The organism is Corallococcus sp. AB011P, assembly GCF_003611605.1.
GTDB lineage: Bacteria > Myxococcota > Myxococcia > Myxococcales > Myxococcaceae > Corallococcus > Corallococcus coralloides.
Window position 1 is genome coordinate 1 of sequence record NZ_RAVX01000034.1, and the last position, 56,923, is coordinate 56,923.

50 protein-coding genes and 1 other RNA gene (1 of these 51 cut by a window edge) are annotated in these 56,923 nt (G+C 70.5%); 31 read left to right on the forward strand and 20 right to left on the reverse strand.

Annotation, left to right across the window (positions count from 1 at the left end; all coding sequences use genetic code 11):
• From D7X30_RS43900 to rsmA, 4 genes are all read left to right on the forward strand, one after another.
• The coding region (locus D7X30_RS43900; RefSeq protein ID WP_370052092.1) for a DnaJ domain-containing protein at positions 1-4,706 on the forward strand (4,706 nt) is incomplete at its 5' end.
• A gap of 143 nt (positions 4,707-4,849) precedes the next feature.
• Positions 4,850-7,663, forward strand: a complete 2,814-nt coding sequence (locus tag D7X30_RS39710; protein ID WP_120568189.1) for a response regulator — start codon at positions 4,850-4,852, stop codon at positions 7,661-7,663.
• A gap of 52 nt (positions 7,664-7,715) precedes the next feature.
• The gene (gene tsaD / locus D7X30_RS39715; protein ID WP_120568190.1) at positions 7,716-8,714 is read left to right on the forward strand and encodes a tRNA (adenosine(37)-N6)-threonylcarbamoyltransferase complex transferase subunit TsaD; all 999 of its coding nucleotides are present in this window, start codon (positions 7,716-7,718) and stop codon (positions 8,712-8,714) included.
• A 10-nt stretch (positions 8,715-8,724) separates the two neighbouring features.
• On the forward strand, positions 8,725-9,603 hold the full coding sequence (rsmA, locus tag D7X30_RS39720; protein WP_120568191.1) for a 16S rRNA (adenine(1518)-N(6)/adenine(1519)-N(6))-dimethyltransferase RsmA: 879 nt from the start codon (positions 8,725-8,727) through the stop codon (positions 9,601-9,603).
• An 18-nt stretch (positions 9,604-9,621) separates the two neighbouring features.
• Here the strand turns inward: rsmA and D7X30_RS39725 are convergent, their stop codons facing one another.
• Positions 9,622-9,909, reverse strand: a complete 288-nt coding sequence (locus D7X30_RS39725; protein WP_120568192.1) for a hypothetical protein — start codon at positions 9,907-9,909, stop codon at positions 9,622-9,624.
• 182 nt (positions 9,910-10,091) lie between these two features.
• Between D7X30_RS39725 and D7X30_RS39730 the strand changes: the two genes are divergently transcribed.
• From D7X30_RS39730 to D7X30_RS39750, 5 genes are all read left to right on the forward strand, one after another.
• Positions 10,092-10,733, forward strand: a complete 642-nt coding sequence (locus D7X30_RS39730; protein ID WP_120568193.1) for a deoxynucleoside kinase — start codon at positions 10,092-10,094, stop codon at positions 10,731-10,733.
• Between the two features lie 168 nt (positions 10,734-10,901).
• A complete protein-coding gene (gene panB, locus D7X30_RS39735; RefSeq protein ID WP_120568194.1) occupies positions 10,902-11,810 on the forward strand; it encodes a 3-methyl-2-oxobutanoate hydroxymethyltransferase in 909 nt (302 codons plus the stop codon).
• A gap of 2 nt (positions 11,811-11,812) precedes the next feature.
• A complete protein-coding gene (panC, locus tag D7X30_RS39740) occupies positions 11,813-12,667 on the forward strand; it encodes a pantoate--beta-alanine ligase (protein WP_120568195.1) in 855 nt (284 codons plus the stop codon).
• A gap of 17 nt (positions 12,668-12,684) precedes the next feature.
• Positions 12,685-13,170, forward strand: a complete 486-nt coding sequence (gene smpB, locus D7X30_RS39745) for an SsrA-binding protein SmpB (protein ID WP_014398822.1) — start codon at positions 12,685-12,687, stop codon at positions 13,168-13,170.
• 36 nt (positions 13,171-13,206) lie between these two features.
• Complete coding sequence (locus D7X30_RS39750) at positions 13,207-13,746, forward strand: ClpXP protease specificity-enhancing factor SspB (protein ID WP_120568196.1); 540 nt, start codon at positions 13,207-13,209, stop codon at positions 13,744-13,746.
• 20 nt (positions 13,747-13,766) lie between these two features.
• Here the strand turns inward: D7X30_RS39750 and D7X30_RS39755 are convergent, their stop codons facing one another.
• From D7X30_RS39755 to D7X30_RS39780, 6 genes are all read right to left on the reverse strand, one after another.
• Positions 13,767-15,839 (reverse strand): protein kinase, encoded by a 2,073-nt coding sequence (locus D7X30_RS39755; protein WP_120568197.1) that lies wholly within the window; start codon positions 15,837-15,839, stop codon positions 13,767-13,769.
• Positions 15,840-15,870: 31 nt separating this feature from the next.
• On the reverse strand, positions 15,871-16,212 hold the full coding sequence (locus D7X30_RS39760; RefSeq protein WP_120568198.1) for a DUF971 domain-containing protein: 342 nt from the start codon (positions 16,210-16,212) through the stop codon (positions 15,871-15,873).
• Positions 16,213-16,312: 100 nt separating this feature from the next.
• Entirely contained in the window at positions 16,313-18,031 is a 1,719-nt protein-coding gene (locus tag D7X30_RS39765) for an HD domain-containing phosphohydrolase (protein WP_120568199.1), read from the reverse strand.
• A 29-nt stretch (positions 18,032-18,060) separates the two neighbouring features.
• On the reverse strand, positions 18,061-18,912 hold the full coding sequence (locus D7X30_RS41800; RefSeq protein ID WP_147443428.1) for a peptidoglycan-binding protein LysM: 852 nt from the start codon (positions 18,910-18,912) through the stop codon (positions 18,061-18,063).
• Positions 18,909-19,319 (reverse strand): FecR family protein, encoded by a 411-nt coding sequence (locus tag D7X30_RS39775; RefSeq protein WP_169821806.1) that lies wholly within the window; start codon positions 19,317-19,319, stop codon positions 18,909-18,911. Before D7X30_RS39775 ends, D7X30_RS41800 begins: the two co-directional genes overlap by 4 nt.
• 130 nt (positions 19,320-19,449) lie before the next feature.
• Positions 19,450-20,253, reverse strand: coding sequence for a carbon-nitrogen hydrolase family protein (locus D7X30_RS39780; RefSeq protein ID WP_120568202.1), 804 nt, complete (start codon positions 20,251-20,253; stop codon positions 19,450-19,452).
• Positions 20,254-20,463: 210 nt separating this feature from the next.
• On the opposite strand from D7X30_RS39780, the gene rimP reads away from it, so the two are divergent.
• The 16 genes from rimP (at position 20,464) to purB (ending at position 39,608) form a co-directional block, all read left to right on the forward strand.
• A complete protein-coding gene (gene rimP / locus D7X30_RS39785) occupies positions 20,464-20,949 on the forward strand; it encodes a ribosome maturation factor RimP (protein ID WP_120568203.1) in 486 nt (161 codons plus the stop codon).
• Between the two features lie 70 nt (positions 20,950-21,019).
• Positions 21,020-22,720 (forward strand): transcription termination factor NusA, encoded by a 1,701-nt coding sequence (gene nusA, locus D7X30_RS39790; protein ID WP_120568204.1) that lies wholly within the window; start codon positions 21,020-21,022, stop codon positions 22,718-22,720.
• An 18-nt stretch (positions 22,721-22,738) separates the two neighbouring features.
• A complete protein-coding gene (locus D7X30_RS39795) occupies positions 22,739-23,035 on the forward strand; it encodes a YlxR family RNase P modulator (protein ID WP_120568205.1) in 297 nt (98 codons plus the stop codon).
• A 120-nt stretch (positions 23,036-23,155) separates the two neighbouring features.
• Positions 23,156-26,335, forward strand: a complete 3,180-nt coding sequence (gene infB, locus D7X30_RS39800; protein ID WP_120568206.1) for a translation initiation factor IF-2 — start codon at positions 23,156-23,158, stop codon at positions 26,333-26,335.
• 120 nt (positions 26,336-26,455) lie between these two features.
• Positions 26,456-27,058, forward strand: a complete 603-nt coding sequence (locus D7X30_RS39805) for a DUF503 domain-containing protein (protein WP_120568207.1) — start codon at positions 26,456-26,458, stop codon at positions 27,056-27,058.
• Positions 27,055-27,414: a 30S ribosome-binding factor RbfA gene (rbfA, locus tag D7X30_RS39810; protein ID WP_120558419.1), complete on the forward strand. Its 360-nt coding sequence runs from the start codon at positions 27,055-27,057 to the stop codon at positions 27,412-27,414. The genes D7X30_RS39805 and rbfA overlap by 4 nt, the downstream gene beginning before the upstream one ends.
• Before the next feature lie 10 nt (positions 27,415-27,424).
• Positions 27,425-28,288: a tRNA pseudouridine(55) synthase TruB gene (truB, locus tag D7X30_RS39815; protein ID WP_120568208.1), complete on the forward strand. Its 864-nt coding sequence runs from the start codon at positions 27,425-27,427 to the stop codon at positions 28,286-28,288.
• A complete protein-coding gene (locus D7X30_RS39820; RefSeq protein WP_120568209.1) occupies positions 28,289-28,618 on the forward strand; it encodes a MoaD/ThiS family protein in 330 nt (109 codons plus the stop codon).
• Positions 28,619-28,743: 125 nt separating this feature from the next.
• Entirely contained in the window at positions 28,744-29,013 is a 270-nt protein-coding gene (gene rpsO, locus D7X30_RS39825) for a 30S ribosomal protein S15 (protein WP_014398807.1), read from the forward strand.
• Positions 29,014-29,420: 407 nt separating this feature from the next.
• The gene (gene pnp / locus D7X30_RS39830) at positions 29,421-31,577 is read left to right on the forward strand and encodes a polyribonucleotide nucleotidyltransferase (protein ID WP_120568210.1); all 2,157 of its coding nucleotides are present in this window, start codon (positions 29,421-29,423) and stop codon (positions 31,575-31,577) included.
• A 273-nt stretch (positions 31,578-31,850) separates the two neighbouring features.
• Positions 31,851-32,648: a hypothetical protein gene (locus D7X30_RS39835; RefSeq protein ID WP_120568211.1), complete on the forward strand. Its 798-nt coding sequence runs from the start codon at positions 31,851-31,853 to the stop codon at positions 32,646-32,648.
• Between the two features lie 11 nt (positions 32,649-32,659).
• Positions 32,660-33,670 carry a M23 family metallopeptidase gene (locus D7X30_RS39840; protein WP_120568212.1) on the forward strand — a complete coding sequence of 337 codons (1,011 nt, stop codon included), beginning with the start codon at positions 32,660-32,662 and terminating at the stop codon, positions 33,668-33,670.
• Between the two features lie 75 nt (positions 33,671-33,745).
• Positions 33,746-34,201: a dUTP diphosphatase gene (gene dut, locus D7X30_RS39845; protein ID WP_120568213.1), complete on the forward strand. Its 456-nt coding sequence runs from the start codon at positions 33,746-33,748 to the stop codon at positions 34,199-34,201.
• Positions 34,202-34,315: 114 nt separating this feature from the next.
• Complete coding sequence (locus D7X30_RS39850) at positions 34,316-37,339, forward strand: SUMF1/EgtB/PvdO family nonheme iron enzyme (RefSeq protein WP_120568214.1); 3,024 nt, start codon at positions 34,316-34,318, stop codon at positions 37,337-37,339.
• Positions 37,339-38,298: an ABC transporter substrate-binding protein gene (locus D7X30_RS39855; protein ID WP_199724688.1), complete on the forward strand. Its 960-nt coding sequence runs from the start codon at positions 37,339-37,341 to the stop codon at positions 38,296-38,298. The genes D7X30_RS39850 and D7X30_RS39855 overlap by 1 nt, the downstream gene beginning before the upstream one ends.
• The gene (gene purB / locus D7X30_RS39860; protein ID WP_120568215.1) at positions 38,295-39,608 is read left to right on the forward strand and encodes an adenylosuccinate lyase; all 1,314 of its coding nucleotides are present in this window, start codon (positions 38,295-38,297) and stop codon (positions 39,606-39,608) included. Before D7X30_RS39855 ends, purB begins: the two co-directional genes overlap by 4 nt.
• A gap of 30 nt (positions 39,609-39,638) precedes the next feature.
• Here the strand turns inward: purB and D7X30_RS39865 are convergent, their stop codons facing one another.
• Both D7X30_RS39865 and D7X30_RS39870 read right to left on the reverse strand, forming a co-directional pair.
• Entirely contained in the window at positions 39,639-40,595 is a 957-nt protein-coding gene (locus D7X30_RS39865; RefSeq protein WP_120568216.1) for a phosphoribosylaminoimidazolesuccinocarboxamide synthase, read from the reverse strand.
• A 78-nt stretch (positions 40,596-40,673) separates the two neighbouring features.
• Positions 40,674-41,264, reverse strand: a complete 591-nt coding sequence (locus tag D7X30_RS39870; RefSeq protein ID WP_120568217.1) for a hypothetical protein — start codon at positions 41,262-41,264, stop codon at positions 40,674-40,676.
• Between the two features lie 51 nt (positions 41,265-41,315).
• Here D7X30_RS39870 and D7X30_RS39875 point away from each other — a divergent pair, with 51 nt between their 5' ends.
• The gene (locus tag D7X30_RS39875) at positions 41,316-42,056 is read left to right on the forward strand and encodes an RNA methyltransferase (protein WP_120568218.1); all 741 of its coding nucleotides are present in this window, start codon (positions 41,316-41,318) and stop codon (positions 42,054-42,056) included.
• Between the two features lie 38 nt (positions 42,057-42,094).
• On the opposite strand, the gene D7X30_RS39880 is transcribed toward D7X30_RS39875, so the two are convergent.
• The 3 genes from D7X30_RS39880 to D7X30_RS39890 all read right to left on the reverse strand — a co-directional run bounded on the left by D7X30_RS39880 (position 42,095) and on the right by D7X30_RS39890 (position 44,170).
• Positions 42,095-42,367: a vegetative protein gene (locus tag D7X30_RS39880; protein WP_120568219.1), complete on the reverse strand. Its 273-nt coding sequence runs from the start codon at positions 42,365-42,367 to the stop codon at positions 42,095-42,097.
• A gap of 150 nt (positions 42,368-42,517) precedes the next feature.
• Entirely contained in the window at positions 42,518-43,753 is a 1,236-nt protein-coding gene (locus tag D7X30_RS39885) for a S1C family serine protease (RefSeq protein ID WP_120568220.1), read from the reverse strand.
• 129 nt (positions 43,754-43,882) lie between these two features.
• Positions 43,883-44,170, reverse strand: a complete 288-nt coding sequence (locus D7X30_RS39890; RefSeq protein ID WP_120568221.1) for a hypothetical protein — start codon at positions 44,168-44,170, stop codon at positions 43,883-43,885.
• A gap of 107 nt (positions 44,171-44,277) precedes the next feature.
• Between D7X30_RS39890 and D7X30_RS39895 the strand changes: the two genes are divergently transcribed.
• Positions 44,278-45,348 (forward strand): CFI-box-CTERM domain-containing protein, encoded by a 1,071-nt coding sequence (locus D7X30_RS39895; RefSeq protein WP_120568222.1) that lies wholly within the window; start codon positions 44,278-44,280, stop codon positions 45,346-45,348.
• Positions 45,345-45,923, forward strand: a complete 579-nt coding sequence (locus D7X30_RS39900) for a TlpA disulfide reductase family protein (RefSeq protein ID WP_199724687.1) — start codon at positions 45,345-45,347, stop codon at positions 45,921-45,923. The genes D7X30_RS39895 and D7X30_RS39900 overlap by 4 nt, the downstream gene beginning before the upstream one ends.
• Before the next feature lie 9 nt (positions 45,924-45,932).
• Here D7X30_RS39900 and trxA read toward each other — a convergent pair whose 3' ends face one another.
• The 3 genes from trxA to D7X30_RS39915 form a co-directional block, all read right to left on the reverse strand.
• A complete protein-coding gene (trxA, locus tag D7X30_RS39905) occupies positions 45,933-46,259 on the reverse strand; it encodes a thioredoxin (protein WP_120568223.1) in 327 nt (108 codons plus the stop codon).
• Positions 46,260-46,386: 127 nt separating this feature from the next.
• Positions 46,387-47,298 carry a LysR family transcriptional regulator gene (locus tag D7X30_RS39910; protein ID WP_120568224.1) on the reverse strand — a complete coding sequence of 304 codons (912 nt, stop codon included), beginning with the start codon at positions 47,296-47,298 and terminating at the stop codon, positions 46,387-46,389.
• Positions 47,299-47,352: 54 nt separating this feature from the next.
• On the reverse strand, positions 47,353-48,042 hold the full coding sequence (locus D7X30_RS39915) for an Ig-like domain-containing protein (RefSeq protein ID WP_147443429.1): 690 nt from the start codon (positions 48,040-48,042) through the stop codon (positions 47,353-47,355).
• Positions 48,043-48,177: 135 nt separating this feature from the next.
• Here D7X30_RS39915 and D7X30_RS39920 point away from each other — a divergent pair, with 135 nt between their 5' ends.
• Positions 48,178-48,648 (forward strand): FBP domain-containing protein, encoded by a 471-nt coding sequence (locus D7X30_RS39920; protein WP_120568226.1) that lies wholly within the window; start codon positions 48,178-48,180, stop codon positions 48,646-48,648.
• 56 nt (positions 48,649-48,704) lie between these two features.
• On the opposite strand, the gene D7X30_RS39925 is transcribed toward D7X30_RS39920, so the two are convergent.
• Positions 48,705-50,579 carry an OmpA family protein gene (locus tag D7X30_RS39925; RefSeq protein ID WP_120568227.1) on the reverse strand — a complete coding sequence of 625 codons (1,875 nt, stop codon included), beginning with the start codon at positions 50,577-50,579 and terminating at the stop codon, positions 48,705-48,707.
• Positions 50,580-50,778: 199 nt separating this feature from the next.
• Between D7X30_RS39925 and D7X30_RS39930 the strand changes: the two genes are divergently transcribed.
• Complete coding sequence (locus D7X30_RS39930) at positions 50,779-51,792, forward strand: DUF3616 domain-containing protein (protein ID WP_120568228.1); 1,014 nt, start codon at positions 50,779-50,781, stop codon at positions 51,790-51,792.
• Between the two features lie 22 nt (positions 51,793-51,814).
• Here D7X30_RS39930 and D7X30_RS39935 read toward each other — a convergent pair whose 3' ends face one another.
• From D7X30_RS39935 to D7X30_RS39945, 3 genes are all read right to left on the reverse strand, one after another.
• On the reverse strand, positions 51,815-53,377 hold the full coding sequence (locus D7X30_RS39935; protein ID WP_120568229.1) for a pitrilysin family protein: 1,563 nt from the start codon (positions 53,375-53,377) through the stop codon (positions 51,815-51,817).
• Positions 53,377-54,741 (reverse strand): pitrilysin family protein, encoded by a 1,365-nt coding sequence (locus tag D7X30_RS39940; protein ID WP_120568230.1) that lies wholly within the window; start codon positions 54,739-54,741, stop codon positions 53,377-53,379. Before D7X30_RS39940 ends, D7X30_RS39935 begins: the two co-directional genes overlap by 1 nt.
• Before the next feature lie 107 nt (positions 54,742-54,848).
• Complete coding sequence (locus D7X30_RS39945; RefSeq protein WP_120568231.1) at positions 54,849-55,856, reverse strand: NAD(P)-dependent alcohol dehydrogenase; 1,008 nt, start codon at positions 55,854-55,856, stop codon at positions 54,849-54,851.
• 158 nt (positions 55,857-56,014) lie between these two features.
• Here D7X30_RS39945 and ssrA point away from each other — a divergent pair.
• Positions 56,015-56,378: a transfer-messenger RNA gene (ssrA, locus tag D7X30_RS39950) on the forward strand.
• A 173-nt stretch (positions 56,379-56,551) separates the two neighbouring features.
• Here the strand turns inward: ssrA and D7X30_RS39955 are convergent.
• A protein-coding gene (locus D7X30_RS39955) for a hypothetical protein (RefSeq protein WP_120568232.1) crosses the window boundary here: on the reverse strand, positions 56,552-56,923 show its end. 3,591 nt of this gene lie beyond the right edge of the window; 372 of the gene's 3,963 nt are visible here — the last part of the coding sequence; its start codon lies off the right edge, out of view; it ends in the stop codon at positions 56,552-56,554.

Here is a 56,923-nt window from a genome sequence, read left to right on the forward strand (position 1 = left end):
CGGAGCTGGCGCGCATTGAAGCAGAGCGACTCGCCGAAGAGGCTCGGCTGGCGGAGCTGGCGCGCATCGAAGCGGAGCGGCTGGCCGAAGAGGCTCGGTTGGCCGAAGAGGCTCGCCTTCGGGCCGAGGAGGAAGCCCGCCTTGCTGAAGAGGCCCGGCTCGCGGAGGAGGCACGGCTCCACGCGGAGGAAGAAGCGCGGCTCGCTGAAGAGGCACGTCTTCGGGCGATAGAGGAAGCACGCCTTGCCGAGGAGGCCCGCATCGCGGAAGAGGCCCGTCTCCGCGCGGAGGAAGAGGCCCGCATCGCGGAAGAGGCACGTCTTCGGGCAGAGGAAGAAGCCCGGCTGGCGGAAGAGGCGCGTCTGGCCGAAGAGGTACGCCTTCGCGCAGAGGAGGAAGCGCGCCTGGCGGAAGAGGCGCGTCTGGCCGAAGAGGCTCGGCTGCGTGCGGAGGAAGAGGCTCGGCTCGCGGAAGAGGCTCGCCTTCGTGCCGAAGGGGAAGCACGCCTTGCCGAAGAAGCTCGCCTCGCGGAGGAAGCCCGCCTTCGTGCAGAGGAAGAGGCTCGGCTCGCAGAAGAGGCTCGCCTCGCGGAGGAAGCCCGCCTCGCCGAAGAAGCTCGGCTGCGTGAGGAGGAAGAGGCGCGACTCGCGGAAGAGGCTCGGCTGCGTGCGGAAGAGGAGGCACGGCTCGCCGAAGAGGCCCGCCTTGCCGAGGAAGCCGCTCGAATCGAAGCAGCGCGCCTTGCCGAAGAGGCTCGACAGGCAGAGGAAGCACGCCTCGCCGAGGAAGCCCGGCTGCGGGCAGAGGAAGAAACCCGGCTGGCGGAAGAAGCACGCTTGGCCGAAGAGGCCCGGCTCGCGGAAGAGGCCCGGCTCGCTGAGGAAGCGCGTCTGGCTGAAGAAGCGCGCTTGCGTGCGGAGGAAGAGGCTCGACTCGCCGAAGAGGCCCGGCTCGCGGAAGAGGCACGTCTGGCCGAAGAGGCCCGGCTCGCGGAAGAGGCTCGCCTCGCGGAGCTTGCTCGCATTGAAGCGGAGCGTCTCGCTGAAGAGGCGCGGTTGGCGGAACTGGCGCGCAATGAAGCCGAACGTCTCGCCGAAGAGGCGCGGTTGGCGGAACTGGCGCGCATTGAAGCCGAACGTCTCGCGGAGGAAGCCCGCCTCGCGGAAGAGGCCCGCCTTCGTGCCGAAGAAGAAGCCCGTCTGGCCGAGGAGGCTCGCCTGGCGGAAGAGGCCCGCCTTCGCGCGGAGGAGGAAGCTCGACTGGCTGAGGAAGCCCGGCTTCGGGCTGAGGAAGAGGCCCGGCTCGCTGAGGAAGCGCGTCTGGCGGAAGAAGCTCGCCTGCGTGCGGAGGAGGAGGCCCGGCTCGCGGAAGAGGCTCGCCTCGCCGAAGAAGCCCGACTCCGCGCAGAAGAGGACGCTCGGCTCGCGGAAGAAGCCCGGCTTCGTGCGGAGGAAGAGGCCCGACTCGCCGAAGAGTCTCGTCTGGCCGAAGAGGCACGCCTCGCCGAAGAGGCACGCCTCGCCGAAGAGGCGCGACTTCGTGCGGAGGAAGAGGCGCGGCTGGCCGAGGAGGCGCGTCTCGCCGAAGAGGCGCGGCTTCGTGCCGAAGAGGAGGCCCGGCTCGCGGAAGAGGCGCGGCTGGCCGAGGAGGCGCGTCTCGCCGAAGAGGCGCGGCTTCGTGCCGAAGAGGAGGCCCGGCTCGCGGAAGAGGCGCGTCTGGCCGAAGAGGCGCGTCTGGCCGAAGAGGCGCGTCTGGCCGAAGAGGCGCGACTTCGTGCGGAGGAAGAGGCTCGCCTGGTCGAAGAGGCTCGCCTTCGTGCGGAAGAGGAATCTCGGCTCGCGGAAGAGGCTCGCCTTCGTGCTGAAGAAGAGACGCGCTTGGCCGAAGAGGCACGCCTGGCGGAAGAGGCGCGGCAGGCCGAAGTGGCGCGCGTTCGCGCAGAGGAAGAGGCCCGCCTCGCGGAAGAGGCTCGACTTCGTGCGGAGGAGGAAGCCCGCCTCGCCGAAGAGGCCCGCCTCGCGGAGGAGGAAGCGCGCCTGGCCGAAGAGGCCAGACTCCGTGCAGAGGAAGAGGCTCGACTGGCGGAAGAAGCGCGCTTGGCCGAAGAGGTTCGGCTTCGCGCGATTGAAGAGGCTCGACTCGCTGAGGAAGCGCGTCTGGAGGAAGAAGCGCGCCTGCGTGTGGAGGAAGAGGCTCGCCTCGCCGAAGAGGCCCGGCTCGCGGAGGAGGCTCGCCTTCGTGCTGAAGAAGAGGCTCGGCTTGCAGAGGAAGCTCGGCTCGCGGAGGAGGCTCGCCTTCGTGCGGAGGAAGAGGCTCGCCTGTCCGAGGAGGCTCGCCTCGCGGAAGAAGCCCGCCTTCGCGCGGAGGAGGAGGCACGGCTCGCCGAAGAGGTCCGCCTCGCGGAAGAGGCACGGCTCGCCGAAGAGGTCCGCCTCGCGGAAGAGGCACGTCTGGCCAAAGAGGCGCGTCTGGCCGAAGAGGCACGGCTCGCCGAAGAGGCCCGACTCCGTGCTGAAGAAGAAGCCCGTCTGGCCGAAGAGGCCCGCCTCGCGGAGGAGGCCCGCCTTCGCGCGATCGAGGAAGCCCGACTCGCTGAGGAATCGCGGCTGGCCGAAGAAGCGCGTCTGCGCGCGGAGGAAGAAGCCCGCCTCGCCGAAGAGGCCGCTCGAATCGAAGCCGCTCGGCTCGCCGAAGAAGCTCGCGTTCGCGCCGAAGCCGAAGCCGAAGCACAGCGCCTCGCGGAGGAGGCCCGCCTTCGTGCCGAGGAGGAAGCCCGTCAGGCCGAACTCCACCGCCTCGCCGAAGAGGCCCGCGCCGCCGAAGCCGCCCGCCTCGCAGAAGAGGCCCGCGCCGCCGAAGCCCAGCGCCTGTCCGAACAGGGCAAACCCGCCCACCCGCCCTCACTCCCCCGGCGCACCCGCCCGGCCGCGCCTCCCACGCCGCCCCCGGTCCTCGTCCCCCTCGCCGCCGCGCCCGCGGAGCCCGAACCGCTCACGCTCGGGCCAGAGGACATCATCCTCACCGCGGAGCCTGAACCCTCCGCCCCGTCGAACTCCTGGGCGGACTCCATCCCCGCGTCCCCCCGCGACGCCCTGGAGCTCCCCGCCAGCGACAACACCGCCGCCCTCACCGAGGCCCGCAAGCGCGCCCAGGCCGCCCTGGTCCAGGACATGGCCGAGGCCCTGCGCCGCTCCGCCTCCGTGCCCCTGGACCCCTGGCTCACCGAGGAGCCCTCGCGCTTCCCCGTCGCGCCACCCCCGGAACCCGACCTCCCCCTGCTGGAAGTGGAGCCAGAGAGCTGGGGCGACATCGTCCCCGCCGCCGCGCCCCTCCCCGACACCCGCGCCCCCGCTCCGGCCGCCCCCGTCATCCCCGCCGAGGCGCCTCCCCAGCCGGACCTCTGGGCCGTCCAGCCCCCGAAGTTCCCCGCGTCCTCCACACCGCCCGTGCGCCCCGCCCGCGCCAGCGAGGACGACCTGTGGCGCATCGTCTCCTTCGACGAGTCCAACGACCCCGCCCAGAACCTCACCGCCTCCTTCGAGGCCGCCCTCCAGCAGGTGGACGCCCACCTGGAAGCCCTCATCCGCTCGGATGTCCGCTCGGCGGGCGACGCCAACGAATTCCTCGTCGAGGCCATCGTCGAAGCGACGTTCGAGCCGCTGCCTTCTCCCCGCTCCACCTCGTTCCCCGGTGACAACGCGGGGGCTTCTGGCCAGACTGGGGACGAGCTGTCCGGTGACCTGGACGACTGGGATTTTGACGAGGACGACGTGGCGGCCGAAGACCCCTCCAACCCCGACGAAGCCTCCAAGCTCCGGCGCCAGCGCCTCCTGCGCCGCGCCATGGAGAACATGGGCACGCTCGGCGCCCGCCCCGCTCCCGTTCCCCCTCCGGCCACGCCCGAAGGCGCCGCGCCGCCGTCCGCCGCCGTCGCCGCGCCGCCGGAGCCCCCCAAGCCCGACGAGGGCCGGCTCGCGCAGCAGATTGAGCAGCGCTACGCCGACATCCAGACGAAGAAGGACCACTTCTTCACGCTGGGCGTCCCCCAGGATGCCTCCCGCGACCAGGTGAAGGCCGCCTTCCTGAGCCTCGCCAAGATCTTCCACCCGGACCGGCTGCCCCCGTCGCTGCCCCACCTGGCGCCGAAGATCACCGCCGTCTTCGAGTCCATCCGCGAGGCCTACGAAGTCCTCCACGACGACACCCGCCGCAAGAACTACCAGCAGGCCCAGCAGGGCGCGCAGGCCGCTCCCAAGCCTCCGGCGGCCCCCAGCGCCCGTCCCGGCAGCCCCGCCGCGGCCCGCGCGGACACCAACGCGGACGACCTCTTCCGCATGGGCGAGGTCTTCTTCCGCAAGCGCGACTTCTTCGCCGCCAGCGAGCACTACGAGCGGGCCTACGCCCTGGACCCCAAGCCCCTGTACCTCGCGGCGCGCGCCTGGTCCGTCTACATGGACCCCAGCCGCAAGGCCGACATGCCCCGCGCGAAACAGTGGATGGCGGATGCGGTGCGCACCGACCCGAACTGTGATCGCGCCCACTACCAGATGGGCGTCATCGCTCGCGTGGAAGGGGACATGGACCGCGCGGAGAAGCACTTCCGGGAAGCCGTCCGTGCGAACCCCAAGCACCTGGAGGCGAACCAGGAGCTGCGGCTCATCGACATGCGCAAGAAGAACCCGCCCAAGAAGGGCCTCTTCCGCTGACTCGCCTGTCCCCCGGGGAGGGAGCCGGCTGGTTTTCCGGACAGTCCCGCCCATTGACACACCTGGAAACCGGACCCGATGCTTGCCCCTACGGGACGCCCCCGTCGGATCCGCCGTCCCGCCCGTCTTGAAAGGCATGCCACGTGGCCAAGCAGCACCTGCTCCTCGTCGATGGTGACGCGAAGAGTCTGCGCGTGATGGAGGTCAGCCTGAAGAAGGCCGGCTTCTCCGTCACGACTGCGATCCACGGCAAGGATGCGCTGGAGAAGGTCCAGATCAGCCCGCCGGACCTCGTGCTCGCGGACACCAAGATGCCGGAGATGGACGGCTTCGAGCTCTGCAAGACGCTCAAGTCCGACGAGCGCTTCAAGTTCATCCCCTTCGTCTTCCTGACGAACCAGAAGTCGGTCGAGTTCAAGGTGCGCGGCCTGGAGCTCGGGGGCGACGACTACCTGACGAAGCCCATCTACATCAAAGAGATCGTCACCCGCGTGAAGATGATCCTTCAGAAGGCCGAGAAGGAACGCATCGAGAAGCGCGAGACGACCAAGGGCGGCTTCGCCGGAAGCCTCGCCGACATGGGCGTCGTGGACCTGGTCCAGACCTTCGAAATCGGCCGCAAGACGGGCGTCATCTCCATCCAGGGCGAGCGCACCGGCGTCGTCTACTTCAAGGAAGGCCGCGTCATCGACGCGGAGCTGGGCCGGCTCAAGGGCGAGAACGCCTTCTACCGCCTGCTCAACACGTTCGAAGGCCAGTTCGACGTGCAGTTCACCACGTTGGACCGCACCGAGCGCATCGAGGTCTCCACGCAGGGCCTCCTCATGGAGGGCATGCGCCGGCTGGACGAGTGGGGCCGGATGCTCGAGCAGCTCCCGCCCCTGGAGACGGTCTTCGAGATCGACTACCACCAGCTGGCGGACCGCCTGTCGGAGATCCCCGACGAGGTGAACGGCCTGTTGCGCCTGTTCGACGGCAAGCGCGCGCTGTCGCGCGTGGTGGAGGACTCGGACTTCGAGGACCTGGCCGCGCTGGGCATCATCAGCAAGCTGTACTTCGAAGGGCTGATCCGCGAGCTGGGCAACGCGCCGCTGGAGCCCGTGCAGAGCAGCAAGCCGGGCATCGAGCAGTGGCTGAACGCCGCGCCGCCCATCCCCGTGGACGTCGCGCCCGCGCAGGAGTCCGCGCCCCAGGAAGCGCCGGCCCCCGTGGAACCGCCTCCGGTGGAAGCGGCGCCCGTGGCGGAGGCCCCGGTCTCTGAGCCTGAAGCCGCGCCCGCGCATCCCGAGCCCATGGAGGAGGTCACGCCCGTGGCGGAGATGGCGCCCGTGCCGGTCTCCCCGCAGCCCGCGCAGGTGGTCATCTTCCCGCCGCGCGTTCGTCCCGGTGAGGGCGGTCCACCCCCATTCGGCCAGGACGCCGGGGAGCCCGTGGTTCCGCCGCTGTCGCAGGAGGGCTCGGCGTTCCTCGTGGAGCCTCCGCCTGCGCACCGCGCGGTGGATCATGCGCGGCGCAGCCTGCTGCTCGACTGGAGCCGGGTGGACACGGAGGGCCTGAGCGCCTCCAGCACCTGGGGCCCCGGTTCGCCCTGGTCGTCGTCCGCGTCCCGCGCTCCGGCCGCGCCCAGTCCGTTCGCCGCCCAGCCCGTGCAGACGCCCGTGGAGTCGCAGCCCTCGCGTCCGCCCATCTTCGGTGGCGCGGCCATCGCGCCCAGCCCGCTGGCGCACGTGCCGCCGCCCACGCCGGCCCCGCCGTCGTCCGAGGTGACGCTGGTCAGCGGCACGGAGCCCTTCCACGAAGAGGTGCCGGTGGACGAGTCCGCGCCGCCGCGGCTCGCGCTGCCGCCGTATCCGGGCCACGGCATCGTGCCGCCGCAGGTGGCCCCCGTGGCGCTCAACGTCGAGTTCCCCGAGACGACACCCTTCGACGCGCCGCCGGCCGCCATGGAGCCGGTGGAGACCGCCACGCAGGACGTGCCCGCCTCCGAGGCCTACTTCACGGAGCCCGAGCCCGCCACGCCCGTGCAGCCGTCCGGAGCGAGCGCCCCGGTTCCTGAGACGAACACCGCGGCCCCTGTCGCGCCCCCTCCGGCCGTGACGGCTCCGGGCAGCACCGCGTCCACGAACAGCGCGGCCGCCACGAAGCCCGCCGCCTCCAAGCCCACTCACGACGAGGACGACGCGGCGCTGATCGCCGCGATGAAGCCCAAGCGCACGGGCCTCTACATCGCGGGCGGTCTGCTCCTGGTCGCGGCCGTGGCCGCGGTGGTGCTCTCCAAGGGCTCGGGCAGCGCCGAAACGCCCAAGCCCGACGCGCCCAAGGTGACGCAGCCCACGCAGCCCGAGGATGCGCCCAAGCCGCCGGAGACGACGCCTCCGCCGGCCGTCACGCCGCCGCCCACGAAGACCGTGGACGCGCGGACCGACGCGGGCACGCCCCCGGCGAAGACCGTCACCGCCCCGGAGGACGCGGGCACGCCGGTGAAGACGGCCACCCCCGAGCCCGCCGCTGTCCAGGACGCGGGCGCCGTCGCCGTCACCCCGCCGCCCACGCCCCCGGAGGCCACTCCGCCCGTGGTGCAGGCGAAGGCCACCTACGCGGACTTCATCAAGGACGGCCGCGCGGCGATGGCCCGCAAGGGCTTCAAGTCGGCGATCGGCGCGTACCGCAAGGCGCTTGCGCTCGACAACGACTCCGTCGAGGCGAAGTCGGGCCTGGCCATCTCGTTGGCGAACAGCAGCACCAATGAGGCCGGCTACCGTGAAGCGGCCAGGCTGCTCCAGGACGTCGTCAAGGCGGAGCCCAAGAACGCGAAGGCCTGGTTCTGGCTGGGCAGCTCGCTCCAGTTCTCCGGTGATCAAACCCGAGCAGCCGATGCCTACAAGCGGTATCTGTTCCTCGAACCGACGGGAAGCTCGGCGGACGAGGTGCGTGCCCTGCTCAATGGGATGAAATGAGCAGGGGAGGCGGCCTGTCCGCCTCCTGCCCGCCCTTGTTGTCGGAGTCGTCGTGCTCGTCCTGGGACTTGAAACCTCGTGCGATGAAACCGCCGCCGCCGTCGTGGAGGACGGGCGGCGCGTCCTGTCGGACGTCGTCTCCACGCAGGTGGACATCCACCGCCGCTGGGGCGGCGTCGTGCCGGAGCTGGCCAGCCGCAACCACATCGTCCAGGTGATGCCCGTCGTCCACGAGGCCCTCACCCGCGCGGACAAGACGCTGGACGACATCGACCTCCTCGCCGTCACGTCCGGCCCCGGCCTCATCGGCGCGCTGCTCGTGGGGCTCCAGGTGGCCAAGGGCTTGAGCCTCGCCACCGGCAAGCCCTTCGTGGGCGCCAACCACCTGGAAGGGCACCTGCTCGCCATCCGCCTCCTGGAGGACGCGCCCGAGCCGCCCTTCCTGGGGCTCGTCGTCTCCGGCGGCCACACCAGCCTCTACGAGGTCCGCGACTACGGGAACTACCGCCTCGTCGGCCGCACGCGCGACGACGCCGCGGGCGAGGCCTACGACAAGACGGCGCGCATCCTCGGCCTGCCGTACCCGGGCGGGCAGCCCATCGACGAGCTGGCGCAGAAGGGCGACCCGGAGGCCATCCGCTTCCCGCGCGCGCTGCCGGGCGACAACCTGGACGTGTCCTTCTCCGGCCTGAAGACATCGGTGCTCCACCACGTCCAGAAGCACGGAGTGCCGGAGGGACAGGCGCTCCACGACCTGTGCGCGTCGTTCCAGGAGGCGGTGGCGGACGTGCTGTCGAAGAAGCTCGTCGCCGCGGCGAAGAAGCTGGGCCACCACCAGCTGGTGCTGTGCGGCGGCGTGGCGGCGAACTCGCGGCTGAGGGCGCTGTGCAAGCAGCGCGCGGAGGAGCGGGGCCTGCGTATGTTCCTGCCGCCGGTGCGGCTGTGCACGGACAATGGCGCGATGATCGCCGTCGCGGGGTATGAAGCGTGGCGCCGCGGCTTGCGCGGTGATTTCCGCCTCGCGGCCGACCCCGCCTGGCGCATGGAGTAGGGGCCTGACAGTGGATTCTCCGCGCGACATCCTCAAGCGCCACGGCCTGCGGGCCAAGCACAGCTGGGGACAGAACTTCCTCGGAGACCCGGACGCGCTCCAGTCCATCGCGGACGCGCTCGCGCTGCGCGAGGGCGAACCCGTGGTGGAGCTGGGCCCGGGCCTGGGCCACCTCACGCGCTTCCTCGCCGCCACCGGCGCGCGGGTCACCGCCGTGGAGCGCGACCGCGACATGGTGGCCGTGCTGGAGAAGGAGGCCATCCCTGGCGTCCGAGTGGTGCCCGGCAACGCCGCCACGGTGGACTTCGCCCAGGTGGCCGGCGCGGACGACATCGCGCTCGTGGGCAACCTGCCGTACCACCTCACCAGCCCCATCCTCTTCCAGGTGCTCGCGCAGCGCGCCCGCATCTCGCGCGCCGTCTTCACGCTCCAGAAGGAGGTCGTGGTTCGGCTGGCCGCGGAGCCCGGCAACCGCGACTACGGGCTGCTCACGGTGCTGCTCGGCCTGCACTTCGACGTGGAGCAGGTGCTCACGCTGGAGGCGTGGCGCTTCCATCCGCCCCCGAAGGTGGACTCCGCCGTGCTGCGCCTCACGCGGCTCAAGAAGCCCCGCGCGCCGCTGGTGGACGAGGCCCGCTTCACGCGGCTGGTGAAGGCCGGCTTCGCGCAGCGCCGCAAGACGCTGATCAACTCGCTCAAGTCCGACAAGGGCCTGGCGCCGCCGGAGGTGATGCTCGCCGCGCTCCAGACGGCGGGCATCGACCCGGGCCGCCGCGCGGAGACGCTCTCCCCGGAGGAGTTCGCCGCCATCGAGCGCGCCCTGGGCCCCGTCACCGCCATGGCGCCGCCGCCTCCGGACGCGCCGGAAGCGGACACCTCGGAGGAGTAGGAGACGAGTAGGGGTGCGTCAGCGCTTCTGGCCCAGCGCGGCCAGGAGCCCACCCTGCTGGGAGAGGAACGCGCGGAACTCGTCCTCGTCGATGCGCAGGCGCGCGAGCACGCCGCTGAGGACCTCGTCCACGGAGCCCTCCGGCCGGCGCTTCAGCTCGAAGGCCGTCTTCAGCAGGGCCACGCCATAGAGTGGATCCACCTCCACCGGAGGTGCGGGAGGGGCCGTGGCCGCACGGGCGGCGGGCGCCGCTTCCGTCGTCTCCACCAGGTCCACCACCGTCTTCACCCGCTGCCTGCCGCGCATCTGTGGCCCGTCGCTCCCGCTATTGCGTGTTCGCGGGCACCGTAGGGGATGACCCCGGAGGGCGCAAGGGTCGGGTGACCCGGCGAAAATTGCCGGATGCACGGGGGCATGGTTGTGTTATCCGCCCCCCGCGCGCGCATGTGTCTCATGCGTGGCTTTCCGGGGGCGGAGGCCTCGGGCCGATGGACCACCGCTACATCGTCGTCGAAGGCCCCATCGGCGTGGGCAAGACGAGCCTCACCAACCTCCTCACGGAGCGACTGGGCAGCCGCCGCATTCTTGAGGTGGTGGAGGAGAATCCCTTCCTCTCCAGCTTCTACGCGGACCGGCAGAAGTTCGCGTTCCAGACGCAGGTGTTCTTCCTGCTCTCGCGCTTCCGCCAGCAGCAGGAGCTCTTCCAGCAGGACCTGTTCCGCGCCGTCACCGTGAGCGACTACCTGTTCGCGAAGGACCGCATCTTCGCCAACCTCACGCTGGCTTCGGACGAGCTGGCCCTCTACGACCGCGTCTTCGAGGCGCTGGGGCCCCGCGTCCCGCAGCCCGACCTGGTCATCTACCTCCAGGCCCAGCTGGACGTGCTGCTGCATCGCATCAAGAAGCGCGGCCGTGAGTTCGAGCGCAAGTTCGACGCGGGCTACCTGGAGTCGCTCACGCACGCGTACAACGACTTCTTCGCGCACTACCAGGACACGCCGCTCCTGGTGGTGAACACGTCGGACATCGACTTCGTGCACAACGAGGCGGACCGCGAGGACCTGATGAACGTCATCGCGAGCGTGAAGTCCGGCGTGCAGCACTACACCCCCAGGTCCCGCCGGGGCTGACGGCCGCCGCCCGCCTGGCTGCCTGGCGTGGGTTAAACCCCCACGCGGCTCCGGGGGCGTTAGAGTGCATCCCCGTGGAACCCCGGCCTCCGGCGATCCCCCTGGGGACGGCGAGGGGCCTGAAGCTCCACGCGGCTGTCCCACCCGTCTTGCCACAGGAGGTGAACCGTGAAGGACAAGGTCACCATCCACACGCTGAAGCGCCTGAAGCAGTCCGGTCAGAAGATCTGCATGGTCACCGCGTACGACGCGACGTTCGCGCGCATCCTCGACGAGGGCGGCGCGGACGTGCTCCTGGTCGGTGACTCGCTGGGCATGGTCGTCCAGGGCCAGGAGTCCACGCTGCCCGTCACCATGGACCAGATGGTCTACCACTCGGCGGCGGTGAGCCGCGGCGCCAAGCGGGCGCACGTGGTGGGCGACCTGCCGTTCATGAGCTACCAGGTGTCGCCGCAGGAGGCGGTGCGCAACGCCGGGCGGCTCGTCTCCGAAGGCAACGTGGGCAGCGTGAAGCTGGAGGGCGGCGCCGAGTTCGCCGAAACCGTGCGCGCCATCGTCCGCGCCAGCATCCCCGTCATGGGCCACCTGGGGCTCACCCCGCAGTCGGTGCACAAGATGGGCGGCTACGTGGTGCAGGGCCGCGACGAGGACGCCGCGCGCCGCATGCTGGACGACGCGCTCGCGCTGGAGGCCGCCGGCGCCTATGCGCTGGTGCTGGAGGGCGTGCCGCTGGAGCTGGCGCGCACCATCACCCAGAGCCTGAAGATCCCGACCATCGGCATCGGCGCGGGCAAGCACTGTGATGGCCAGGTGCTGGTCTGCTACGACCTGCTGGGCATGAACCCGGACTTCAAGCCGAAGTTCGTGAAGCGCTTCGCCAACCTGCACGGGAACATCACGGAGGCCGCGAACACGTACTTCTCCGAAGTGCGCGCGGGCACCTTCCCGGATGAAGAGCACAGCTTCAAGGCCACCAAGGGCATCCGGCTGGTGACGCCCACGCCGGTCGTTCCAGACGCGGAAGGCGCTGGCGAGCCCGCGGAGAAGGTCGGCGGCATCTACGGGGCTCCCGTCTAGCCATGGCCCCCCACGTCCTGCGCACCGTTCCGGAAGTGAAGGCCTGGGTCGCGTCCCTCCAGAAGGAGGGCAAGACGCTGGCGCTCGTGCCCACCATGGGCTTCCTGCATGAGGGCCATGTCTCGCTCATGAGGGAGGGCGGCCGGCGCGCGGACGTGGTGGCTGCTTCCATCTTCGTGAACCCCACGCAGTTCGGTCCCCGCGAGGACCTGGCGCGCTACCCGCGCGACTTCGAGGGGGACCTGGCGAAGTGCGCGAGCGCGGGCGTCACGGCCGTGTTCGCGCCCGAGCCCGCGGCGATGTACCCCCCGGGCTACCAGACCTACGTGGACGTCACGGAGGTCAGCCAGGGGCTGTGCGGCGAGCGGCGTCCCGGCCACTTCCGGGGCGTCGCCACCATCGTCACGCAGCTGTTGGCGCTGTTCCGGCCGGCCGTGGCGCTCTTCGGGGAGAAGGACTACCAGCAGCTCCAGGTCATCAAGACGCTCAACCGCGACCTGCACCTGGGCGCGGAAATCGTGGGCATGCCCACGGTGCGGGAAGCGGACGGGCTGGCCATGAGCAGCCGAAACGCCTATCTGTCCGCGGAAGAACGCCAGCGGGCGCTGGCCCTGTCGAAGGGCATCCGGGCAGCCCAGGCCCTGCTCGCCTCCGGCACCCGGGACACTCGGGCGCTGGTGGAGGCCGCCCGCCGTGAATTGCAGGCGGCGGACCTGCGCGAGGACTACGTGGAGGTTCGGGACGCCGGGACGCTTTCACCCCTGGACACGGTGGCGCCCGGACAGACGGCGCGAATGCTGGTGGCGGCCTTCTCGGGCGCCACGCGGCTCATCGACAACATGCCCCTGGCCGGTTAGGAGACTCGGGACACGTTATGGCCGCTGGAAAGTCGAAGGGTGTGGGTGCGGAGCCGGGGGTGAAGCTCATTGCCGAGAATCGGCGTGCGCGCTTCGACTACACGGTGGATGAGAAGATAGAGGCCGGGCTGGAGCTCACGGGGAGCGAGGTGAAGTCGTTGCGTGAAGGAACGGCCAACCTCTCGGACGCCTACGCGCTCCAGAAGGGCACGGAGCTGTTCCTGCTCAACGCCCACATCGGCTCCTACAAGGCGGCCAGCGTCTTCGACCATCTTCCCACCCGGGGCCGGAAGCTGCTGATGCACCGGGCGGAGATAGACCGGTGGACGGCGAAGGTGCGCGAGCGCGGTTACTCCATCATCCCGCTCGTGCTGTACTTCAGGAAGGGGCGGGCCAAGGTGGAGCTGGGCCTGTGCCGCGGCAAGACGCACGAAGACCGCCGACACGACATCAAGGAACGGGAGACGAAGCGGGAGATGGACCGGGAAGTGCGCCGTCGTTGAGGGCGCTCCCGCAATTCCCCTGCCGGACACGCTGGAATGGACAAGAAGGTTTCCGACAAGAAGGAGCGGCTGCTGGCCGCGCTCGACCAGGGCATGGTGATGATCCACCTGGACGCGCGCCGCCCCGGTGTGCTCGTCCCCGCCAGCCTCCGAGGCGAAGCGCACCTGCGCCTCAACCTCTCCTACCGTTTCGAGCCCCCCGACCTCACGGTGGGCGAGTGGGGCGTGCGCACCACGCTGAGCTTCTCTGGCTCGCGCTTCACGGTGGCGGTGCCCTGGTCGGCGCTGTTCGCCATCGCCAGCCACGTGACGAAGGAGTTCTGGATGTACCCGGAGGAGATGCCGCCGGAGCTGCTCCAGCAGCCCCCCGTGGCGTCGACCTCCGTCGCGCGTCCGCCGCAGCCCGCGCCGGTGCCCGTGGCCGCGGAGAGGCCCCGTGCCTTCCTGCGCGAGGTGCAGGCCGAGCACTCCGACGAGCCGGAGTCGCGTCCGGAGGTGGCGCCGCCGCCGCCCGAGGGAGGCCCCCCGGACGAGCCGCAGCCGCCGCGCCGTGGCCATTTGCGGTTGGTGAAGTAGGACGGGCGTAAGGCGGCGCGTCAGCGCTTGAGTTCCGCCTGCACGTCCGACTTCTTGCCGCCCATGAACGACCCCGTCCAGACGCGGTAGCCCTTGAGCTTGAGCTGCACGGGGACGGAGCGGGCGGGGTAGACGTTGTCCATCACCAGCGGCGTCACGCCCACCTGCACGCCGTCCACCAGGACGGTGGCGCCGGAGGGCTCGCTGCGGATGGACAGGACCGCCGCCGGGAGTCCGAGCGCGCGCAGCACCTGGGTCTCGACGAGGGGCCACGCGAACAGCGCCCCCCCCGCGAGCACCGCCGCGATGCCGAGCAGCGCCACCGCCGGTCCCCATCGCCTGCGGGGGCGGGAAGGCGTCACGGGGTCGAACTCCAAAGGCGAGCTCTCCGCCCGGGGCGCGCGTTCCTCCAACTCAAGGTCACCCTGCGACGCCTGACGGATGCTGGGCCGGTTCATCCGCGCCGCATCGTCCACGTCCGAGAGGGACTGAGTGGCCAGCGCGGGCGCATCCGCCGGGGCGGCGGGGGAGGGCGCCTGCGTCCGGGCTCGCGAGTCAGGGGCCGCCGCATTCGCCCGCGGTCGAGAAGCAGGTGCCCCAGCAGGCCCACTTGCCGGAGCCCGAGCGGATGCGGAGGCCACAGACGCGGGCCCATCTGCCGGAGCCCGAGCGGGCGAGGACGTCGCCATGGCGGGCGCGTTCGCCTGAAGCCGCGAAGCGGCGGGCCCTGCGCCTCGGGGGGCCATGGGCTCGGCGCCGGGCCGCGCGGGGGCAGCAGGGGCGCGTCCCTGCGCTGACGCGTCGGGGGACATCGCAGGAGCCGCGCTCGCATCGCTCCGACTCGTGGAGGGTCCGCGCGTGCAGGACTCACAGGGCGAGTCCGGGGACTCCAGCGCCGTGCCGCACAGGGCACAGGTGTGGACCACGGCGCCGGACGCGGACAACGAGACGCCTCCGGCCGGTGGGCTCCACGGCTCCTCTTCCTCCGCCGCGACGGGAACGGACGCCGGAGGCGCCTTCCACGCTGGCGAAGCCGCGGCGCCACCGCCATAGGCCATCGTGGCCCCTCGGGCGCCAGACGCGGACGGGATGCGCCCCGTGTCCATGCCCTCGTGCGGCGCGACGGACATCACGAACGACGCCGACGTCGAAGCCGGGGCCTCCGCGAGCGCGGTCCGGGCCACCTCTCCCACGGACAGGGGCAGCCGGACGCCGCGCAGGAAGGTCGCCAGCGCATGCGACGACGCGGGCTCCCCCGTCTGCGCGAGCCACCGCGCCAACGCCTCCGACACGTCCTCCGGCTCCGGGAAGCGGGCCGCCGGGTCGCGCGACAGCATGCGCAGCACCAGCGTGGCCAGCGACGCAGGCACGTCCGGCAGTGACGAGGGCGCGCGGTTGAGGATGGAGTACGCCACCGCCATCGGCTCCGCCGCCGCCGACCCGAACGGGTGCTGCCCCGCGAGCAGCTCCGCCAGGATGGTGCCCAGCGAGAACTGGTCGCTCAGCGCCGTGGCCGGCTCGCCCCGGAGCACCTCCGGCGCCGCGTAGGGCACCTTGCCCTTGAACGCCCCGGGCTCCGTGCGCGACAGACCCGCCAGCCGCGCGATGCCGAAGTCCGTGACCTTCACCTCGCCTTCGCGCGACACCAGCAGGTTGGACGGGGACACGTCCCGGTGCGCCGTCACCACCGGCTGGCCGTCGTGCTGGCGGCGGTACGCGTGCTGCAATCCCGCCTGGGCCTGGCTCGCGATGAACACCGCCAGGTGCGGAGGAATCCGCAGCCCCTGGCGCGTCACCGCTCGTATCAACGCGCCCAGGTCCCAGCCGTCCACCAGCTCCATCACCAGGAAGAGCCCTTCCGCGCTCTCCCCCACGTCGTGCACGGTGACGATGTTCTGGTGCTGCAGCAGCATGGCCAGCCGCGCCTCGGAGACGAACATCCGGGAGATGTCCGGCTCGCGCGCCAGGTGCGGCAGCACGCGCTTGATGGCCACGGTGCGCTCGAAGCCCTCCGCGCCCTTCGCCACTCCCAGGAACAGCTCCGCCATGCCTCCCGTGGCCAGCGGTTGCAGCAGCCGATAGCGCGACGTCACGGGGACCTCCGGAAAGACGCGGTGGGGTGCTTCACCCCTGCGACTGGGTGATGTCGCGCAGGTGCTTCCACGGGTAGATGCCCGTGGTGTGCTGGTCGCTGAAGACGAACGCGAGCGCGTAGTTGCCCACCGGCTGCATCTGCAGCACGCGCAGGTTCGCGGGCACCTGCGAGGGGTCCAGCGTGCGCTTCGCCGTCCACTCGTCCACGCACGCGGCGCACGGGCACTGCTGGCGCAGCACCTGCGCGGTGGCGGTCGTCGTCACGCCGTCGTCCCACGTCAGCGTCAGCGACTCGCCGTCCGCGGACAGCTTCGCATCCGTCGCGCTGACGGGCTTGGGCGCGGGCTTGATGCGATCCCAGAAATTGCTCACCGGTCCACCTTCCAATGCTTGAGCAGCAGCCCCTCCCTACCATCCTTCCGGCGGAGTGGGGGGCCTGCCGCGAAAGCGAAAGGACCCGGGGAACGGGGCTTCAGGAAGCCAGCTTGACGGGCTGCCGGTGGCCTTCCAGCCGCACGCCCCGCTGGGCCAGCACCGCGCGCAGCGCCAGCACCACCTTGGGGTCCAGCTGCGCGCCGCTCAGGTTGTCCAGGATCTCCATCGCCTTCTCCAGCGGCATGGCCTTCTGGTAGGGGCGCGTGGAGGTGCACGCATCGAAGGTGTCCGCGCACGCCACGATGCGCGCGAGCATCGGAATGGCCTCGCCCTTGAGCTTGTCCGGATAGCCCGTGCCGTCCCAGCGCTCGTGGTGGTGGCGCACGCACGCGCGCACCGAGCCCAGGAACGTCACCGGCCCGATGATGGCGTCACCGATGGCGGGGTGCTCGCGCATCAGGGACATCTCCTGGTCGGTGAGCCGGGACTGCTTGCAGAGGATGTTCTCCGGGATGCCAATCTTCCCGATGTCGTGGAGGATGCCGCCGTACTGCAGCTGCCTCAGCTCGCGCTCGGTGAGCTTCAGCTCCTTGCCAATCTCCACCGCCACGTCGCCCACCCGCTGGCTGTGGCCGCGCGTGTACGCGTCCTTGGAGTCGATGGAGTTGGCCAGCGCGACGATGGTCTCCAGGTAGCCCTTCTCCAGGCTCTCGTAGAGGCCGCGCGTCTCCATGTCGTACGCCATGAGCTGCTTGCTCATGTAGTTGAACGTCTGGGCCAATTCCCCCAGCTCGTTCTTCTGCTTCAGGTGCACCTCCACGCCGAACTTGCCGCGCGCCAGCTCCAGCGACGTCGCGATGAAGGTCTTCAGGGGCTGCGTGAGGTTGCGGGAGAAGATGGCCGCCAGCACCAGCGCCACCAGGATGGCGCCACCCAGGCCCAGGAGGATGCGCCGCTCCATGGTCTCCACCTGGCGGTACGCATGTTCCACCGGCTGCTCGGACACGATGGCCCAGCCCGCCTCCGGCAGCACCGAGTACGCGGACACCACCGCGTCGCGCCCCTCGCCAAAGTTGCCCACGTGGAACAGCTCCGTGTCGGGCGTGCCCTCGCGCTGCTTGAGCAGGTGCGCCAGCGGCAGCCGCTTCGACACGTCGTCACCCACCGCGCCCAGGTCGCCGCCGCCCGTAATCAGGCGGCCGTGCCGGTCCGCCAGGTACGCGAACCCCGTGCTGCCCACGCGCTCCTGGGCCAGCATTTGCCTCAAGCCCGCGAGCGTGATGTCCGCGGCCATGTAGCCCTGCACCGGATCTCCCACGGGGAAGGCCAGCGTCACCACTGGCCCGCCGCCGCCTCCGCCGTGGGACGCCACCACGTCCGAGTAGCGAACCCCGGTGAGCCCCTCGTCCAGCAGGGCCCGCGCGCGGTCCTCGTGCTCCGCCACCCCGCTGGGCGACATGTCGTGCACCGCGAAGGCCTGCAGGCCCGGCAGCCGCTGCCGGTCCGCGCCGAACACGGTGAGCGCCAGCAACTCCGGGCGCTGGTTGAGCACCGCCGCGATGTGCAGCCGCTGTGTGTCGCCCGGCAGCGTGAAGAAGCCGCCCGGCACGCTGGACAGCCCCACCACGCGCTCCGTGGGGTCCTCCAGGAAGCTCTCCGCCTTGAGCCGCAGCTGCTTCACGCGCTCCTGCGCCAGCTCCTGCGCGTCGCGGATGAGCAGCTCGCGCGTATGGGACACCGACAACCAGCCCACCATCAACGTGGGGATGATGCTGACCACCAGCATCAGGAGGAGGATGGCTTTGAAAAGTCGCACGGCGGTGGCTCCTCGCTCGGGTCAGGCGGCTACTTCTGCCACCCGTCCTTCACCTTGACGTTGAGTTCGAGCGATTCCGCGGCCAGCTCGAAGCGCCGTGTCTGGGAGGGCAGGGACCGCCCCTGCTCCGGACTCACCGCCGTCACCGTCCAGCGATAACGGCCCGCGGGCAGCGCCGGCAACGTCCATTGCCGCGCGGCCTGCACCGTGCGCACCGGCGCCGGCGCCGCTCCCCCCTCCACGCCTTCCGCGACGACCTCCACCTCGTAGCGCGTGGCGCCCGCGACGGAAGTCCACGCCAGCGTCACCGGCCCCAGGAGTCCGGCGGGCGTGGCCTTCAGCGCGAAGCGGGCCTTGTCCGCGGGCTGCGCCAGCTGCGGCGCGCCGGGCGGCTCCGGCAGCACGGTGCCCTGTTGCACCCGCACGGACTCGCCCTTCGCCAGCACGCGGGTGGCGTGCTGCGCCTCCACGGTGACGGGAGGCCCCTGCCGGTGGGTGACGGTGGTGGTGCCGCCGTCGTGGTCCACCTCCACCGTGAAGTTGGACGGCTGGGGCGGGTTGAGCAGCGCCCAGGCCTCGTCCGCCTTGTGCAGCGCGTCCGCGTACCGAGCGGCCTGGAAGTGCGCCTCCGCGTCCTTCAGGCGGGACTCGGCCTCACGGCGGCGCGCATCGTTCGGCGCGGCCTTCACCGCCGCGCGCGACATCTCCATCGCCTTGAGCACCGTCTGCGGCTCCGTAACGGGTGCCTTGCGAGGGGCCGCCGGGGCGCCGCCTCCGGGAAGGGCCGTGCCGTCCGGAGGCTCTCGCCCCACGGCGGTCGGTGCGGTTGACGGCACCACGGACAGCCCCATCCACGCGCTGAGCCAGAGGGCGGCCTTCATTGGAATTCAATCTTCCTGCCCGCACGAACCGTGGCGGATGGGGTGGTGACGGACAGCGACTGGGTGGCCGGCTTCTCCAGGGTGGCGTCCACCCGTCCCCGCAGGACGGTGACGTCCGTTCGCAACTTGCTCTCCGCGATGCCCACCAGGGAATCGCCCCCCAGGTGCAGCGTGCTGCCATTGGCGAACACCACCTGGGCGCTGGCCCCGGCCTCGGTGCGGACCTTGTCGTTTTCGTAGAGGGGCAGCTCGTCGCGCGCGGGGCTCCATTCGTCCGCCACCGCGCGTTTGATCTGCACGTCCCCCGTCAGCCCCCGCAGATGCGCGCGGGGAACAGGCGGAGGCAGGGGCGCCTCGGTGGGCCCACGAGGCTTCTCATCGGCGGTACAGCCGGGAGGAAGGGCCATGAGTGCGACCGCGAAAAGCAGGGGAGGCCAGCGTCGTCCATTCACCAGAGGGGTCTTCCTGAAAACCACTCTACCCGGAAACGCCGCGCCGGAGGGGCCTCCCACCCCCCTCCCGTTCACTCTCGCCCGCCTAGTCCAGTCGCCTGTGCGCCAGGCACGGCAAATTCCGCCGGATGCGTGCCTGGAGCTCCGGATCCACCGGCGCCAGCGCCAGTCCCTCGCCCTCGGAGGCCCGCGCCGTCACCAGCCCCCACGGGTCCACCACCATGGCGTGGCCGTACGTCAGCCGCTGCGCGGAGTGCCGCCCGCCCTGGGCCGGTGCCAGCACGTACGCCTGGTTTTCAATGGCCCGGGCGCGCAGCAGCACCTCCCAGTGGTCCTTGCCCGTCATCATCGTGAAGGCCGCCGGCACCGCGAGCAGCGTCGCCCCGTCCTTCGACAGCCGCCGGTACAGCTCCGGGAAGCGCAGGTCGTAACAGACGCTCATGCCCAGCCGGCCCACCACCGTGTCCGCCGCCACCACCTCCGTCCCCGGCGCCACCGCTGCGGACTCCTGGTAGGTGGCACCGTCTCCCACATCCACGTCGAACAGGTGCATCTTCCGGTAGACGGCCAGCCGGGCGCCGTCCGGGCCGAACAGGACGCTGGTGTTGTAGAGCCGGCCGCCGGGCGCTCCCTCCTCCAGGATGGAGCCGGCCAGCAGCGTCGTCTTCGTCCCCCGGGCCAGCTCCGCCATCCGGCTCAGGGTGGGGCCGTCCAGGCCTTCCGCGGCGGAGGGGCGCTCGGGCTCCGGGCCCATCCAGGAGAAGTTCTCCGGCAGACCCACCAGGTGGGCACCCAGGGAGGCAGCCTGGCGTACGAGTCGCGTGGCCACATCCAGGTTGTGGGCCTTGTCCGCGGTGGACACCATCTGTGCGGCGGCGATGAGGTGCATGGGGGCGTTATAACGCCACGGCGTCACTCGGAACCCCTGGGAATCCTTCAATCCCGGGGGGCGTTTGAGCCGGCGCCTCGGGGTGTGTCCTTCCTTTACACCCCGAGGGGGCGTGTGTTACGGGACGCCCCGACATTTTTCGACGCATCACATTCGAAAAGTGGGCCGCCGTGCCCGCTTTTCGCGTTTTTGGAGACCTGTTTCCTGGCCATGGAGTCGAAGAACATCAAACAGACGGTGGAGGAGAAGGCAGCGGCGCTGCTGGACCCCATCGTGGCGAACGAAGGCCTGGAGCTCCTGGACGTGGAGTACGTCCGCGAGCGCGAGGGCTGGGTGTTGCGGCTGTTCATCGACAAGCCCGGTGGCCGGGTGGGACTGGACGAGTGCTCCCAGGTGTCGCGCGCGGTGGATCCGGTGCTCGACGTGGAGGACTTCATCCCCCAGGAATACAGCCTGGAGGTGTCCAGCCCGGGTGTGAACCGGCCCTTGAAGAAGCCGGCGCACTTCGAACGGGTGAAGGGGCAGAAGGTCAAGGTGAAGACCTTTGGCCCGCTGGGTGACCCGCCGCGGAAGAACTTCAGCGGCACGCTCATCGGAGTGGCGGCCGACGCCATCTCCGTGGACGTGGAAGGGGGCGGTGCCTTCATCATCCCCTTCAAGGACATCGCCAAGGCCCATCTGGAGTTCGAGTTCTAGACGTCGACATACAGGGGACCCTGTTCGCGCCAGGGCCGCCCGTGGACCCATTTTCGGAGAAGACATAGCCATGCCCACGCCCGCCAACCCGGCAGTCAATCTCAACCTCGTCCTGGATCAGGTCGCCAAGGACAAGGGCATCGAACGGGCCGTGCTCATTGCCACCCTCGAGGACGCGATGAACACCGCGGCCAAGAAGCACTTTGGCCAGGACCGCAACCTGGAGGCCAAGTACGACCCGGAGAAGGGCGTCGTGGAGCTCTTCCAGGCCATCACCGTGGTCGCGGAAATCACCGACCCCGTCCAGGCGGTGAACCAGATCACCATGGAAGAGGCCCACAAGAAGGGCATGGAAGTGGAGCCCGGCGACGAGCTCGTCTTCCAGATCTTCTACCGTGACGAGGACGCCGCCGAGGCCAAGGCCCAGGACGACCAGTACGGTGACATCCTCCGCCTGAAGACCTTCCGCCGCGGCTTCGGCCGCATCGCCGCGCAGACGGCCAAGCAGGTCATCCTGCAGCGCACCCGCGACGCCGAGCGCGAGAACGTCTTCAACGAGTACAAGGACCGCAAGAACGAGATCGTCACCGGCATCGCCCGCCGGTTCGAGCGCGGCAACATCGTGGTGGACCTGGGCCGCGCGGAGGCCGTGCTGCCTGTCCGCGAGCAGGTCCCGCGTGAGACCTACCGCCCGGGCGACCGCGTCCAGGCGTACGTGCTGGACGTGCTCCGCGAGTCCAAGGGCCCCCAGATCGTCCTGTCGCGCGCGTCCGTGAACCTGCTCACCAAGCTCTTCGAGATGGAGGTGCCGGAAATCGCCGAAGGCATCGTCGTCATCGAGGCGGCGGCCCGCGAGCCCGGTGGCCGCGCGAAGATCGCCGTGTCCAGCCGCGACTCGGACGTGGACCCCGTGGGCGCGTGCGTGGGCATGAAGGGCAGCCGCGTGCAGGCGGTGGTGCAGGAGCTGCGCGGGGAGAAGATCGACATCGTCCCTTACGATGAAGACCCGGCCCGCTTCGTGTGCTCCGCGCTGGCCCCGGCGGAGGTCAGCCGCGTCATCATCGACGAGGCCAACCACGCCATGGAGCTCATCGTCCCGGACGACCAGCTGTCGCTGGCCATCGGCCGGCGCGGGCAGAACGTGCGCCTGGCCGCCCAGCTGACCGGCTGGAAGCTGGACATCAACAGCGAGAGCCGCGTGCGGGAGATGCGCGAGTTCGCCAGCCGCTCGCTCGGTGCCCTGCCGGGCGTCAACGAGATGCTGGTGGAGACGCTCTACGCGCACGGCTTCCGTCAGGCGCGCGACGTCGCGGATGCCAATGCGGAGATGCTGGCGCAGATTCCCGGCATCGACCCCACCCGCATCGCCGCCATGCAGGAGGAGGCCAAGAAGCGCATGGTGGAGGACCAGCAGGAGCTGTCGCGCATGGACTACGAGCGCGAGCAGGCCCGCCTGGCCGAGGCCCGCCGCCACCCGGACGAGCTGTCGCAGCCGGAGCGTATGGCGCGCGTGCGCGGCGTTGGTGAGAAGACCATCGAGCAGCTCATCCTCGCCGGCTACCGCACGGTGGAGGACATCGCGAACGAGAAGGATCTCACCCGCCTGGGCGACGTGCCGGGCGTCGGCATCAAGAAGGCCCGCCAGCTGAAGAGCGCGGCGGAGAATTACCTGGTGGAGGAAGCCAAGCTGCGCGCGGAGCTGAACGCGGAGCGGGGTGCGCTGGCATCGGCAGGCGGGTCGGAGGGCGTGGAAGCGGCCAAGGCACCGTAACGACAGGGGGTTAGGCGGATGCGCCGCGAAACCAAACGGCCCGGGACACATCCCACGGAAATCACGGCGTCAGGTCCGGTCAGGACCTGCGTCGGGTGCGGTTCTCGCAAGGCACAGGCGGAACTCACCCGGTTCGTGGTAGGTCCCCAGGGCGGCGTGGTGGCGGACAGGCGGCGGAGGCTGCCAGGGCGGGGGGCGTACCTGTGCGGTGCCGGTTGTCTGACGGCAGCGCTCAAGCGTAAGGCGCTGGGCAGGGCCTTCCGGGGCAAGGCGGGGCAGCTCGACCCGTCAGCACTCGGACAGGCTTGGGAGTGAGGGCGGGTGGGTGGAGAGGTTGCGGGGAGAGGTGGCTGTTAAGCACCACTCGCACACAATTTCGGCTTTGGACTAGGGTGCTCGGCCTCGTCGTCGGCGGAGCAGAAGGCCAATCAAGGTATGTCGAAGAAGCGCGTTCACGAAATCGCCAAGGAGCTCAAGAGCCACGGGATTGAGCTCGACAACAAAGAGGTTGTGACCGAGCTCGCCGGGCTGGGTTACGACGTCAAGAGCCACTCGTCCTCTCTGGACGATGACCAGGCCACCGCCGCGGTCCAGAAGATCCTGGACAAGCGCAAGCCGAAGCAGGCTGCCCCGCCCGTCGCCGCCAAGGGCTTCGTGGTGCGCCGCAAGGTCGGTCCTCCCGCGGGCGCGTCCGCCCCGGAGAGCCAGGACGCCTACGCCCAGGCGAACGAGCCCGCCTACGAGCCGGAGCCCGAGGCCCAGGCCGAGGCTTACATGGAGCCGGAGGCCCCGCAGGCGCCTGTCGCCGTGGAGCCGCCGCCCACCGCCGTGGAGCAGGCCCCCGTGGCCCGCTCCCCGGAGGCCGTGACGGCCACGCCGCCGGAGGCGACCGTCGCCTCCATCGCCGCCCCGGAGGCGCCGTCGGCGCCCGAGGCCCCGGGCACCCCGCCTGTTGCCGCAACCACCACCCCGCCCGTGACGCCGCCGTCCACCCCGCCTTCCGCGGCCGTGGTGGAGACGCCCCGGGCCGCCGAGCCGACCCCGGCCACGGCGACACCGCGCAGTCCTACGCAGGAGAGTCCCCGCTTGCCCAACCCCCCTACGCGCTCGCCGGTCCCGCCCACCGCACGGACGCCTTCTTCCACGTCGACGTCCGCGACGGTCATCTCCCGAGGTCCCGGTTACGTGCAGCGTCCGGGTTCCACGGGCGGGCGCCCTGGTGGGCCGCCGGGTAGCCGTCCGGGTGGTCCGGGTGGTCCCGGCAGCCGTCCGGGTGGTCCGGGCAGCCGTCCTGGCGCGCCCATGCAGGGCCGTCCGGGTGGGCCGCCCATGAGCCGTCCGGGAGCGCCCATGCAGGCGCGTCCGGGCCAGACGGGGCCGGTGCGTCCGTCCTCGCCGCCCACGGCCGGCACGGGTGCCCCGGTGCAGCCGACCGGCCCGACCATCATGGTCGGCGGCGTCCCGCACGCCCAGGTCGCGCCCACGCCGGGTGCCCAGGCGCGCCCCACGGCCACCCAGGCCGTGGTGATTTCGCGCCCGCTCATCCAGGTCCGCCGCGTCACGCCCACCACGACCCAGGCCAAGCAGTACCCCATGGCCCCGGGCCGCACGGCGCTGGGCACGGAGAAGCGCGAGTACAAGGTCGTCCCGGATCACCTGGGTCGCGGCCGCGAGCTGGTGGACGTCTCCAAGAACAAGGAGCGTGGCCAGCGCAAGCGCACGGGTCCTGAGACGACCAGCGTGTCCAAGCAGGAGCTGTCGGACATGGTCTGGGGCCGCATCCAGATCCCCGTCCGCGGCAAGAAGCGCAAGCCCACGAAGAAGGGCGCCAAGACTCAGATTACCCAGATGGCCGAGGAGAAGAAGGTCATCAAGCTCCAGGAGGGCATCAGCGTCTCCGACCTGGGTCAGCGCATGGGTATCCGCACCTCGGAGCTCATCAAGAAGCTGATGGCCATGCAGAAGATGGCCACGGCGAACCAGATTCTGGACGCCGACACCGCGGAGCTCATCGCCACCGACTACCACTGGAAGGTCGAGCGCGTCGGCTTCGAGGTGGAGGACTACCTGCCGGAGGTCGAGGCCAAGGTCGAGGACGAGCGTCCCCGTCCGCCGGTGGTCACCATCATGGGCCACGTCGACCACGGCAAGACGAGCCTCCTGGACGCCATCCGCCAGGCCAGCGTGGCCTCGGGCGAGGCGGGCGGCATCACCCAGCACATCGGCGCGTACAGCGTGTCCACCGCGCGCGGAGACGTCACGTTCCTGGACACCCCGGGTCACGAGGCCTTCACGTCCATGCGCGCCCGTGGCGCCAACGTGACGGACATCGTGGTGCTGGTGGTGGCCGCGGACGACGGCGTGATGCCCCAGACCATCGAGGCCATCAAGCACGCCAAGCTGGCGGAAGTGCCCATCGTCGTCGCCATCAACAAGATGGACGTCCCGGGGGCCAACCCCGACCGCGTGAAGAAGGACCTCGCGAGCCAGGAGCTGGTGCCGGAAGAGTGGGGCGGCGACACCATCATGGTGCCCGTCTCCGCGAAGACGAAGATGAACCTGGATCTCCTCCTGGAGAACCTGGCGCTGCAGGCGGAAGTCCTCGAGCTGACGGCGAATCCCTCCCGTCCGTCCGTGGGCGCCGTCGTGGAAGCGAAGCTGGAGCGTGGCCGTGGTCCCGTGGCCACGGTGCTGGTGCAGGAGGGCACGCTCAAGCTGGGCGACGCCATCGTCACCGGTACGCACTACGGCCGCGTCCGCGCCATGAACAACAGCCGCGGCGAGGCGGTGAAGGAAGTGAAGCCGGGCTACTGCGCGGAGGTCGTCGGCCTGTCCGGCGTGCCCACCGCGGGTGACGCCATCAACGTCGTCTCCGACGAGAAGGCGGCCAAGCAGATCGGCGACCACCGCGGCATGAAGGAGCGGCAGACGGAGCTCAGCAAGGTCAGCCGCGAGTCCCTGGAACAGCTCTTCGCCAAGACGAAGGCGGGCGGCGGTCCCAAGGAGCTGCGCGTCATCATCAAGGCGGACGTGCAGGGCTCGGCGGAGGCCGTGCGCCAGGCGGTCGACAAGCTCACCACGCACAAGGTGCGGGTGGTCATCATCGACGCGGGCGTGGGCGCCATCACGGAGACCGACGTCATGCGCGCCGCCGCTTCCAAGGGCGTCGTGCTGGGCTTCAACGTGAAGCCGGAGTCGGGCTCGGAGGCCGCGGCCAAGGCGCAGCAGGTGACGCTGCAGAGCTACTCCATCATCTACGAGCTCATCGACGGGGTTCGCTTGGAGATGGAGAACCTCCTGGAGCCCATCCGCACCGAGCGCAAGCTGGGCCGTGCGGAGGTGCGCAACACCTTCAACGTGCCGAAGCTGGGCACCATCGCCGGCGCGGCCGTCCTGGACGGCGTGATGAAGCGCGGCTCGTTCGTGCGCCTCATGCGCGAGAACAAGCAGCTCTTCTCCGGGAAGATGGCGTCGCTGCGCCGCTTCAAGGACGACGTGAAGGAAGTCGCGCAGGGCTTCGAGTGCGGTATCGGCATCGAGAACTTCAACGACCTCAAGGCCGGCGACATCATCGAGGCCTACGAGATCGAGGAGACCCGGCAGAGCCTCTCGTAGTCCTTGAGAGGCGCACTCGACGGACCCCGGGGAAGGCCCCACCTTTCCCGGGGGATGGACGATGCGGCGGAGGCCGGGCGTGGATGACGCGCCCGGCGGCCGCCGGCCTGGGGGACCTCTATGTTCGTCGGAGTCGCACGCCTCACCCTCCAGATTCCGGAGAGCGCCTCGCTGAAGTCCAAGCGGCAGGTGCTCCGCCGGGTGACGGACCGGGTGAAGGCCCGCTTCAACGTGGCCGTCGCGGAGGTGGACGACCAGGACCTCTGGCAGAAGGCGTCGGTGGCCCTGGCCGTGGTGGGCAACGAGCGTCCGCACGTGGATGAGCAGCTGGAGAAGATCATCCACTTCATCGAAGAGATGTACGTCGCGCCGCTGATGGCCCGGGAGACGGAGATTCTGGCCTTCGGGGACACGCTCTATTCCGACAAGAGGCCCACGGGCTTCCGCGCCCCGGCGAAGGTGCCGGAGCCGGAGGATGAGGACGCCCACCTGTCTCCCGAGGACGCGAACGCACACTCGGAGGCGGCGATTGCCCGCTTCCTGCGCAGCGACCGTTCGCTGGCGGAGGCGGAAGGGTTGGGCTCGTGGGAGCAGCGGCACGAGGGCGCGGGCCCCGGGCCCGGGACTTCCCGACCCACGGGTGACGGTGGAACGCTGAATCTGGACGACGCGCGGGCCAAGGCCCGGGCGCTGCGCAACCCGCGAGATTGGGAGAAGAAATGACGACGCATTCACGGCCCGAGCGCGTGGGGCAGGAAATCCAGGCGGCCATCGGCGCCCTGCTGACGCGCGGGGAATTGCGCGACCCGCGCATCGGCTTCATCACCATCACCGGCGTGAAGGTGTCGCCGGACCTGCGGGTGGCGAAGGTCTTCTATTCGATGCTGGGCACGGACCAGGAAAAGGCGGACACGCAGAAGGGCCTGGAAGCGGCCAAGGGCTTCGTGCGCCGCGAGGTGACGTCCGCGGTCAACCTGCGCGTGTCGCCGGAAATCTTCTTCGCCTTCGACGCGTCCGTCGGAGAGGGCGATAAGATCGACCGGCTCCTGCGCGAGGTGCGCGGCAAGGAAGGCTGGTAGGCCCCGCTTCATGGACGGCGTTCTCGTCATCGACAAGCCCCTGGGCCCCACGTCCTTCGACGTGGTCCGCCAGGTGCGCGGCCTGCTGAAGGTGAAGAAGGCGGGCCACACGGGCACGCTGGACCCCATGGCCACCGGCGTGCTGCCGGTGTGCCTGGGAGAGGCCACCAAGGTCGCCGGCATCATCACGGAGGGCGACAAGGCCTACGACGCCGTGGTGCGGCTGGGCGTCGAGACGGACACCCAGGACGCCCAGGGCAAGCCCACGGCACAGGCCCCGGTGCCCCCGCTGACGGCCCCGCTGCTGGAGGCGGTGCTCGCCCGGTTCCGGGGGACGTTCGAACAGGTGCCGCCCATGTACTCGGCGGTGAAGGTGGCCGGGAAGCGGCTCTACGAGCTGGCGCGCGCCGGGGAAGAGGTGGAGCGGGCCAGCCGCACCGTCACCGTGCACGAGCTGGTGCTGCGCGACTTCTCCGCGGACCGGCTGACCCTGTCCGTGCGGTGCACCAAGGGTTTCTACGTGCGCACGCTGGCGTACGACCTGGGTCGCGCGCTGGGCTGCGGGGCGCACCTGGAGGCGCTGCGGCGCACCATGAGCGGCCCCTTCACATTGGCGCGCGCGCTGCCCCTGGGGGACCTGGCGGCCCTGTCCCGCGAAGCGGTGGCCGGGCGGCTGGTGTCGCTGGCGGACGCGCTGACGGACCTGCCGGCGGTCCGGGTGAACGCGGACGAGGCCCGGCGGGTGCTGCACGGCGTCCCCGTGGAGGTCGCCCCCGTACCGGGCCGGGTGCGCGTGCTGGGCCCGGATGACGCGCTGCTCGCCATGGCGGAAGTGGTGGGCGGACGGCTGCGTTACCAGCGGGTGTTCAACTGAGTGGCCACCCGCACCCATGACATCACCGTGAGCGTGGCCCCGCGCCTCCGCGGCGCCTTCGACGGGCGGCGCGAGCTGTCCCTGGGCGTGCCGGCAACCGCGGGCATTGGCGACGTGGTGGAGGCGCTCCTGCGCTTGTACCCCCGGACACGTCAGCTGTTGGCGGGCGACGGGGGCGAGGCGGGAGGGCCGTACCTGCACGTGGCCCTGGACGAGGCCTCGGCCCGGGAGCTGTCCCCGGGCGGGGGCGGAATTCCGGGCGGCTGCCGGATGTACGTCTTCGCACTGTCCCGGCCCCTCAAGGGCGGACGGACGGGCGGCGAAGGTTGACCCCCCAGGGGGTGAAGCTTATAAGCGGCCCGCTCGTTAGAAGGACCATGTGGCCGGGTCTGTACCCCTCCGCGGACCCAGGCGGCACGAGCGGTCACCCCGGAGCGGGATTCAGGAAGAAGCCCATGTCGTTGCATCAGGAACGCAAGAGCGAGCTGGTCACGAAGTTCCGCACCCACGAGTCCGACACCGGCTCGCCCGAGGTGCAGGTGGCGCTGCTGTCCGAGCGCATCAACATGCTCACCGAGCACTTCAAGACCCACAAGAAGGACCACCACTCCCGCCGCGGTCTGCTGAAGCTGGTCGGTCAGCGCCGCCGCATGCTGGACTACCTCAAGTCCAAAGACGTGGCGCGCTACAAGAAGCTCATCGAGGGCCTCGGCATCCGCAAGTAGTCCTCGAGCAGCATCCGGGGCGCTGGCACACCACCAGCGCCCCGCGCATTTGGGCAGCACCGTTTCACGCGGTACCGGTTCATCACGAAGCGCGGACGTGGGCGAAGGAGTGGGCGAGGGAGAGGTGGAGGCGGGCTCTTTTGGTTTCCGTTCAGACCGGCCGACCTGGAGTCATGGGTGGGCGGGTGTGATCAGGGATCAAGAGGTCTGGTCCATCCCTCCGGCGCTCCGCAACGGAGCCCGTTTCCGCAGTACAGGCAGCGTTCGTCTGGCATGTGCCTGCTTCAGGCCCTGGCGACCGCTCAATCCCAGAGGGCCCCTTCCGGGCGGCTCCTGCCCCACGCACGTGGGCAGGCCGCGGCTGGCAAGGGTCCTCGCACGCGAAGCAGGCACAGAGGCCACACGACATGTTGAAGAAGAGCGTCAAGATTGGTGAGAACGAGCTGAGCATCGAGACGGGCCGCCTGGCCAAGCAGGCCGACGGTTCCGTGGTGGTCCGCTACGGCGACACCATGTTGCTCGTCACCGCGGTGAGCGCGCGGGAGAAGAAGGACATCGACTTCCTGCCCCTCACGGTGGAGTACCAGGAGAAGCTGTACTCGGCGGGCCGCATCCCGGGCAGCTACTTCAAGCGCGAGGGCCGCCTCACGGAGAAGGAGACGCTGGCCTCCCGCGTGGTGGACCGCTCCCTCCGTCCGCTGTTCCCGGAAGGCTACGCCTACGAGACGCAGGTCATCTCGTCCGTCATCTCCGCGGACCCGGAGAACGAGGGTGACATCCACGGCATCACCGGCGCCTCCGCGGCGCTGTGGGTGTCGGACATCCCGTTCAACGGCCCCATCGCGGGCATCCGCGTGGGCCGCGTGGGCGGTCAGTTCGTGGCCAACCCCACCGCCAAGCAGCGCGAGCAGAGCGACCTGGACCTCGTCATGGCGGTGAGCCGCGAGGCCATCGTGATGGTGGAGGGTGGCGCGGAGGAGGTCAGCGAGGCGGACATGGTGGCGGCGCTGGAGTTCGGCCGTCAGAACGCCCAGCCCGCGCTGGACATCCAGGACCAGCTGCGCACGGAGCTGAAGAAGCAGGTCCGCTCCTACGACAAGCCCGCCACCATCGACGAGGGCCTGCGCAACCAGGTCCGCGAGCTGGCGCTGGAGGGCGTGAAGGCCGGCTACGCCATCAAGGAGAAGGGCGCGCGCTACGAGGCACTCTCCAAGACGAAGAAGGCCGCGTTGGCGGCGCTCAAGGAGAAGCTGGGCGCGGAGTTCACCCCGCAGGTGGAGAAGCACGCCAAGCAGGTCGTCGAGGACCTGAAGTACGACCACATGCGTGAGCTCACCGTGAACGGTGGCCGCATCGGTGCCCGTCCGCACGACGTGGTGCGCTCCATCACCAACGAGGTGGGCGTGCTGCCCCGCACGCACGGCAGCGCGGTGTTCACCCGCGGCGAGACGCAGGCGCTCGTGGTCGCCACGCTGGGCACCAGCGAGGACGAGCAGCGGCTGGAGCTCCTGAGCGGCCAGGCCTTCAAGCGCTTCATGCTGCACTACAACTTCCCGCCGTTCAGCGTGAACGAGACCAAGCCCCTGCGCGGCCCCGGCCGTCGCGAGGTCGGTCACGGCGCCCTGGCGGAGCGCGCGCTGCGCAACATGATTCCGGCCAGCGACTCGTTCCCGTACACCGTGCGTCTGGTGTCGGAGATCCTCGAGTCCAACGGCTCTTCGTCCATGGCCTCCGTGTGCGGTGGCACGCTGGCGCTGATGGACGCGGGCGTCCCCATCAAGGCGCCGGTGGCGGGCATCGCCATGGGCCTGGTGAAGGAGGGTGAGAAGATCGCCATCCTGTCCGACATCCTGGGTGACGAGGACCACCTGGGCGACATGGACTTCAAGGTCTGCGGCACGTCCAAGGGCATCACGTCCATCCAGATGGACATCAAGATCACCGGCCTCACCACGGAGATCATGAGCCGCGCGCTGGAGCAGGCGCGTCAGGGCCGCGTGCACATCCTGGCGGAGATGGCGAAGACGCTGAACGCGCCGCGCAAGGAGATCAGCCAGTTCGCGCCGCGCATCACGACCATCCAGATCCGTCCGGAGTTCATCAAGAACGTCATCGGGCCGGGCGGCAAGGTGATCAAGGACATCATCGCCCGCACGGGTGCCGCGATTAACATCGAGGACACCGGCCGCGTGGACATCGCCAGCGCGAACGGCGATGCGGTGAAGGCGGCCATCGCGATGATCCAGGCGCTCACGCGCGAGGCGGAGATCGGGAAGATCTACACCGGCACCGTCCGGAAGATCGCCGAGTTCGGCGCCTTCGTGGAGCTGTTCCCGGGCACCGACGGCCTCATCCACATCTCCGAGCTGTCCGACAAGCGCGTGAAAACCGTGTCGGACGTGCTGAGCGAGGGCGACGAGGTGCTGGTGAAGGTCGTCAGCATCGACAAGACGGGCAAGATCCGCCTGTCGCGCAAGGAGGCCATGGCCGAGCGCGCCACCGCGCAGGGCACGCCCCCCGCGGCCCCCGCCCCGGCCGCCCCGACGCCGGACGCGAAGGCCTGAATCCGGCCCCCGTGTAGCGGCCCTCCGTGAGGAAGGCCGCGACCGGAAACGCCCCGTCTCCTCCCGCCTCCGGGCGCGAAGGGGCGGGGCGTTGTCATTGCGGGGGTGGGGCTCCCCGCCCGGCGGCGGCGCACCGCTTGAACCTGTCCGACAGTCGGACAGGTTTGGAGCGCGCGAGGCGGGAGTGGGCGGCGTTTTCGTCCTGGCGGGGTGGAGGCTTAAAACCCCGGGAGGGCCTCCCGCGTTGATGGGGGACCGCCTCGGAGGCGCTGCATGCCGGTCCACCCATCCAGCTCCTCGGAGCCTTCGAGCAGTTTCCTCACGGATGTCTCCCGGTTCCTGGGGGCGTTCCGCTGGGCGTTCATGCCGCTGGGCCTGCTCGCGCTGGTCGCGGTGGGCGTGCATGCGGCGGCGGACACGCTGGATGACCGGCTGCTCACGGCGGTGGACCGGTTGGACTCCGCGTTCGATGCGTGGGTGGGCCAGTTCCCCGCGCTCGCGTCGATGGTGGATTGGGTTTCGTTGGAGACGCGCACCCGCCTGGCTCGGGCCCTGGCTTTGGCCTGGGAGCTGGCGGCGGACCTGCTCCTGGCGCTGCCGGCGCTCGGCTATCGCGAGACCGACGCTGCCCGCCCCGTGGAGCCCTGGCGTCCGGTGACGGCGTCCACTTCGGAGGCCTCCTCGTGGAAGGCGCTGCTGCGGCGCTGTCTGCGGCGGCCCACTCCGATGCGGTGGGTGCGTCCGCTGGCCACCGCGGGCGTGGTGCTCGCGGGCGCGTGCACGGTGGCCCGGCTCGTCCAGGGCACGGTGTACCTGTCGTGGCGGCCGCTGTTCGGCGACGTCGCCTCGGACTGGGCGGCCCGGGGGCTGGCGGTGGCGGCGCTGTGCGGGGTGAGCGTGTCGCTGGGCTGGCGCGCGGTGCTTCGCAACCTCCAGCACGCGGATGCGGCGTGTGAATCGGTGGGGTCGCGGCGGGCGTGGACTCGCGGGCTCGTGGGGTGCCTCGTGGTGGCGCCGCTGGGCATTGCGGCGGCGTGGGACGCGGCACCGGTGCTGTCCTTCCTGCGCTGAGGCCCTGACGCATGTTCGCTCGACGCGCCCGGGGACTCTTGGACTTCACCTTCGCGCTGCTCTGCGTCTGGTGCGCCTATCACCACACGCCCGCGGGCGCGCTCTTGCGGCGCGCCGGCGCCTGGGCCTTCAACACGCGCACCACGGCCCGGCCGCTGCTCGCGTACTACGACGGTGTGAGCGGGACGGCCGTGCCCGTGCCGGCTGCGCTGCCCGCCGCGATGCTCCTGCGCGTGCCCACGAGCGCGGAGGCGCTGGCGTGGGGGACGCACTCGGCGCTGAAGGCACTGGACCCGAAGGCCCGTGAGCCCTCGCTCGCGCTGGCGCGTGAGCTGGGCATTGCTCCGGAGACGCTGGTGGATCCGGCGAAGGGACCGGCGGCGACGCGACGGCTCTTGGACGCGCTCGCCAAGGACTTCCCGTCGGAGGAGGCTCGGGTGACGGCGGTGTTCGCCGGGCGGGTGCCCGCGCGCTTCGCGCTGGAGCGGGTGGACGCGGAGGGTGGGGCGCTCAGCCTGGAGCGCCTGGCGAAGCAGCTGCCTCCCGGCTTCGAGGGCTCCTCCGTGGGCGCGGCGCAGGCACTGGCGCTGTCCTCGGCGCTGATGCTCGGGTGGCCGGTGTCGGAGAGCGCCCCGGTGACGAGCCCCTTCGGCTACCGCGTTCATCCCACGCTGCGCACGCGCCGGATGCACACGGGGGTGGACCTGGCGGTGCGCTCGGGCACGACGGTGACGGCGGTGGCCGCGGGCGTGGTGCGCCGCGCGAGCGAGGACTCCGTCAACGGCCGCGTGCTGGTGCTGGACCACGGGCGGGGCGTGACGACGGCGTACTGTCACAACTCGGAGTTGCTGGTGAAGGCGGGCACGCGGGTGGAGAAGGGGCAGGCCATCGCGCTGTCGGGCAGCACCGGCCGGTCCACCGGGCCGCACCTGCACTACCAGCTGGAGCTGGCCGCTCGGCCCGTGGACCCGTTCGGGTTCCGAACCGCGCTGCGCATGGCGGACGGTGCGACCGAGCTGTGAGGGCCGGGTCACACGACCCGTGACGTCACCGCCAGGAAGTAGAGGGGGGCAGGGGTGCGTGCTACGGCGAGGGGCATGGACCCCACGCTGACCGTCCCCGTGCGCCGGGTGCGCTCGCATCCGGACCCGCTGCCCCTGCCGCGCCATGAGACGGAGCTGGCCGCCGGGCTGGACCTGCGGGCCGACATCGACGGGGAGCGGGTGCTCCAACCCCTTGAGCGGATGGCGGTCCCCACGGGGCTGGCCTTCGCGCTCCCGCCGGGCTTCGAGGGCCAGGTGCGGCCCCGCTCCGGGCTGGCGCTGCGGCACGGGGTGACGTGCCTCAACTCCCCCGGGACGGTGGACGCGGACTACCGGGGGGAGGTGCAGGTGCTGCTCGTGAACCTGTCCAACACTCCCTTCACGCTGCGTCGGGGGGACCGGGTGGCCCAGCTGGTGGTGGCCCCCGTGACGGCCACGGCCCTACGGGAGGTGGAGGTACTGGAGGTGACTTCCCGGGGGGACGGAGGTTTCGGGTCCACCGGCCGCTAGGGTCCCGGCGCGCAACGTCGTTCCTCAACGGCCTCGGAGCGGGCAGAATGGAGCCCCCCGGCTGTCCGCCGGGGAGGCCGCCCCCCCGCGGCCCTGTTCTGGAGTTTCACTGCTTTGCTCTGCTACCGCTGCGGCAGCCATGTCCCCGATACGAGTGAAACCTGCGCCACGTGTGGCCAGAAGTTCGACGCGGCCGCGCGTCAGGCGGCGGGGGCGGCGCGCCGCAAGGGCGCCGAGGGCGCGCCGTACAAGCCGGGCGACGTCGTCGCGGACCGCTACGCCATCCAGGAAGTTGTTGGGGCGGGGCCTCTGGGCTTCGTCTTCCGCGCGCAGGACCAGGCCATCGACGTGGAGGTGGCGCTGAAGGTCATCCAGCCCCGGCTGGTGCAGCAGCCGGAGGAGCGCACGCAGTTCGCGCTGTCCATGCGGGTGGGCAAGAAGCTCAACCACCCCAACCTGGTGCGCGTGTACGAGGAGGGCGTGGACGGGGACCGGCCCTTCTTCACCATGCAGCTGCTGGAAGGGCTGTCGCTGCGCCGGATGATGGAGCAGCGCGCGGCGAAGGGGCAGCTGTTCACGCTGAAGGAAGTGGAGCCGCTGCTGGCGCAGATGGCGGCGGCGCTGGACGGGGCGCACCGCTTCGGGCCGCACTCGGACGTGAAGCCGGAGAACGTCTTCGTCCTGCCGGACATGTTGAAGGTGTCGGACTACGGGCTGGGGCTCGCGGTGCCGCACCTGCCCTTCGTGCAGGCGCAGAAGGGGCACCGGGCGGCGGCGTACATCGCCCCTGAGTACGTGAATGGCGCGGAGCTGGACACGCGCATGGACGTGTACTCGCTGGGCGTGTTGATGGGGGAGATGGTGACGGGCCTCCTGCCGGAGGACGGCGGCGTGCCCGAGGTGTCGGTGCGGCATCCGGACCTGCCGCCCGCGTTCGAGTCCCTCTACCGGCGCGCGCTCAACGTGAACCCGCTGGCCCGTCCGAAGTCGGGCGGTGAGCTGCACGCGGAGTTCGCGGCGCTGGTACAGCGGCACCCGGCCGCGGCGTCGAGGCAGCGCGCGGTGCCCGCGTCGGGCGCGCTGCCGCCATCCGCGGTGGCCGCGCGCGCGGCGAACAAGCCGCTGCCGCCGGTGCCCACGGGCATGATGCCGGTGGCGAGCGCGCCCACGCCGGCCGCGCCCCTCCCGGCGGTGGACGACGCGCCTCCGCCGGATGCGACGCAGCCGCTGGACGCGGCGACGCTGGCGGCCATCCTGGGTTCGAACGCGCAGGCGCTGGACTACATCACGGGGCCGGAAGCGCGCTCCGTGTCCGACGCGGCGACGCAGCAGGAGATGCGTGCGGTGGCGCCGGCGGGCCGCAAGGGCGCGGAGGCGGCGGCGCAGGACCCTCGGCTCCTGGGGCAGGCCCCCGACTCGGCGACGCAGCAGGAAGTCCGTGGGGCCTCGCGCCCGGCGGATGAACCGCGCGCGGCTCCGGCCAAGGCCGCCGAGCCGGTGATGCGCATCTTCGCGAAGGCGGAGGAGCCGTCGTTCCCGGCGGATCCTCGCGGCGCCCGCTCCGCGGAGGGCGCGGCTGAGGCGCGGTCCTCGGCCCGTGGCGGCGGTGAGGCCTCCTCCAGTGACGGGCGCTCCAACGGTCGGGGTGAAGTCGCCGCGGGTGAGGGACGCTCCGGTCGCGGTGAAGCCTCATCGGGCGACCTTCGCTCCAACGGCCGGGGTGAAGCGTCCAGCGACGGGCGCTCTAACGGTCGCGGTGAAGCCTCGTCCGGCGACCTTCGCTCCAACGGTCGTGGCGAAGCATCCAGCGACGGGCGCTCCAACGGTCGTGGTGAAGCAGCATCCAGCGATGCACGCTCCAGTGGGCGGGGCGAAACGTCCAGCGACGGGCGCTCCAACGGTCGCGGTGAAGCCTCGCTGAGCGACGAGCGCTCCGGTCGCGGTGAAGCCTCGTCGGGCGGCGGACGCTCCGGTCGCGGCGGCGAGGTGTCCTCCGACAGCCGGCCCAGCCATCGCAACGCGGATGCATCCGCCACGGAGTCACGGTCCGGCCGGAGCTCCGACGACGATGAGCCCTCGGAGTCCCGTTCCTCCAGCCGCGGTGGCCGCAACTCGCGGGCCTCGGGCGCGGTGTCTTCGGTGAACTCGCGCGGCTCGGAGCCGTCGAGTCCCCGCGCCCCGCGAGCCTCGGCGGCCCAGGGCGCGGTCCGCGCTTCTGGCGTTCACGGCGAGAACTCCACGAGCGGCCGCTCACGCAAGGGCGAGCCCCCGCCGGAAGTGTCGGGCGTGCGCTCCTCGGCGCGCCGGCTGCCGCCCTCGACCTCCGGCCTGCACACGCTCCCCACGACGCGGGCCACGCAGGCGAAGCCGGCCCGCTCCGGCCCCAGCTCGATGATGTGGATGATCATCCTCGCGGTGGCCGGCGTCGTGCTGGGCGCGGGCGGGGGCTACCTCTACCTGCGCCTGCGCCAGGCCCAGGCCGCGAAGAACAGCACCATGCCCGCTACGCCGGGGCCCGCCGCCGCGGGGGACGGCATCCTGGCCACGGGCTCCTGTCCGGCCGGCATGCGCCTGGTGAGCGGCGGCAGCTTCAAGAAGGGCTCGTCCCCGGAGGACCTGCAGGCAGCCGGCTCCACCGATGAAATGCCCATGGGCAGCGTCATGGTGGAATCGTTCTGCGTCGACGAATACGAGTTCCCCAACCAGGCCGGCAGGAAGCCCCGCGTCTCCGCGACGTGGCTCGACGCGAAGGCCGCCTGTGAAGGACTCGGCAAGCGGCTGTGCTCGGAGGAAGAGTGGGAGAAGGCCTGCAAGGGCCCTGGCAACGCGCGCTTCTCCTCCGGCGACGAGCAGGCCCAGTCGGCCTGCAACACCGGCACGACGGATGCGGCCGCGACGCGCACCCTGGCGCACTCAGGGGCCCATCAGTCCTGCCGCTCGGGCTACGGCGTGGCGGACCTCTCCGGCAACATCGCCGAGTGGACCGCCTCCAAATTCCCCAACTCCGAGGAGCTGCTCATCAAGGGCGGTTCCTTCGACACGGCCGGAGACACCGCCCGGTGCTCCGCGCGCCGCCGGGGCGCCCCGGCGCTGAAGTCCGCGGACGTGGGCTTCCGCTGCTGCCAGACCGCGCCGTGATGACGACGCTCCGGAGGTTCGCGCTCCTCACGCTCCTCCTGCCCGTCGTCGCCCTCGCGCAGGCTCCATCGCGAAGTCCCGCCCGGCCCCGCGTGGTGGCCGTGAAGTCCTCGAGCCTGGCGCCGTACGCCTCCTTCCTCGCCGGCTTCACGTCCGAGGCTCGCGCGGACGTTACCGAGCTGACCCTGGAGGAAAGCCCCGCCGAGGCCGCGCGCGTCTTCAAGACGCTGGCCGCGCAGAAGCCCGCGCTGGTGCTCGCCCTGGGGCCGCTGGCCGCCAACGCCGCGCGCCGCTCGCTGGGCGAGGACGTGCCCGTGCTCTTCGCCATGGTGCCGTACCACGAGAAGTACGGCCTGGAAGCGCCCAACGTCACCGGCATCGCGCTCACCAGCGACTTCGGGCCGGAGCTGGCCGCGCTCAAGGCCGTGGCTCCCGGCGCGAAGCGCGTGGGCATCCTGCATGACCCGCGCTCCTCGGCGGGCGCGGTGGCGCAGGCCCGCTCCGTTGGCGCTGGCCTGGGGCTCACCATCGTCCCGCTGGCCGTGGAAGCGCAGGAGCGCGCGGGCGAGGTGCTGGAGGGCGCGGCGGGGAAGGTGGACGGCCTCTTGATGGTTGCGGACAAGACCGTGGGCAACGCATCCGTCGTCCAGGCGCTCATCGCCTTCAGTGCCTCTCGCAAGGTGCCGCTGGTGGCGCTCACGGCCAGCCAGGTGAAGGAGGGCGCGACGCTGGCCCTCGCGCCGGCCCCGCTGGCGCTCGGTCAGCAGGCGGGAAGGCTGGCGAACAGAATCGTCCTCGAGAAGGTCGACCCCGGCGCGCTGGCGGTGGCGCGGCCCGAAGGCCTGGACCTCTCGTTCAACCTCACCGCCGCGAAGAAGTCAGGTCCGTCCTGTGACGTCGCGCTGGAAGTGCTCCGGTTCGCGGCGCGCCGGGACTTTGCCGTGAAGGTCTACGAGTGATTCCACGCTACAGCCGTCCCGAAATGGCCTCCCTCTGGTCCGACGTCGCCCGCTACCGCCGCTGGCGCGACGTGGAGCTCGCCGCGCTGGAGGGCATGGTCGCGCAAGGCCTCGCCCCCAAGGACGCGCTGGCGGACTGCCTCGCCCGCGCCGGTGACTTCACCGAAGCGGACGCCGCGCGCATCGAGGAGATTGAGCGCACCACCAAGCACGACGTCATCGCCTTCCTCACCTTCGTGGAGGAGCGCGTGGGCCCCAGCGCCCGCTGGCTGCACCTGGGCATGACGTCCTCGGACGTGCTGGACACGTCGCTGGGCCTCACCCTGCGCGACTCCGTGGACCTGCTCCTGAAGGGCATGGACCGCGTGATGGCCGCGGTGGAGAAGCGCGCCTTCGAGCACAAGCACACGCTGCAGATGGGCCGCAGCCACGGCATCCACGCGGAGCCCATCACCTTCGGGCACAAGCTGGCCATCTGGTACGACGAGCTGCGCCGGGGCCGCACGCGCCTCCAGCACGCGCGAGACACCATCGCCGTGGGGAAGATTTCCGGCGCGGTGGGCACGTTCGCGCACCTGCCGCCGTCCGTGGAGGAGCACGTCTGTCAGAAGCTGGGCCTCACGCCCGCGCCCGCCTCCAGCCAGGTGGTGCAGCGCGACCGGCACGCGGAGTTCTTCACCGCCATCGCCCTGGTGGGCGCGAGCCTGGAGAAGTTCGCCGTCGAAATCCGCCACCTCCAGCGCACGGAGGTGCGCGAGGCGGAGGAGCCCTTCACGCCGGGACAGAAGGGCAGCAGCGCCATGCCGCACAAGCGCAACCCCATCCTGTCGGAGAACCTCACGGGCCTGGCGCGCCTGCTGCGCGGCTACGCGGTGAGCGCCATGGAGGACGTGGCGCTGTGGCACGAGCGGGACATCTCGCACTCGTCGGTGGAGCGCGTGATTGGGCCGGACGCCACCATCCTCTTGGACTTCATGCTCCACCGCTTCGCGGGCCTGGTGGAGAACATGCGCGTCTACCCGGAGCAGATGAAGAAGAACCTGGACCTGCTGGGCGGCGTGGTGAACTCGCAGCGCCTGCTGCTGGAGCTCGCGCGCAAGGGCATGGACCGGCAGGCCGCGTACGTCGTCGTCCAGCGCAACGCGATGAAGATGTTCGAGGAGGGCGTGGACTTCCGGCAGGCCCTGCTGAACGACGCGGACCTGCTCAAGATGATGACGCCCGAGGAGGTCTCCGACTGCTTCTCCCCGGGCTACCACACGCGCCAGATGGACGCGGTGTTCCAGCGCGTCTTCGGCCGCGCCAGCTGAAAGCCCGCGCGGCCGTGACGGGCGAGGGGCTTACAGGTAGCCCTTCGCCCGCAGGTGCTCTTCGATGCGCGAGTGCACGTCCCCGGGCGTCAGCACCAGGGGCGTGCCGGTGATGCGCTCGTAGGCGGCCACGTACTTGGTGGCCAGGTCCACGCGCACGTCGTCCGGGATGGCGGGCAGCGCGCCGTGGCCGGAGAAGTTCCGCTCGCGGATGAGCCACTGGCGGATGTTCTCCTTGTCCAACATCTTCTGGTCCTCGCCCTTGGCGAATCTCGCCTCGTACTCGTCCGCCACCCAGTAGCGGCTGGAGTCCGGGGTGTGCATCTCGTCGATGACGAAGAGCTCGTCGCCCACCTTCCCGAACTCGTACTTCGTATCCACCAGGATGAGGCCGCGCGTGCGCGCCCACTTCTGGCCCTCCTGGAACAGGCCCCGGGCGGCCTCCGTGATGCGGGCCCAGTCGCGCGGCGTGGCCAGCCCGCGCGAAAGAATCTCCGCCTCGGAGATGGGCTCGTCGTGCTTGCCGTACTCGGCCTTGGTGGACGGCGTGAGGATGGGCGCTTCGAACGCGCTGTCCTTGCGCAGGCCTTCCGCGAAGGGCACCCCGTAGGCGGTGTGCGTGCCCTTCTCGTAGTCGCGCCACAGGCTGCCCGTGAGGTAGCCGCGCACCACCACCTCCACGGAGAAGGGCTGGCAGGCGCGCGCCACGGTGACGTTCGCGTCCGGCACGTCCAGCACGTGGTTGGGGACGATGTGCTTCGTGCGGTCGAACCAGAAGGCCGCCAGGCGGTTGAGCACCTCGCCCTTGAAGGGGATGGTGGTGAGCACGTGGTCGAACGCGGAGAGGCGGTCGCTCGTCACGAGGATGAGCGTGTCGCCCTTGCGGTACGTGTCGCGAACCTTGCCCTTGTAGGGCGTGCCGAGCGACGGCAGGTCCGTCTGGCGAAGCGTGTGGGTGAGTTGCGCGTGGAGGGCGGAGGTGTTCACGTCGGAGGCGCCTCGCGGCCCCGGCCACTGACCGCCGGAAGGCGGCGGGAGCGGGGCCAGCTCATGAGGCGCGCGACTCTACTGGAGGCCCGCCGTCATGGAAGCAGGACCGTAGGCCGTTGCCAGGTAGAGGAACGCCGGGTTGATGCGCAGGATGCCGTCCACGTAGGCGACCGCGTACGGCGCGCCCGCGGCCCGGTCCACCCGCACCGCGCCCTCCGGCTGGATGCCCCACAGCGCCAGCAGCGTGCGCGCCACCAGCTCCGCGGCCTCGCGCTCCGACAGGCCCTGCAGGCTCTCCCTCCGGTCCTCCGGCCAACGGTCGCCCGTCCGCGCGTCGAAGACGAACTGGAGGCCGCTGCCCGCGTCCGGCGGCTGGAGCAGGTCCGCGCGGGGCTCGAAGCCCGGCGCCGCGACGAACTCGTTGCCCTGGATGATGGGGAAGAGCGCCACGCCCTGCGCGGACTGCCCGGCCTGCATCTCCGACTGGCGGGCGATGTCCCGGAAGAGCTCCAGGCGGATGGCCGGGGACTCGAACTCCACCACCTCTGGCGAGCTGCTCAGCGCCTGCCGCGCCGTGAGCGAGGAGCGCACGGGCGCACCCGTGCCGTCGCACGCGGTGGTGAGCAGGGACAGCGACAGGAGCAGGCCAGGGACCCAGCGACGCATCAACGGGAATATACCGATCACGCCGACGCACCACCAGCTAAACTCCGGGGCATGCGACCAGGTGCGGAGCTGACTGTCGTCCTTCATCAGACCCGTTCACCCGACAACCTCGGGGCTGTCTGCCGGGTCATGGCGAACTTCGGTTTCGAACGTCTCATCCTCTCCGAACCCGTGGTCCAGGACTTCAGCCTGGCGGAGAGGATGGCCGTGAAGAGCGGCCACATCCTTTCGGGCATGCGCGTGGCACCCACCCTGGCGGAGGCCCTGGAGGACTGCGTGTACGTGGTAGGCACCACGTCGCGCACCCAGGTGGTGAAGCGCGCGCCCCTGACGCCGGAGGACGCGGCGCGGCGGCTGGCGGAGGAGAGCACGCGGGGGCGGGTGGCGATTCTGTTCGGAGGGGAGCAGCGCGGGCTGTCCGACGAGGACCTCACCCACTGCCAGGACCTGCTCGTCATCCCCACGTCGGACGTGCAGCCGTCCATGAACCTGGCGCAGTCCTCCGCGGTGCTCCTGTACCTCTGCCACCGGCAGGGGCTCACGTCGGCGCCCGTGCTGCCTCAGGAGGAGGAGGCCGGCGCGCGGCTGGGGACGCTCAACGCGCTGAGCGGGCGCATGCGCGCGGCGATGCTGGCGGCGGACTTCCTCAACCCGGAGGCGCCGCAGCACGTGCTGCACGAACTGGAGCGGACGTTGATGCGTGCGCGGCTGACCCAGCGAGAGGCGGAGCTTTGGCTCAACGCCTTCAATCATCTGGGCCGCGCGGTGGCGCCGGGGACCTCCCGCGAGTGAGGCGGGGGGCCGGCGCCACGCGAACAGCCTGAGGCGACTTAAGCCGCCGCTTCCTTCTTGTAGGTCTCGGCGAAGTGCTTCTCGCACAGGCCGGCCTTGGGGCCGACCTTGGCGCGGCACTCCGGCTTGGAGCACACGCGGTAGCGCGTGTGGGGCAGCTCGCCCTGGCGCCACTTCTTGAAGTGGAAGAAGCAGTAGCTCTTGGCGCGGTAGGGGCGCTTGCAGCCCTCCACGGTGCACGCCTTCTTGCCGCCGCCCTTGGCGGTGCGCGGCCAATGGGTGAGCTTCGTCGTCTGGGTGGCCTCGGCCATGGTACGGATTCTCCTGCGAAACGATGCTTGAAGACCCGTGACGCCACCTGTGGGTGGATCCGCCACGATGTGAAGGCGGACGGTGTATCGCCGGGTTTCGCGGAACGCAAGGAGCCTGGAGCCCCGCCAGGGCCCTGAAGGCCCCATCCGTCAGGGGGCAGCCAGGCCGTCCTCGGCCTTGGGAATGCCGCCGGACCGTCCGGATTGGGTGCGCGGCACCGGGGAGAGCAGCTCCTCCAGCACGGAGCGGGCCCCGGCGGTGCGCTCGCCCGGCGTGCCACCCGAGGCGAGCGTGGACGGCGGCGACTCCACCAGGGGCAGGTCCTCCAGCTTCACCTTCAGCGTCATGGGGCGGCCCAGCCGGCGCAGCTGCAGCCGGATGTTCTGGCCCACGCCGCGCGCGGCCACCTGCCAGCGCAGCGTGTGCGCCCGCGCCACGGACAGCCGGTCCATGTTCAGGATGACGTCCCCGGTGCGCAGGCCCGCGCGGGCCGCGGGGCCGTCCTCCACCACGTCCGTCACCACCACGCCCCGGCCGCGCGGGTTCAGGTTGAAGGCCTGCGCCACCTCCGGGGAGAAGTCCTGCACGCTGATGCCCATCCACCCGCGGCGCATGCGCCCGTGGGCCTTGAGCTGCGGAATCACCGTCTTCGCGATGTCGATGGGGATGGCGAACCCGATGCCCTGGCCGGACACGTTGACGGCGTTGGCCACCGCCACCACGTCGCCGTGCAGGTCCAACACCGGCCCGCCGGAGTTGCCCGGGTTGATGGAGGCGTCCATCTGCAGGTAGTCGAAGTCGCCGTCGCGGCCGTTGGGTGTCACGTCCGTGCGGCCCACGTAGCTCACCACGCCCACCGTCACGGAGTGCGCCAGGCCGAACGGGTTTCCAATGACGACCACCCAGTCCGCGATGCCCACGTGGGACGCGGACGCGAGCTTCAGCACCGGCAGCTTCCGGGGCGCGTCCACCTTGAGGAGCGCGCAGTCCGTGCGCTCGTCCTCGCCCACCACCGTGGCGGGGAACTCCTCCACGTAGCCGTTGGCGCTGCGGATGGAGATGGTGACCTCCGAGGCCCCGTCCACCACGTGCGCGCTGGTGAGGATGTATCCGTCCGGATGGATGATGAAGCCGGACCCGATGCCGCGCTGGGGCTCCTCGCCCGGAGCCACCTCCGCGAGGTCCTGGCGCGTGGTGATGGACACCACGGCCGGCATCGCCTTGCGGGCCACGTCACTGAGGTTGGAGTGCTGCCGGGAGACGGCGCGGTTCTGCGCCTCCAGCCACAACTTCCCGGGCGTGCGGGCCCCGGCGCTGCTCGCTGTCCCCAGCGCGCACGCCAGCACCGCCACCCTGATGCCGCCCCCGAACCGCGTCCAACCCATGGGCCCCGCCTTCCCACCACCATCCAACCCAATGCCCCGGCGCAACCTAGGCACGGGGTGGGGCGGGTGGAAGGGGGAGGCCGGCGATCAGCAACCGGCCCCGCGGGGAGGCGTCACCTGCCGCGGCGCCTACTTCTTCTTGGCGATGATGTCGTTGATGGCCGCCCGGTCCTCGGCGGTGATGCGCTCGCGCGGGCCCGCCGCGTTGGCGGACTTCTGGGACACGGCGCCCTTCGCGTCCTCCAGGGCGTCCCCCACGCTGCCCTTCACCTTGTCCAGGGTGGAAGGGTTCACCGTGCGCTTCCAGGTGCGCTCCATGTGCTCCAGGGGGGAACGGCCGTCCACGTTGCCCCGCGCCAGGAAGACGCCCAGACCCACCGCGCAGGTCGTCCAGACCAGGAACTTCAACACGCCCATGATTCACATCCTCCTACGTCGTCTTACATCGGCCCGGGGCACTTGGCGAGTTTCCTGACCTGTCGCTCCTCAGTCGCTGACAGGGGGCCTGGGGGCCCTTAAGGTCCATGCGCTTGCAGCCCGAAGAACTCATCAGGGCCGCCCAGACGCGGGCGGCGGGATTGGACGTGGGGCGGGGGGACGCTGCGCTGGAGCGCGTGCGGGCCCAGGCCTCGGCGTTGTTCGCGAAACTTCCGGAGCCCCCGGTGTACCGGCGGGCGGAGGACCCGTCGCGCAAGGCGGCCCAGGCGCTCTTGCCGGAGATGGAGCGGGTGCTGGCGGAGGCCTTCGCGGTGGCGCGCGAGCCGGCGGTGTCGCCGCTGGTGGACCGGCTGGTGGCGGCCCTGCGCGCGCACGCGGAGGCGCTGGTGCACACCGCGGACGGCCGGCTGGAGGCGGCGGAGCTGGCGTGGCGAAAGGCCCAGGAACTGGAGCGCGCCGCGCATCCCACGCGTCAGATGGTGGGCCAGCCGTCCCGGCCGCCGCCGGTGTTCGACAAGGGCTCGGGCCTGTCGCGCTACGACCCGCGCAACGCGGCCCAGGCGACCGTGAAGCTGGTGTGCCCCAACACGGGCTGCAAGCGCTTGGGGGACTACGCCTTCGTCCCGACGCACGCCTACCACCGCTTCGTCTGCCCGGCGTGCCGCGTGCCCTTCCTGGCCTACTTCGGCGAATTGAAGGGGCTGGAGGTGGAGCACCGGCGCAGCTCCAAGCGCTACCGCTTCACGGTGGATGAAGTGGGCAGCACCGTCGGCACGCGCATCGACTTCGAGGAGGCGGGCGGACAGGAGTTCCCGGCCGCGCGGCGAGACCTGCTGGCCTTCCTCTACACGGAGCAGCGGGAATTGAAGGTCGTGGTGAACCTCACCAACGGCAAGCTGATGTGGGTGAGCCCCGCGTCGTCGTGCTTCGTGGTGACGGCGGCCTTTGGCGAGGGCGCGCCGGAGCTGGTGGCCTTCCGGGCCTTCCGCGACGACGTGCTCCGGAAGAGCCGGCTCGGCCAGGGGTTCATCGACGGGTACTATTACTGGGGCCCTCCGCTGGCGGCGTGGGTGGTGCGCCGGCCGCGGGTTCGGGCCGGGGTGCGCTGGGCCCTGACGCGGGTGCACGGCCGCCTGACACGGAAGGAACGCGGATGACACAGCAGGCTGGGACGGAAGGGACGCCGCCGCCAGGCGCGCGCGGGGACAAGGCCAAGACGGCGCTGTCCGTGGTGGCGGTGCTGGGGCTGGCGGCGCTGGCGTTCCTGGGCGTGCGCGAGGCGCAGCGGGCGCGGCTGGTGCCGGACGGGGCGTCGCCGCCGGCCTTCCAGCTGACGAAGCACGAGGGCGGCTCGCTCGCGCTGTCGGACCTGAAGGGGAGCGTGGTGATGCTCGACTTCTGGGCCACGTGGTGTCCGCCGTGCCGCGAGGAGATGCCGTCCCTGGTGAAGCTGGCCAAGGAGTACGAATCCCAGGGGCTCGTCTTCGTGGCGGCCAGCCGGGACGAGGGCTCGACGGCGTCGCAGGAGGTGGACTACTTCCTCCAGCGCTTCCAGCCGGATCTGCGGCCGTACGTCGTCTACGCGGATGACGACATGGCGCGCGCATTCCAGGTGAATGCGCTGCCCACGCTCTACTTCCTGGACCGCGACGGCAAGGTCATCGACGCGCAGCGCGGCATGCTGTCCGAGGACGGCCTGCGCCGCCGCATCGAGCGCGCGCTCAAGCGCTAGCGCCGGGCGTCAGAGCACCTGGCGCACGGCCTCCTCCAGCTTCGCCCTGGGCACGGCGCCCACGACCTGCTTCACCACCTTCCCGCCCTTGAAGAACAGCAGGGTGGGCATGGCGCGTATGCCGTACTGCTCGGGCGTCCTCGGGTGGTCGTCCACGTTGAGCTTGGCCATCTTCATCCGGCCCTTGTACTCGGCGGCCAGCGAGTCGATGACCGGCGCGAGGACCCGGCACGGCGGGCACCAGGTGGCGGTGAAGTCCACCAGCACCGGCTCCTCCGACTCCAGCACCTCGCGTTGGAACTCCGCGTCTCCCAGCTCGATGACGTCGCCAGCCATGGGGCCCATCCTTGTGTGAAGGGCGCGCGCCTCAGGGGCATCCGCGCCTCGTGCACACGGGATGTAATCGCGGCCAGCAACGGCGACGAGCGCCCCGGGCGGGACGCATTGTTCCGCCAGGAGCCCCCTATTCCTCCTGCCATGGGAGCGCGGCGCCGCGCGCGGACAGCAGCTTCAGGAAGGCGCGCACCTTGAGGGGCAGCTGCCGGCTGCTCGGGTAGACGGCGAAGATGGGCAGGCCCGGGGGCGTGTCCGCCTCCAGCACGGGGATGAGCAGTCCCGCGCGCACGTCGTCCGCCACCAGTGACGCCGCGAGCCGCACGATGCCCAGTCCCGCTCGTGCCGCCGCCTGGCCCGCGCGCTCGCTCGGCACGCGCAGGCGGCCCGTCACCGGCACGGTGCGCGCGCTCCGGCCTTCGCCGAAGAACCACACCTCGTCGGTGCCGGACTCGGCCAGGAGGATGCACTCGTGGGTCGTCAGCGCTTCGGGCGTCCGGGGCGTGCCGTGGCGGCTGAGGTAGTGCGGGCTGGCGTAGTAGCCCGTGCGCAGGCGCCCGAGCCTGCGCGCCATCAGGGATGAGTCCGCGAGCGGCCCGGTGCGCAGCGCCAGGTCGTACTCCTCCGCGATGAGGTCCACGTGCGTCTGCGCGAGCGACACCTCCACGCGCAGCCGGGGATGGTGCAGCAGCAGCTCCGCGATGACGGGCGTGAGCAGCTCGCCCAGCAGCGACAGGGTGGCGATGCGCAGCGTGCCCTGGGGCGTGCCTCGGGATTCGCTCACCGCCGCGTTCACCTCGCGGGCCTCGGCGACGAGCCGCGCGCAATGCGCGTGGTACTCGCGGCCTGCCTCCGTGAGGCGGAGCCTGCGCGTGTTGCGCTCGAGCAGCCGGATGCCCAGGCGCTCCTCCAGGGCGGCCAGTCGGCGGCTCACCGTGGACTTGCGCAGGCCCAGGCGCTCCGCCGCGGAGGTGATGCTGGCCGTCGCCACCACCTCCGCGAAGAGGACCATGTCGTCCAGCAGGGGCGGGTTCGCGGCCACGACCGCGAGCCTATGCCCCGGTTGGAACGGGTGCGAGCCCGCCGTGTCCTCTCGTCAGTCGTTGGCCGCGCCCGCGAGGATCCACGAGCGGACCAGGACGTTCAGGCCCGGGTGCTGGTCGAAGTACTCCGGCTTGCCCGTGGGCATGCGGTCTCCGCACGCCGTGCCCTCCATCTTCCGCACGAGCGCCGAGTTGTCCGGGTCGCCGGGCATGACGCGCTGGAGGGTGCCGCAGGCCTTTGCGGTGACGTTGACCAGGCTCGCGTGGCTGCTGATGGGAGCAAGGCTCAGGTTGCCGGCCTTGCCGTGGCAGTTCGTGCACTGCCCGGAGCTCCACAGCGACTGGACGTCCGCGCCATAGCGGGGCACCGACACGGGCAGGGTGACGGTCCGCACCACGGGCGGGTTCACGCCATCCGAGACGCTCACGTGGAACGTGAACGCGGTCTGCTCGCCCACGACGGGCGAGTACCACTGCGCGCTCTCACCAGTGGTGCCGCCCATCCAGGTGCCCTGGATGCCGGGGGCGACCTGCGTCCACGTGTAGGTCAGCGGGTCACCGTCTGGATCGCTCGCGGTGATGGTCAGGGTGCCGGTCGTTCCCGCGACAAGGGCCGTGGGCGCGGAGATGGTGTCGCTCACGGTGGGCGGTTGGTTGGGGGTGGGGGAGGCATCATCGCCACAAGCGATGCCTCCCAACCCGATGACCAGCAGGGGCAACAGGATCCGTAGGGAAAGGTGCATGGGGGTCCTCGGAACGCGAGTGACCGCCAAGCTGGCATGCGGTGGTGATTTCAACCCAGTGTCCGCAAGGGTTGGACAAAATCAGGCTGACGCACGTTCAGGATGTTCTTGAAGGCAGTACGGCAGGAGCACGCCATGTTCCGAATCGAGTCAGAGAAAGAGTTGCTGCGAGCCTTCCGCTCCAGGGATCGCAAGCACGTCGAACTGCCCAAGGGCACCCAGCTCCCGCTCTTCGTGCGGGACTACCTTTCGTGGGTGGATCCGTACGGGGTGCGCGTCTTCCTCGTGTTCGTCGCGCCGGGGAGCAAGCAGCCCACGGGCATCGCCTTCCGCAGGGATCAGCAGGGGGACCCGACCCTGTCGCCCAAGATGTGTGACTGGTGCCGGACGTCCACCGATGCGGAGATTGGCATGCTCACCACGGATGTGGATTCGAAGCGCCGGGTGGGCGTGTACGTCTGCCTGGACCTGCGCTGCGGTGAGCGGTTGGAGGCCATGTCGGACCGGTCCGGTCGCAGCGACCTGGACGACAAGGCGCGGCTGATGGAGCGCATGGCGCGCTTCGCGAGCGAAGCGCTGGGGCTGGAGCCTGGCTCGGAAGCGTAAGGCGGCGCGCTCGGCATGGGGACGGCCCTGGTGCCGGGCCGTCCCAACGGACCGCGTTACTTCTTGCCGGCCGGCGTGCCGGTGCCAGGCGCGGGAGGCGCACCCGGTCCGGGAACCGGCTCGGTGCCGGGCGGCGGCGGCTGGCCGTGGGGGACGATGGTCTCCTTCGGGCCGGATTCAATCTCCGATTTGACGAGCTTGAAGTCCACGCGCCGGTTCTTCGCGCGGCCGAGCGCCGTGTCGTTGGTGGCGATGGGCCGGTCGAACCCGAAGCCCTGCGACGTGAGGCGCTTGCGGTCGATGCCCTTCTTCGTCAGGTACTCGAGCACCGACCTCGCGCGCCGGTTGGACAGGTCCATGTTGAGCGCACGCGAACCCTTGTTGTCCGTGTGCCCTTCAATCTGCACGGGCCCCAGCGTCGGGTTCTTGGTGAGCACCGTCGCCACCTCGTCCAGCAGCGGGTACGACTGCTTCTGGATGACCGCGGAGCCCGTCTCGAAGAGGATGTTGCCCTTGATGCGGATGCGGTCCGACTCCACCACCACGTAGGGCGGAGCGTCGTACGGGCAGCCGTTGTTCTCCGGCGGGCCGGCCACGTCGGGGCAGTCGTCCTCGCCGTCCGGAATCTCGTCGAAGTCCGTGTCCGGGCAGCCGTCGAAGTCCTTCAGGCCGGGAACCAGGGGGCACTTGTCCAGCGGGTCCATGACGCCGTCGCCGTCGGTGTCCTTGTCCGGCTCCACCGGGCAGCCCTTGTTCTCCTTCGGGCCGGGCTTGTTGGGGCACGCGTCCTCGCCGTCCGCCACGCCGTCGCCGTCGTTGTCCGGATCCGGGCAGCCGTCGAAGTCCTCGAAGTCGTCCTTGTCCTCGGGCTGTGTGGGGCAGCGGTCGCGCACGTCGGGCACGCCGTCGCCGTCGGAGTCCGGGCCCTCGTCCTTGAAGGTCTTGTCGTAGCGCAGCGCCAGCATGACCCGCAGGGCCTCACGGCCGTAGCCGGTGGTGACGTTGAGGCCGCGGCCCACGTCCAGCTCCACGCCCCAGTCGCCCCACACCTTGGCGCGGGCGCCAACCAACACCTCCCACGGCGACTTGAGCGAATCCGCCTGGTCGAAGTTGAAGGGGCGCGCCAGCGGCGTGCGCAGGTGCATTTCCGCGGTGGCCTTCACCTCGCGCAGCCGGCTGATGTCCGGCAGGTCCACGATGCCGCCCGCGCCCAGCGTCAGCTCGTCGTCCACGCGCAGGTTGAGGTACTGCGCCGCGGGGCGCACCAGCACGCCCGCGTTGCCCAGCACGCGCACGGGCCCCAGCTTCTTCTCCACGGCCAGGCGCGGGGCGAACACCACGCCGCTCTCACCCGTGAAGCTCTGCGCGCTGCCGGTGGGCAGCCGCACCTCCGCCACCAGCGCGAGCCCCACCGGGAAGCGGTCCGGATTCAGCAGGCTCACGCGCGGCAGCACGCGGATGTCGCCCAGCGTGGTACCGCTGACGCCCGCGGCGCCGGGGAAGTCCGGCGAGTTCAGCGCGTCCCCCAAGAGCGAGAAGTTGTCGCCCTGCAGGAGCGTGACGGGCAGGTCCACGCCCAACTCCAACCGCTCCAGCAGCTGGTAGGAGAACAGCAGGTGCGCGTCCAGCCGGTACGGCAGCAGGTCCCCCTTCTTCTCGTCACCCAGCTTCAGCGCGAGGATGCGCCAGTTGAAGTCGAAGAGCAGCGCGCCCCGGTAGCTGCCCACCGGTTCCACGGTGGCGCCTTCCAGGCCAATGCCGCTGGACTGCGCGGCGGTCGGCTTCACCGGGACGGCGTCGAAGCCTCGGGAGAAGGGGTCAGGCTGAGCGTGGGCCGCTGCCGTGGTGAGCAGCAGGCCCAGGACCGCGAGTCGCAGGGCCGCGCCGCACGCGGACCGGCTCCACGAAGGTTCGGAGTCGGGGCATTGCATCCTGAGGCTCTTAGCACCCACCTCAAGCCACCGGAAGAAAACCCCATCCCCTGGGTGCGTGAGCTACAGCCTCATGCCATTTCTACAAATCCCGAGCCCGTCGGATCCGTGGTGTGTCGTGTTGCTTAAGACACATTTCGCGGAGGGCCTCCGGTTTCCCGGCGCGCGTGACGCGGTGTGAGCAGCGAGAAGAAGGGCCATGAAACGGTGGCTCCTGTGGGGATGTGTCCTGGTGGCGGGCTGTGGCACCCGCGAGGCGAACGTGCGGCGTGATGCGCTGCCCGCCGCGCCCGCGAACACGGTCGTCTTCGAAGGAAGCTGTGACGCGTCCGGCGCGGTGGAGCTGGGCCAGGGCCTGTTCGTAGTAGCGGACGACGAGGACAACATCCTGCGCGTCTACGATGCGCGGAAGGGAGGCCGTCCGCTGCGCACGGTGGACCTGACGCCGTCGCTCGATTTGCCGGTGAAGAAGAAGCCGCCGGAGACGGACATCGAAGCGGGCTCGCGGCTGGGCAACCTGGCCTTCTGGCTCACGTCGCACGGCCGCAACAGCGCCGGCAAGAAGCAGCCCGCGCGCCTGCGCTTCTTCGCCACCGGCGTGGAGGACCCCGAGCACGTGCAGCTCGTCGGGCAGCCGTACACGCAGCTCTTGGAGGACCTGCTCGCGGACGCCCGGCTCGCGCCGTATGGGCTCGCGCAGGCGGAGCCGCTGCCGCCCAAGGAGCCCGGTGGGCTCAACATCGAAGGCATGACGGCGATGCTGGACGCGCCCGGGATGCTGATTGGTTTCCGCAGCCCGCTGACGCAAGGCAGGGCGCTGGTGGTGCCGCTCCTGAACCCGGAGGCGGTGGTTCGCGACGGCGCCCCCGCGCGCTTCGGTGAGCCTCGGCTGCTGGAGTTGGGGGGGCTGGGCATCCGCTCGCTGTCGTCATGGCGGGGGCGCTACCTCATCATGGCGGGGGCCACCGCCTCCGAGGCGAAGTCGCGGCTGTTCACCTGGAGGGGCGGAGACGATGCGCCGGTGCCGGTGACGTCGGTGGACCTGTCGGGCGTGAACCCGGAGGCGTTCTTCACGCCCGACACGTCGGAGGACATCCTGCTGCTCAGCGACGACGGCACCGTGCAGGTGGACGGCGTGGAGTGCAAGCGCCAGAAGGATCCGGCGCTCAAGCGCTTCCGCGGCGTGTGGACGGCGTTGCCGGAAAGCCCCTGAGCGCCGGAAAGGAGCGCGGGCGTCAGCGCTCCATGAACCCCGACGCCGGGACGATCTGGACGGCGTCCGGGCGCACCGGCAGCTTCTGCTGGATGATGAGCTCATCCAGCTTGAGCAGCTCCGGCGGCTTGGGCGACGCGTAGGTGATGGGCGAAGGCGCGCCGGACTTCAGCTTCTCCGCCAGCCCCTGCGCGTCCTCCGTGACGTACACGAGCGCCAGCTTCTCCGGGGAGAGCTGCCGTTTGACGGCGGCCTGCACGGACTCCGGCGTCATCGTCGTCAGCGCGGAGCGGTAGGCGTCCAGGAAGTCGGGCGTGCCGTAGTAGAGCGAGTCGATGGCGAAGCCCAGCCGCCGCTGGTCGGTCTGCTCCCACAGGCGCGTGTAGCCCTGGAGGAAGCCGCGCACCAGGTTGAAGCGCTCCGGGGTGAGGGGCTCCTTCGACATGCGCTCCAGGAAGAACACCGCGCCGCGGGTGGCGAACACTCCGTTGGCGGGCACCACGGGGCGCAGCCAGATGGACACGTCCTGCTGGGTGCGCACCAGGTTGGTGCGGTTGAAGGTGCCGTTGCCCCGGTCCTCGATGAAGTGCTCGGCATAGGCATAGTCGCCGTAGTTGAGGCCGCGCTGCTCGCGAAGCTCGTTGAAGAGCACGCCGATGAACTGGCGGTGCTCGCCCAGGTTCGACAGCGCGAACGCCACGGGGAAGAAGTCCGGGTCGCCCCGGCGCATCGGCGTGACGAAGCCCATGCTCACGGCGGTGGAGAGCGTGGGCTTCTGGAGGATGAGCGTGCTCCCCGCGGAGGACTTCACGGTGGGCAGCTCCACCCGGGGCGCGCCCTTGGCGGGCAGCGCGCTCAGGCGCGAGGTCATGGTCTGCTGGAGGTTCGCGTCCACCGGACCCGCGAGCCCGATGACGAGCCGGTCCTGCGTGAAGACGCGGCGCGCGTGCGCCTTCACGTCCTCCAGCGTGAGGGACTGGAGCCCCTGCACGGTGCCGCCGGTGTAGTGGGCGTACGGGTGCCCCGCGTAGATGAGCGCGTCCAGGCCCACCTTGCCGAGCGTCTCGTCGTCTTCACTGCGCAGGCCGTTGCGCACGGCATTGAGCGCGTTGGCGCGCAGGCGCTCGAACTCCGCGGGGTCGAAGCGCGGCTGGAGCAGCGTGTCCGTGAAGAGCAGCAGGAACGAGGGCAGGAAGTCCTGGTGGACGCGGCCGGAGAGGGTGGTCATCTCCTTGTCGGTGACGACCTTGAGCTCGGCGGCCATGGGGTAGAGCGCTTCCAGCAGCTGCGCGGCGGTGAGCTGCTGCGTGCCGCCCTCCGCCATCAGCTTCGCGGTGAGGGCGGTGAGGCCCTCCTTGCCCTTCGGGTCGTCGATGGAGCCCGTGTGGAAGACGAGCCGCAGGCTGACGATGGGCGTGTCCGCCCGGGCCTGCACCACGAGGTGCATCGGCGGCGGCTCGTTCAGCGGCACCGGGGGCACGGTGCCCGGTTCGGGCTGCGGCGTGGGGGGCTTGGGGTGGTGGGCGCAGGCGGCGAGCGACAGCGCGGCGGCCAGGACGAGCGACACGGTAGCGCGGGTCTTCATCACGGCGTCCCTCCGGCGGCGACGGCCTTGGGGGTGAGGGTGAGGACGGTGAGGTTCTTGTCCTCGAGGTACTTCCTCGCGAACAGGGTGAGCTGCTGGGGCGTCACGCTGCCCAGCTGTTTCAGGTAGCTGGCGAGCGCGTCGGGGCGGCCCATCACGCCCGCGTAGAGGGCCAGGTCGATGGCCACGTCGCGCGGCGTCTCCAGGTCCATCAGCAGGCCGTAGCGCAGGTGGTCCTGGATGGCCTTCAGGCGCACGGCGTCCACCGGGCCGCCGGACAGGGCCGTCACCTCGCGGCGCAGCACGGCGTCCACGTCGGCGCGGAACTTCTCGTCCTGCAAGGTGGCGTCGATGGGGAACAGGTACGGGTCGCGGTGCGGCGTGGTGTAGACGTTCAGCGACTCGACGTACTGCTTCTCCAGCACCAGCTCCTTGTACGCGGGGCTGGTGTCGCCCACGAGGTACTCGGCGAGGATGGATTGGATGGCGGCGTCGGGCGTGTCCGCGCGGGCGGCGGGCGTGTGCCACGCGAGCACGTGGCGCGGCTGCGTGGGCTGCGGCCAGTCCACGTGGACGGTGCGCTGCTTCGTCTGCGGAGGCTCGGTGGGGATGATGACGCTGGTGGGCTGGCGCTGCCATCCTCCGTAGGCCTTGGTCACCTGGGAGACGACCTGCGCGTCGTTGAAGTCACCGACGATGAAGAGGGTGGTGTTGGCGGGCGTGTACCAGCGCTCGAAGAACGAGCGGCTGTACGCGTACGCCTGGGGCATGGCCTTGATGTCTTCGTAGAAGCCCAGCGTGGTGTGTTGATACGTGTGGCGGGTGAAGGCCGTTTTCGCCAGGGCCTCCTCCAGCTTGAGGTCCGGGCCCGCGGCGTTCTTGTGGTACTCGCCCAGGACGGCGAGCGCCTCCGTCTGGAAGGCCGGCTCGGAGTACTCCAGGTTCTGGAAGCGGTCGGCCTCCAGCGCGATGAGCTTCTCCAGGCCGGCGGTGGGGCCGTACACCTGGTACACGGTGATGTCGTCGGTGGTGAACGCGTTGTCGTCGAAGCCGAAGCCGCCGAGGATGCGCTCGCGCTGGCCCTCCGGGTTCGCCTTCGTCCCCTTGAACATCATGTGTTCGAAGAAGTGGGCGAAGCCGGTGCGGCCGGGCTCCACCTCGTTGCGCGAGCCCACGCGCACGGCGGTGACGTACGCGACGATGCCGGGCGAGTTGAACGGCACGCGCACCACGGTGAGCCCGTTGGGCAGGACCGTGGTGTTCAGCGTGTAGGGGAAGAAGCGGGTGTCGTCAGGAGGCTGCTGCGCGGACGCCGGGAGCACCGGCATCAGGAGCAGCAGCAGGAGGGGCAACAGGCGGCGCATGCGCGGACCCTTTCGGTGCTGGGGACGCGCGGGACGTTACGCCGGAGCCAGGCCTTGGGTGGGTGGCTTTCTGTCGGCGCATGTCTCCTGTGCGCCAGAGCCACGCCTCACAGGGTGATGACGATCTTCCCGAAGTGGCCGCCGGACTCCATGTACCGCAGCGCTTCGCGAGCCTGGGCGAAGGGGAAGACGCGGTCGATGACGGGACGGATCTTCTCCTGCGTCATGGCCTTGAGCATGTCCTCGAACATCTCGCGGCTGCCCACGTAGGTGCTGACGACGCGCAGGTGTTTGGAGCTGGTGGCGGTGGTGTCCGGCTTGCCGGGAGCACCGGTGAGCAGGCCGATGAGCGCGACGTGGCCGCCCTCCTTGGTGGCTGTGATGGAGCGGGGCAGCGTGCCCGCGCCGCCGACCTCCAGCACATGGTCCACGCCCTGGTTGCCGGTGAGGGTGAGCACCTCCTGTTCCCAGTCCGGCCGCTGGCGGTAGTTGATGAGCCACTGCGCGCCCAGCTGTTTCGCGCGCTGGAGCTTGTCGTCCTGGCTGGAGGTGATGAGGACGCGGGCCCCGAGGAGGCGGGCGAACTGGAGGGCGAAGATGGAAACGCCGCCGGTGCCCTGCGCGAGCACGGTCTGTCCGCGCTTGAGGCCGCCCTGGGGGACGAGCGCGTTCCAGGCGGTGACAGCGGCACAGGGGAGGGTGGAGCCCTCCTCGTAGGAGAGCCAGTCCGGGAGGAGGACGAGCCCTTCGGCGTCCAGGCAGACGTATTCCGCGAGGACGCCGGGGACGCCGCCGCCCAGCGCGTGGGCGACCTTCTCCGGGGTGCGTTCGCCGTCGGTCCAGACCTGGAAGAAGGTGGGGGCGACGCGGTCGCCGGGCTTCACGCGGGTGACACCGGAGCCCACGGCGACGACCTGGCCGGCGCCGTCGGAGCAGGGGATGAGGGGGAGCTTGAGGCCGGGGTAGGTGCCGCGGGCGATGATGAGGTCGCGGTAGTTGAGGGAGACAGCGTGGATGCGGACGAGCGCCTGGCCGGGGCCCGGTTGGGGCTGGGGCGTCTCCACGAGGGTCCAACTGGAGGAGCCGGTGGGGGTGTAGAGCTCGTACGCCTGCATGCGGGGACTCCGGAAGGACGGGGTTGCCTGGGGGGCAGGCAGGGGAGGGGATGTTGCAGGAGCGACCGCCGTGGCTTCAGGAGGATTGACGGAGGGCGTTCAGCGGTTAATGTAGGACGGGTGCGGAGCTGATGGGGCCGCATGACGTACATCGAACCGGGGGCGACCTGGCTTCGACGGGGGCAATGACGTTCGAGACGCGTGCCGAGCTTGTTGGGTGCTCGTAAAACTTCCGACAACATCACAAAAGCCAACGACAACGTTGAGCTCGCGCTGGCTGCCTAACTAGCAGTCTTTAGTGCGCGGTCCCCCTGCTCTCGGTCCGTGGGGTAGGGATGGGCCGTCATAATGCGGACTGGTCGCCAAGGGTGCCTGGGCCCGAGGTGACGAGATCTTTCCAGGACCGGCATCAGGTATCCCGTCCGTGGGAGCCCTGGTGACGTAGCAAATCGCGGACTACGCACGTAGGGTCGAAGAGCCGACGGCTTTCGGACGAGGGTTCGATTCCCTCCGCCTCCACTGAAGAACGAGCCCCGTGGCGCCAGCAAGGTGCCACGGGGTTCTCCTTTTCTCTCTCGACAGTTCAAGCCGCCGGACCGGAGACATGTCGGAGGCCAACACGGGAATGCCAGAGGTGCTCATGGGAAATCGTCCAGAGGCGGCTACGGAGTGGCGGAAATGCATGCCGCTTTCTCTCAGGTCTTCTTCGGCTTCATGATGTCCAACACCTGCTCGATGCTGAGCGGATCGCCCAGGTCCTCGAACAGCTGAGCCTTGACCTCGCCAATGTCGCTGCCCAGAGCCCAGGCGACCGTCACATGCGATTTCGGCAGCATGCCCGCGATTCGCTCGGCCGTAGGTCGATCGCGGTCCCTCAGCACCCGAATTGCTAGGAGGAGAAGCACACGCCGCTTGGCATTGACCGCCAGTGTCGCGGCTGCCATGACCACGGCATCCAGTTCGCCTTTGCTGGCAAGCAACAGCAACAGCCGCGAGGCGATAGCCTCGACGCGCGTCTCTAGGAACTGCGGCGTGATGCGCGCGACCACTTGCCACGTCACGTGGTC

Excerpts from the sequence above, each read along its gene's own strand:
- D7X30_RS39725 (WP_120568192.1), bottom strand. The coding sequence starts at position 9,909 with ATGCGCGGCAGGCAGCGGGTGAAGACGGTGGTGGACCTGGTGGAGACG.
- D7X30_RS39730 (WP_120568193.1), top strand. The coding sequence starts at position 10,092 with ATGGACCACCGCTACATCGTCGTCGAAGGCCCCATCGGCGTGGGCAAG.
- panC (WP_120568195.1), top strand. The coding sequence starts at position 11,813 with ATGGCCCCCCACGTCCTGCGCACCGTTCCGGAAGTGAAGGCCTGGGTC.
- smpB (WP_014398822.1), top strand. The coding sequence starts at position 12,685 with ATGGCCGCTGGAAAGTCGAAGGGTGTGGGTGCGGAGCCGGGGGTGAAG.
- D7X30_RS39750 (WP_120568196.1), top strand. The coding sequence starts at position 13,207 with ATGGACAAGAAGGTTTCCGACAAGAAGGAGCGGCTGCTGGCCGCGCTC.
- D7X30_RS41800 (WP_147443428.1), bottom strand. The coding sequence starts at position 18,912 with ATGAAGGCCGCCCTCTGGCTCAGCGCGTGGATGGGGCTGTCCGTGGTG.
- D7X30_RS39775 (WP_169821806.1), bottom strand. The coding sequence starts at position 19,319 with ATGGCCCTTCCTCCCGGCTGTACCGCCGATGAGAAGCCTCGTGGGCCC.
- D7X30_RS39780 (WP_120568202.1), bottom strand. The coding sequence starts at position 20,253 with ATGCACCTCATCGCCGCCGCACAGATGGTGTCCACCGCGGACAAGGCC.
- rimP (WP_120568203.1), top strand. The coding sequence starts at position 20,464 with ATGGAGTCGAAGAACATCAAACAGACGGTGGAGGAGAAGGCAGCGGCG.
- nusA (WP_120568204.1), top strand. The coding sequence starts at position 21,020 with ATGCCCACGCCCGCCAACCCGGCAGTCAATCTCAACCTCGTCCTGGAT.
- D7X30_RS39795 (WP_120568205.1), top strand. The coding sequence starts at position 22,739 with ATGCGCCGCGAAACCAAACGGCCCGGGACACATCCCACGGAAATCACG.
- infB (WP_120568206.1), top strand. The coding sequence starts at position 23,156 with ATGTCGAAGAAGCGCGTTCACGAAATCGCCAAGGAGCTCAAGAGCCAC.
- D7X30_RS39805 (WP_120568207.1), top strand. The coding sequence starts at position 26,456 with ATGTTCGTCGGAGTCGCACGCCTCACCCTCCAGATTCCGGAGAGCGCC.
- rbfA (WP_120558419.1), top strand. The coding sequence starts at position 27,055 with ATGACGACGCATTCACGGCCCGAGCGCGTGGGGCAGGAAATCCAGGCG.
- truB (WP_120568208.1), top strand. The coding sequence starts at position 27,425 with ATGGACGGCGTTCTCGTCATCGACAAGCCCCTGGGCCCCACGTCCTTC.
- rpsO (WP_014398807.1), top strand. The coding sequence starts at position 28,744 with ATGTCGTTGCATCAGGAACGCAAGAGCGAGCTGGTCACGAAGTTCCGC.
- pnp (WP_120568210.1), top strand. The coding sequence starts at position 29,421 with ATGTTGAAGAAGAGCGTCAAGATTGGTGAGAACGAGCTGAGCATCGAG.
- D7X30_RS39835 (WP_120568211.1), top strand. The coding sequence starts at position 31,851 with ATGCCGGTCCACCCATCCAGCTCCTCGGAGCCTTCGAGCAGTTTCCTC.
- D7X30_RS39840 (WP_120568212.1), top strand. The coding sequence starts at position 32,660 with ATGTTCGCTCGACGCGCCCGGGGACTCTTGGACTTCACCTTCGCGCTG.
- dut (WP_120568213.1), top strand. The coding sequence starts at position 33,746 with ATGGACCCCACGCTGACCGTCCCCGTGCGCCGGGTGCGCTCGCATCCG.
- D7X30_RS39855 (WP_199724688.1), top strand. The coding sequence starts at position 37,339 with ATGACGACGCTCCGGAGGTTCGCGCTCCTCACGCTCCTCCTGCCCGTC.
- D7X30_RS39870 (WP_120568217.1), bottom strand. The coding sequence starts at position 41,264 with ATGCGTCGCTGGGTCCCTGGCCTGCTCCTGTCGCTGTCCCTGCTCACC.
- D7X30_RS39875 (WP_120568218.1), top strand. The coding sequence starts at position 41,316 with ATGCGACCAGGTGCGGAGCTGACTGTCGTCCTTCATCAGACCCGTTCA.
- D7X30_RS39880 (WP_120568219.1), bottom strand. The coding sequence starts at position 42,367 with ATGGCCGAGGCCACCCAGACGACGAAGCTCACCCATTGGCCGCGCACC.
- D7X30_RS39885 (WP_120568220.1), bottom strand. The coding sequence starts at position 43,753 with ATGGGTTGGACGCGGTTCGGGGGCGGCATCAGGGTGGCGGTGCTGGCG.
- D7X30_RS39890 (WP_120568221.1), bottom strand. The coding sequence starts at position 44,170 with ATGGGCGTGTTGAAGTTCCTGGTCTGGACGACCTGCGCGGTGGGTCTG.
- D7X30_RS39895 (WP_120568222.1), top strand. The coding sequence starts at position 44,278 with ATGCGCTTGCAGCCCGAAGAACTCATCAGGGCCGCCCAGACGCGGGCG.
- D7X30_RS39900 (WP_199724687.1), top strand. The coding sequence starts at position 45,345 with ATGACACAGCAGGCTGGGACGGAAGGGACGCCGCCGCCAGGCGCGCGC.
- trxA (WP_120568223.1), bottom strand. The coding sequence starts at position 46,259 with ATGGCTGGCGACGTCATCGAGCTGGGAGACGCGGAGTTCCAACGCGAG.
- D7X30_RS39915 (WP_147443429.1), bottom strand. The coding sequence starts at position 48,042 with ATGCACCTTTCCCTACGGATCCTGTTGCCCCTGCTGGTCATCGGGTTG.
- D7X30_RS39920 (WP_120568226.1), top strand. The coding sequence starts at position 48,178 with ATGTTCCGAATCGAGTCAGAGAAAGAGTTGCTGCGAGCCTTCCGCTCC.
- D7X30_RS39925 (WP_120568227.1), bottom strand. The coding sequence starts at position 50,579 with ATGCAATGCCCCGACTCCGAACCTTCGTGGAGCCGGTCCGCGTGCGGC.
- D7X30_RS39930 (WP_120568228.1), top strand. The coding sequence starts at position 50,779 with ATGAAACGGTGGCTCCTGTGGGGATGTGTCCTGGTGGCGGGCTGTGGC.
- D7X30_RS39935 (WP_120568229.1), bottom strand. The coding sequence starts at position 53,377 with ATGAAGACCCGCGCTACCGTGTCGCTCGTCCTGGCCGCCGCGCTGTCG.
- D7X30_RS39940 (WP_120568230.1), bottom strand. The coding sequence starts at position 54,741 with ATGCGCCGCCTGTTGCCCCTCCTGCTGCTGCTCCTGATGCCGGTGCTC.
- D7X30_RS39945 (WP_120568231.1), bottom strand. The coding sequence starts at position 55,856 with ATGCAGGCGTACGAGCTCTACACCCCCACCGGCTCCTCCAGTTGGACC.